Here is a 56,172-nt window from a genome sequence, read left to right as displayed (position 1 = left end):
CGTTCGTCATGCGCCAACGATAACGGCCGGGCGTGAGCGCCCGGCCGTCGCTGTGTCGCCGTTGTACCGCCTCAGCGGCTGGCGACGATCGTGCGGTCGTGCCGCGACGCGCAGGCGAGGATGCGCGACTCGTGCAGCCACTTGTTGTCCGGATAGTACGAGAACACGAACTGGCCGCCCTTCAGCGTGTCGATGATCTCGTGCGCGATGTCGGCGCGCACCGCCGGGCAGCCGTGCGAGCGGCCGATGCGCCCCATCTTGCGGGCCATCGAGGCGTCCACGTACCAGGCGCCGTGCATGACGATCGCACGCGAGCGGGCGTTGTCGTTGAAGCCCTTGTCGAGCCCGTCCATGCGCAGCGAATAGCCGTTGTTGCCGACGTAGGTCTCGGCGGTGCGGAACAGGCCGAGGCTGGTCTGGTGGCTGCCGTCGTTGTTCGAGAAGGCGCGCGCGTAGTTCTCGCCGCTGCCCTGGCCGTGAGCCACGTACTCGTTGTAGATCACGCGCGGGCTCTTCAGGTCGAAGATCCACAGGCGCTTCTGCGTCGAGGGCATCGAGTAGTCGATCACGGCGAGCTTCTCGCCCTGGCCGGTGGCATCGCCGTTGTCGATCGCGCACTCGCGCGCCTTCAGCGCCAGGTCGATGACCTTAGGGTCGGCACCGGGCGCGAGCGCGGCCAGCTGCGACGCCAGCGACAACGCCGGCGCCTGCTGCAGCGACTTCGGCGCGGCGGGCACCGGCGACAGCACGGCGGGCGTGCGAATGGTGACGTTCGGTTCGGCCGGCGAAAGGGCGGGCAGGAAGCAGGCGATGGCCGAAGCCAGGGCGACGGAAAGACGCATGGGCACGGAACCCCGGTAGCGGGCGCTTCAGGGACGTGCAGTCCCGGTGAAGCTTCCCGCACAGGTTAGCCCGGTGAAATCCGCGTGCAAGCGGCCGGTGTTCAGGCCATTCAGGCTGAACCGTCAGTGGAGGCCGCGTTCCTCTTTCGGACGGGCCTTGTGATCGGTCAGCAGCACGCTGCCGACGACGAACAGCCCCAGCAGCGCCGCGATGATGAACATGACGATGGCGACGGCCGGATAGCCGAACAGGCGGGTGCCCGTGTCGACCCGCATCATCAGCGCCGAAGCCACGAGCAGGGCGGCGATGATCAGGCCGACCGTGATCCGGTTGGCGATCTTCTGCATGTTCTCCATGAGCTTGGAGTCGTCGAGCCCGTCCAGCCGCACCTGGAGGCGGTTCTCCGACAGCAGCGTCAGCAGGTTGCTGATCTTGCGCGGCGCCTCGCGCACGAGGCCCTCCACCTCGATCAGCTCGCCGGCGAGGCCGGCCGGCGAGAGCGACTTGCGCAGCCGCTGCCGCATCACGTTCTCGAGGTGGTCGCGGACGATGTCCTTCGCGTCCATGTCCGGATCGAGTGCGTCGCAGATCGACTCGAGGTTCAGCAGCGTCTTGCCGAGCAGGCTGAGTTCGGGCGGCGTACGCAGGCCGCAGGCGGTGGCGATGCGCGTGAGGTCGAGCACCAGCCGGCCCTCGGACACCGTGCGGCCGCCGGAACGCGCCGCGTACTGCGAGACGAGCTGCCCGACCTCGCGCTGGTAGCGCTCCTCGTCGAAGTCCTCCAGCCGCGTCGAGATGGAAACGCCTTCGTTGGCGACGTCCTCGCCACGGCCGTCGACGGCCGCGAACAGCAGTTTCAGAAGCCGGTCGCGGCGCTTGGGCGGCACGTGGGCGATCATCCCGAGATCGAAGATCGCGAGCCGGCCGTCGTCGGTCAGCAGCAGGTTACCGGGATGCGGATCGGCGTGGATCTCGCCGTTGACGAAGGCCTGGTCGAGGTAGCCCTTGAGCAATGCGCCGGCGAGATCGGCGAGATGCAGCTCCGTGCGCTGCAAGCCCGTGATGTCGGTGACCTTGCGGCCGCGGACGAGGTCCATCGTCAGCACGCGCTTGCCGCACAGGCTCCAGACCGGGCGCGGCACCACCAGCTGCGGATAGGCCTCCAGTCGCTCGCCGAAGCGCTGCAGGTTCTCGGCTTCCAGGCGGTAGTCGAGCTCGGCCAGCAGCGTGCGACCGAATTCGTTGACCCAGTCGCCGAACTTCAGCCGGCGGCCCATGTCGGTGCCGCGGTCGATCTTGCTGGCGATCGAGCGGAGCGCGTCGAGGTCGGTGCGGACGCTCGCCAGGGCGTCGGGCCGCTGCACCTTCACCGCGACCTCGCGGCCGTCGCGCAGCACGGCGCGGTGCACCTGGCCCAGCGATGCGCTGCCCAGCGGCTCGGCGTCGAATTCGGTGAACACCTTGCCGACGCCGACGCCGAGTTCCTCCTCGATCACCTGGCGCACGGTCTCCACGTCCAGCGGCTGTACGCGGTCCTGCATGCGCTCGAGCGCCGCCATGTACTCGCCCGGCACCATGTCCGGGCGCGTCGACAGCGCCTGGCCGAGCTTGATGAACGTGGGGCCGAGCGCCTCGAGATCGTCGACGAATTCCTCCGGCCGGCCGTGCGGCGCTTCCTGCCGGTCGGCCTCGGCCTCGACGTCCTGCAGCATCGCGTCCTGGTCCAGCCCGCTGAAGATGCCCGCGCTCCGGTACTTGAGCATGAACTTCAGGATCTGGGCGGTGCGCGCGAAGCCGGTGGTCTGCTCGGACATGAAAAGTCTCCCTGGGACGGCGCAGCCTAGGCGCAGTGCCGTCAACGCCGCTTCATCGCGGGCCGTGCAGCCTGTCGCGATGGAACACGCGGGCACGCTGTGGACGGTCGGCCATTCGACGCATCCGTGGGACGCGTTCGTCGCGATCCTGCACGCGGGCGGGATCGAGGCGATCGCGGACGTGCGGCTGCTGGCCGGCTCGCGTCGGCACCCCCAGTTCAACAGCGACGCGATGGCCGTCGATCTGCCGAAGGCGGGCATCGAGTACGTGCCGATGCGCGAGCTGGGCGGCCGCCGGCGCCCGCGCAGGGACTCGCACAACACCGCGTGGCGCAACGAGGCCTTCCGGGGCTATGCCGACTACATGGAGACGCAGCCCTACCGGCACGCGCGCGAGCGTCTCGCGTCGCTGGCGACGACGAAGCGCACGGCGGTGATGTGCGCGGAGGCCGTGTGGTGGCGGTGCCACCGCTCGCTGATCTCGGACGACTTCAAGTCGCGCGGCTGGACGGTGCTGCACCTGCAGTCCGGCGGGGGCGTGCAGGCGCATCCGTACACGGGCGCGGCGCGCATCGTAGACGGGCGGCTCGATTACTCGTCGCCGCCCGAGACGCAGCCCGGCCTGTTCTGACGCGCCGCGTTCAGGGTGCCTTCTTCGCCTTCGCGAACGCGTCCGCCAGCGCACTGTTGCCGAACGCCGGCTGCGGCTTCGCCTGCGGCGGCGCGCGACCGCGATCGTTGGGCGCGCCCGGTGGCGTGGCGGGCGGCCGCGCACCGTCGCGATCGCTGCGCGGCGCGCGCGGCGCGGTGTCGTCGAGCCGGCAGGTCAGGCCGATGCGCTTGCGCGGCACGTCCACCTCCTGCACGCGCACCTTCACGATGTCGCCGACCTTCACCACGTCGCGCGGATCTTTCACGTACGTGCTCGACAGCGCGGAGATGTGCACGAGGCCGTCCTGGTGCACGCCGATGTCGACGAACGCGCCGAACGCGGCGACGTTGGTCACCACGCCCTCCAGCACCATGCCGGGCTTGAGGTCCTTGATGTCCTCGACGCCGTCGGCGAAGCGCGCGGCCTTGAACTCGGGGCGCGGGTCGCGGCCGGGCTTCTCGAGCTCCTTGAGGATGTCGCGCACCGTCGGCACGCCGAAACGGTCGTCGGCGAACTGCTCGGGTTTCAGGCCGCGCACCGACGGCGCATCGCCGAGCAGCGCACGGATCGGCTTGCCCGTGGCCGCGACGATGCGTTCGACGACGGGATACGCCTCGGGGTGCACGGAGCTCGCATCCAGCGGCTCGTCGCCGTCGGCGATGCGCAGGAAGCCCGCGCACTGCTCAAACGTCTTGTCGCCGAGGCGCGGCACCTTCAGCAGCTCCTTGCGAGACCGGAATGGGCCGTTGGCGTCGCGATGGCGGACGACGTTCTCGGCGACGGTGGCGCTGAGCCCGGACACGCGGGCGAGCAGCGCGGCCGACGCGGTGTTGACGTGCACGCCGACCGCGTTCACGCAGTCCTCGACCTTCGCGTCGAGCGCGCGCGCCAGGCGGTACTGGTCGACGTCGTGCTGGTACTGGCCCACGCCGATCGCCTTGGGCTCGATCTTGACCAGCTCGGCGAGCGGATCCTGCAGGCGTCGCGCGATCGACACCGCGCCACGCAGCGACACGTCCACGTCCGGGAACTCGCGCGATGCGATTTCGGAGGCCGAATACACCGACGCGCCGGCCTCGCTGACCACGATCTTGGTGAGCTTGAGCTCCGGCGCGAGCTTGATGAGGTCGCCCGCGAGCTTGTCGGTCTCGCGCGACGCCGTGCCGTTGCCGATCGCGATCAGCTCGACGCGGTGCTTCGTGCACAACGCCCGCAAGGTGTGCAGCGATTGGTCCCACTGGCGTCGCGGCTCGTGCGGATAGATGGTGTCGGTGGCAACGAGCTTGCCGGTGGCGTCGACGACCGCGACCTTCACGCCGGTGCGCAGGCCCGGATCGAGGCCCAGCACGGCACGCGGGCCGGCAGGCGCCGACAGCAGCAGGTCCTTGAGGTTGTCGCCGAACACGTCGATCGCTTCGGCCTCGGCCTTCTCGCGCGCCTGCGCGATCAGGTCGAGCATCAGGTGCAGGTGCAGCTTCGCCTTCCACGTCAGGCGCGCGCAGTCCATCAGCCACTGATCGGCGGGGCGGCCCTCGTTGCGGATGCCCGCGTGCTTCGCGACGCGACCCGTCGCGAGCAGGTGCCCCGCGTCCGCGTCCTTGCCGGGGTCGAGATCGAGCTGCAGGAATTCCTCGCGACGCCCGCGCAGCAACGCGAGCATGCGGTGCGACGGGATCTTGGCCAGCGGCTCGGCATGGTCGAAGTAGTCGCGGTACTTCGCGCCATCGTTCTCCTTGCCTTCGATCACCTTGGAGCGGATGACGCCGTTCTGCGTCAGCCACTCGCGCAGCTCGCCGACCAGCGACGCGTCCTCGCCCCAGCGCTCCATGAGGATCGCGCGTGCGCCGTCGAGCGCGGCCTTCGAATCGGCGACGCCCTTGTCCGCACCGACATATGCGGCGGCCACCGCCTCGGGCGATCGGGAGGGATCGGCCAGCAGCGTGTCGGCGAGCGGCTCCAGGCCGGCCTCGCGGGCGATCTGCGCACGCGTGCGGCGCTTGGGCTTGTACGGCAGGTAGAGGTCTTCCAGCCGCGCCTTGCTGTCGGCGGCGAGCAGGTCGGCCCGCAGCTCGTCGGTGAGCTTGCCCTGTTCCTCGATGCTGGCGATCACCTGCGCGCGGCGGTCCTCCAGTTCGCGCAGGTAGGCCAGTCGCGACTCGAGCTCGCGCAGCTGGATGTCGTCGAGCCCGCCGGTGACTTCCTTGCGATAGCGCGCGATGAAGGGAACGGTCGCGCCTTCGTCGAGCAGCGCGACGGCCGCTTCGACCTGTCGCGCCTGCGCGCCGATCTCCTCGGCGATGCGGCGGGCGATGTGCTGCGCGGTGCTGCGGTCCTGCATGGGCGTTCGGCGTCGTGCGGATTACGGGCCGGCGATTGTGGACGCCGCCCGGAACCGCGTCGACGTTGACACCCCGGCGCCGCTGTGGGCGGCGGGCGGCGTCACGCCTCCGACGTCAGGCCGGCGGATCCAGGCGCAGCAGCTCGCCGTTCTCGTCGTCGGTCAGTACGTAGACGGCACCGTCGGGCCCCACGCGCACGTCGCGGATGCGCGCCTTGCGGTCCTCGAGCAGGCGTTCCTCCGACACGATGCGGTCGCCGTCGAGCTTGAGGCGGATCAGGCAGCGGTCGGCGAGGGCGCCGAGGAACAGGCTGTCGTTCCATTTCGACCGCGGGTGCCCGGTGTAGAACGCCATGCCCGACAGGCCCGGCGATTTCATCCACACGTGGTACGGCGATTCCATGCCGGGCACGTCGGTGCCCTTGGTCTCCGGGTACGGGAACGGCGTCGAGTAGTCCTTGCCGTGGCTCGCGATCGGCCAGCCGTAGTTCTTTCCCGGCTGCGGCAGGTTGATCTCGTCGCCGCCGCGCGGGCCGTGCTCGGCTTCCCACAGACGCCCGGTGCGCGGATCGGTCGCGAGCGACTGCACGTTGCGATGCCCGTAGCTCCAGATTTCCGGGCGTGCGTCCTTGCGGCCCACGAACGGATTGTCGGCCGGCACGCTGCCGTCGAGGTTCAGCCGCACGAGCTTGCCCTGCAGCTTCGTCAGGTCCTGCGCCAGCATCCGCTGGAAGCGCTCGCCCTGGCTGATGAAGACGTGGCCGTCGCGATCGAAGGCGATGCGCGAGCCGAAGTGGTTCGGCCCCTCGAGCTTCGGTTGCTGGCGGTAGATGACGCGGAAATCGCTGAGCCGTTCGCCGTCGAGACGACCGTAGCCCGCCGCCGTGCCGGCGGTACCGTCGGGACCGGCCTCGGCATAGGTCAGGTAGATGCGGTGGCTGGTCGCGAAGTCGGGCGCCAGTGCGACGTCGAGCAGGCCGCCCTGGCCCTCCGCCCACACCTTCGGCGTGCCGGCCACCGGTGCGGAGATGCGCCCGTCGCGGCCGACGTAGCGGAGCCGGCCGGGCCGCTCGGTGACCAGGAAGCGCCCGTCCGGCAGTACCGCGACGCTCCAGGGATGCTCGAGGCCGGCGGCGATGCGGGTTACGCGCAGGGCCGTCGACGCGTGCGCCGACGCCGGCGGCGGTTTCGTGGCGCCTGCGGCCGACGTGGCGTCACCGGGATGGCAGCCGGCGAGCAACAGGCCCAGCGCGGCGGAGGCGAGGAGGGGGCGTCGTTTCATCCGGGCAGTTCAAATCCGGCGGGGTTCCGGCGATGTGAACAGGGCCCCATCCCGGCACATCCGTGCCACCTCCGGTCGGGGAGCTGCCACGCCCTGCACAGTTTCTTCCACCGGTACGTTCACAGAATGCGGTCAGCGCCACGCGAGTGACGCTTTTCGTCGTGTCCGGTCACGGGGTGCATGGGCAAGCTTTCTCCGCAACGCGATCTTCCTGGCGCCCCATCCGAGGCGCTGCGCCGTTCGGTCGCAGCCGGGCGCCTGCTGCGTGCGCCCATTGCATTCGCCGCCGCGGCCGGCATCGCCGTCGCCATCGCGGTGCGGTGGTTGCCGGGCGTCCTCGCGCCCGGCGTGCTCGGCCTCGTGCTGGGCGGCTGGGTGGGCGCGTGGCTCGCGCGACCGTTGCCCGGCCGCGCGGACCTGCGCTGGCTGATGCCCGCACTCGGCATCGCCGCGGGACTGGCCGCGGCGCGCATCGCCCCGATGCCCGGCGTCGCGCTCGCCGCCGCGCTGGCGGCGTCCGCGTTCGGCACGCGGATGCTGGTCTCGCACCTGCAGCCGCAGCACGAATGGGATGAGCCCGCGGCGTCGGCGGCGGCACTCGTCGCGCTGGTCGCCGGAAGCTTCGGCGTGGCCTGGCTCGCATCGCAGGCGGGCTGGACCGCCGTGGACGCGTGGTCGACCGCCGCCATCGCGACCGTGCTCGGCGCCGTGGCCGCGTATGCGGCGGCGCTGACGCTGGCCGCGCTCGATCCGCCCGATCCGTTCGCCGCCGACCCGCGGCGACGGATGCTGATGCTGGCGCTCGCGCTCGTCGCGGGCGCAGCGGTGCTGGCGTATCTATCGCCGCGGCTGGTGCCGTTGCTCGCACTTGCGCTCGTCGGCGTGGCCGCCGCGGGCCGGCCGCGAACGCTCGGCGCGCTGGCGCTGGTCGTGGCGCTCGCGACGCTCGCGATCGCGGTGCGCGCGCCGCGCGCGTTGTCGGCGATGGCGGGCGGATGGCCGCCCGCCGCGGCCCTCGCGCTCGCCGCGGCGATGCTCGCGCTGGGCCTGCTGGGCAGCCTGCTCGCCCACCAGCGCGACCGCGTGCGTGCGCGCCTGCGGGCCGCGACCGGCCACCTGCTCACGCTCGCCGAGAAGAGCCCCGGGCTCGTCGCCACGTTCGACCGCGACCTGCGCCATCGCCACGCCAACGAGGCCTACCTGCGCTGGGCGGGCCTGCCGCGCGACCGCGTCGAAGGCGCGCTGCTGGGCGACGTGCTCGGCGCGGATTTCGCGGCACGCATCGCCACCAGCGCAGCACGCGCGATGGCGGGCGCGTCGCAGCGGCTGGAGGCCGAGCGCGGCGACCGCCTGCTGGACCTGCGGCTCGAACCGTATTTCGGACTCGACGGCGCGATCGCCGGGCTGCACCTGCTCGCGGACGACGTGACCTGGAAGCGTCAGGGCGAACGCGACCTGCGCGCGATGGTCGATGCCTCGCCCGAACCGACCATGGTGCTGGACGCGGACAGTCGCATCCGGCTGCACAACGCCGCCGCGGAGGCGATGCTGGGCGCCACGTCCGCCGACCTCGTGGGCACGCCGCTGGCCGAGTGGCTCGGCGAGCAGTCCGGCCCGGCGAAGGACGGCACTTCGCAACTGCGCGGCCGGCGCCGCGACGGTTCCGACTTCCCCGTCGAACTGCGTCTGGGTTCTATGCCCGGCGAGCACGGCGGCCGCGCCGTCGTGACGCTGCGCGACCTCAGCCGCGATCGCGCGCTCGAAGCCGCCGCGCGCGCCGCGCGCGAACAGGCGCAGGCGACGCTGGATTCGATCAGCGACGCGCTCGTCGTGGTCGATCCCGCCGGCGACGTGACCGCCTTCAATCCCGCGGCGACGGTGCTGACCGGCTGGCCTCGCGAGGACGCGCTCGGACGCGCGCTCGACGACGTCGTCCGGCTGGTCGAGCCCGGCGCCGACGCGACGCGCCCCTCGGTGCTGCACGACGCGCTGCGGCAGGGCCGGCCCGCGAGGCTCGACGGCGAACGCGAGCTGCTGCGGGCGGACGGCGCGCGCCGTGCGGTCGAGGAATCGGCGTCGCCGTTGCGAGACGCGGAAGGCCGCGCGATCGGCGGCGTGCTGCTGCTGCGCGACGTGAGCGAGGCGCGCGAGCAGGCGCAGGCGCTCACGCACGCCGCGCAGCACGATGCGCTCACGGGCCTGCCCAACCGCGTGCTGTTCCACGACCGCCTGACGCAGGCGCTGGCGCAGGTCGCGCGCGGCAACCGCGGCGCGGTGCTCTACATCGACCTCGACAAGTTCAAGCCCATCAACGACACGCTCGGCCACCCGGTGGGCGACAAGGTGCTGCAGGAAGTCGCCCGCCGCCTGCGCGAATGCGTGCGCGAGGACGACACCGTCAGCCGGCAGGGCGGCGACGAGTTCGTGCTGCTGCTGCAGCGCCTGGCGGACCCGCGCGACGCCGCGCGCGTGGCCGAGAAGCTGATCCGTTCGGTGCAGGATCCGATCGTGCACGACGGCCACGAGCTGCGCGTCGGCGCGAGCGTCGGCATCTCGCTGTTCCCGCAGGACGCGCGCGACACCCGCACGCTCATGAAGCAGGCGGACACCGCCCTCTACCACGTCAAGGAAACGGGCCGCGGCCGCTACAGCTACTTCACCGACCTGATGGGCGAGCGCGCCGAAGCGCGCATGCGCACCGAGAACGACCTGCGGCTCGCGCTGGCGGCGGACGACTTCGTCATCGACTACCAGCCCGTCGTCGACGCGCGCAGCGGCGCGTTCACGTCGGTGGAGGCGCTGCTGCGCTGGCGTCGCATGGATGGCACGGTGCTGCTGCCGGAAATGGTCCTCACGGTCGCCGAGGAGACCGGCCTGATCATCCAGATGGACGAATGGGTGCTGGGCAAGGCCTGTCGGCAGAACGCGGCCTGGCAGCAGGCCGGGCTGGCGCCGCTACCGGTTTCCGTGAACGTCTCGCTGGCGCGCTTCGACCCCGCGCGGCTGCTCGCGCAGGTCGATGCCGCGCTCACGGCGGCGACGCTGGAGCCGCGCTGGCTCGAGATCGAATTCCGCGGCGAGCAACTGTTCGCCGTGGGCGAGCCGGCGCGCGGCCTCGTCGCAGACCTGCGCGCCATGGGGGTGAAGGTCGCCGTGGACGACGTCGCCAGCAGCCAGGCCAGCATGGCGCAGCTGATCGACTTCGGCTTCGATGCGCTGAAGCTCGATCTCGCGGTCGTCGAGGCATTGCCCGAGAACGAGCGCGCGCGGCGCATCGCCGAAGCTGTCTGCCGCACCGGCGCGGCCCTGGGCTGCGAGGTGATCGCCAAGGGCGTCGAGACGGACGCACACCGCGAACTGCTCGCCCGCTGGGGCTGCAGTGGCCTGCAGGGCACGCTGTTCAGCGCGCCGGTGGGTTCGACCGCCGCGACCGCGCTGCTGCGGGGCGGCGATCCGGCCAGCGTGGCGCGCCGCGCCTAGCGCGGGCGGGCAGGGCGGTAAAATGGCGGACTTTCCGCCACCTGCGACCGCCGTGTCCCACTCCGCTTCCTACGCGCCGTCCGCGCCCGTCGCCATCCGCCAGGACGACCTGATCCAGTCCGTCGCCGACGCGCTGCAGTACATCAGCTACTACCACCCGGTCGACTACATCAAGGCGCTGACCGCGGCGTACGAGCGCGAGCAGTCGCCGGCCGCTCGCGATGCGATGGCGCAGATCCTCATCAACTCGCGCATGTGCGCCGAGGGCCGCCGTCCGATCTGCCAGGACACGGGCATCGTCACCGTCTTCCTCGACGTCGGCATGGACGTGCGCTGGGACGGCGCGACGATGTCGGTCGAGGACATGGTCAACGAGGGCGTGCGTCGCGCCTATCTGAATCCCGACAACGTGCTGCGCGCGTCGGTGCTTGCCGATCCCGCGGGCAAGCGCGCGAACACGCGCGACAACACGCCAGCCGTGATCCACACCAAGCTCGTGCCGGGCAACACGGTGCATGTCACCGTCGCGGCGAAGGGCGGCGGCTCGGAGGCGAAGTCGAAGTTCGCCATGCTCAATCCGTCCGATTCCATTGTCGACTGGGTGCTCAAGACCGTGCCGACGATGGGCGCCGGCTGGTGCCCGCCGGGCATGCTCGGCATCGGCATCGGCGGCACCGCCGAAAAGGCGATGCAGCTCGCGAAGGAAGTGCTGATGGAGCCGGTCGACATCCAGGACCTCATCGCGCGCGGCCCGCGCAACCGCATCGAGGAGCTTCGCCTCGAGCTCTACGACAAGGTCAATGCGCTCGGCATCGGCGCGCAGGGCCTCGGCGGGCTGACCACCGTGCTCGACGTCAAGATCAAGGATTACCCGACGCACGCCGCGAACCTGCCGGTCGCGATCATTCCGAACTGCGCCGCGACGCGCCATGCGCACTTCACGCTCGACGGGTCCGGCCCGGCGCATCTCGAGCCGCCGTCGCTGGAGGACTGGCCGCAGCTTACGTACGACGCAAGCGCAGGCCGCCGCGTCAACCTCGACACGATCACGCGCGAGGACGTCGCGAGCTGGAAACCCGGCGAGGTGCTGCTGCTCAATGGGAAGCTGCTGACCGGTCGCGACGCGGCGCACAAGCGCATGGTCGACATGCTCAACCGCGGCGAGACGATGCCCGTCAATCTCGCGGGCCGTTTCATCTATTACGTCGGCCCGGTCGATCCGGTGCGCGACGAAGTCGTCGGCCCCGCCGGCCCGACCACCGCCACGCGCATGGACAAGTTCACGGAGCAGGTGCTCAGCGAAACCGGCCTGCTCGGCATGGTCGGCAAGGCCGAGCGCGGCCCGGTCGCGATCGAGGCGATCCGCAAGCACAAGTCGGCCTACCTGATGGCGGTGGGTGGCGCGGCATATCTCGTGTCGAAGGCGATCAAGGCCTCGCGCGTGGTCGCGTTCGAGGACCTGGGCATGGAAGCGATCTACGAGTTCACCGTGCAGGACATGCCGGTGACGGTTGCGGTCGATTCGAACGGTACGTCGGTGCACGCCACCGGCCCGCGCGAATGGCAGGCACGCATCGGCAAGATCCCGGTCGTGGTCGAGCCGGCCTGACGATCCCGACGATGCCCGGTATGCCGGGCATCGTCGTTTTCGGCCGCCGCGTCAGAGCCGGCGCGCAAGCTCGGCCAGCAGAGCCTGCGTCGCCGGCTGCGCCAGGTGGCCGCCAGCCAGCGACTCCAGCGCCGCGATGTTGGTGTCGCTCACGTCGTCGAGGTCGTCGAGCCCGATCGTCAGCGGCGCCTGCAACCGGAAGTACGCGTCGCCCACGACGTACTGCGCGATGTAGTCCACCGATTCGGCATTGCCGTCGAACAGCACGTCGATGATCGGGAGGGCCCATTCCAGCGCGCCCCACTCGCGTGCCGCGCGCACGTCGATCGGCCGCGTGCGTTCGCCGCTTCCCACCGATGCGACCACGAGGTCGCGCGTGCAGTCGACGTTGTCGTCGCGCCGCAGCGCTTCGGCGATGGCGCAGGCGGTCGGGTTGTTCGCGACCACGCCGCCGTCGATCAGCGCGCAGTCGTGGCCTTCCACGCGCAGCGGATGCGCGGGGAAGTAGGCGGGGGCGGCCGCGGTGGCGCGGCAGACGTCGCGCACGCGCAGGTCGGCGTGCTCGGGCTTGAAGCTCTTGAAGATCACCGGTTTGCGGCTGACCGTATCGTAGCTCGGCACGAGCGTGGGTACGCGGCAGTCGCCGAGCCGTGCGTCGCCGAATACGTCGGCCAGCACCGCCTCGAGGCCGCGGCCGTCGTAGCGCGGCGCGGACGGGCCGTCGACGAAGAAGCGCGTCGTCCGTGACCACAAACGCCGCGCCATGCCGGGGAAGATGTCGTGCCGCCGCGCGCGGTACAGCTCGGCCAGTTCCTCGGGCGGATGCCCGAGCGCGAGGCCGCAGGCGATCAACCCGCCGATCGAGCTGCCCGCCAGCAGATCGAAGCTCTGCGGGATCGTCGGCTTTCCGGCGGACGCCAGCGCGCGGTCGACGCCGGTGAGCCAGCGGCAGGTGACCAGGCCGCGGATGCCGCCGCCGTCGAGTGAAAGGATTCGTCGCAGTCGCATGGCCGTCCTCCTTGATGGCGATCGTGCGGGCGGGGCGTCGCAACGGCTGCGAGCGGGCGCGTCGCTAGATCAGGTTCTCGTCGTCGTGCGCCGCGCGCTGGGCGTCGACCTGCGCGTCGATGTCGCGGTTGACCGAGGTGTCGCCGCAGCCCTCCGGCTCGGACGGTTCCGGCGCGGCGATCTCCATGCCGATCCGATGCGCCACCGCCGGGGGCAGTGGCGAGGTGAACATGTAGCGCACCGGGCGAGGGCCGTCGATCTCCGCCTTCTCGAACGCCGCCTTCACCGCGCGGAGCGACTCGCTGCGCACCTTGCCGAGGTCGCTCTCGCGCTGGTTCACCCAGCCGTAGAACTTGAGCTGGATGCCGCCGGCGAGGTAGCCGTCGACGGCCGATGCCGTGGCCGGGTCGTCGATCACGCCGTCGACGTCCCGCATGGCGGCCAGCGCGACGTCCTGCGCTTCGCGGACCGATTCGTTGGTGTCGATGACCATCGTGAACTCGAAGCGCCGCTTGGGGTTCTGGGTGAAGTTGCTCACCACCGACTTGAACACCAGCGCGTTCGGGACGGCGACGTGCACGCCGTCGAAGGTCATGAGCAGCGTCGAGCGCGAGGTCAGTGCCACCACCTTGCCCTCGTACCGGTCGACGAGGATGTGGTCGCCGGGCGCGAAACCGCGACGAAGGCTCAGCAGGATGCCCGCCACGTAGTTCTCGGCGATGTCGCGGAAGGCGAAGCCGATCGCGATGCCCGCGACGCCGGCCGAGCCGAGTACCGCGCCGACCACGGCGGTCGCCTCCAGCAGGTCGAGCGCGATGAGCAGCCCGATCAGCAGCACGAGCCAGTTCACCAGCCGTGCGACGAGCGAGTCGATGTACGGGTTCTTGGCGCTGAAGCGCGACAGATGGATACGCCGGCTGATCGCGCGGCCGATCCATCCGGCGACCAGCACGATGAGCGCCGCGACCAGCAGGAGGGGCAGGCGCGCGACCAGCCCGATCAGCTTGCCGTAGACCTGCGAAAGCGAGAGCTGCAAACGCGTGAGAACGCCGCCGGCGATCTGCAGGCGGTTGTCGACCGAGGCGACGCCCGGTTGCTGCGCGGCGATCTGCTCGGCATGCGCGCGGTCGGTGGGATCGCCGACGGACCCTTCGAGCCGCACCACGCCGCCGGACGAGGTGACCGTGACGGAATTGAAGCCGGGCACCGCGTGCACGCGCGCCGCCACGGCGCGCGCGAGCTGCGTATCGCTGCGCGTCGGTGTCGCGGCTGCCTTGACGCCGGCGGCCTGCGCGATCCACGCGCCATCCTTCGCCGCGGCGAGGGCAGGGAGCCACGACAGGGCGCAGGCCAGCAGCAGGGCCGCGAGACGGCGGATCGGCACGTGTCGCAACCCCGGTTACAGCTGGGACTTGATCGGCATGATGAAGCGCTCGGAGAGCTTCTCCTTCAACGGGCGCTTGCGCCACATCTCGAACGTGTACGGCTTGGTCTTGAGGAGGTCGCGTTCGAACACCTGGGTCATCGCCTCGGCGAATGCCGGGTCGTAGACGTTGAGGCTGGCCTCGTCGTTCAGCTGGAAGCTGCGCTGGTCGAGGTTGGTCGAGCCCAGCGACACCATGTAGCGGTCGATGATCATCAGCTTCACGTGGAGCATCGTGGGCTGGTACAGGTGGATTTCCGCGCCGCCGGCGAGCAGCGGGCCCCACTCTTTCTTGGTCGCGATGCGGACGGTTTCCGAATCGATGTAGGGGCCGGGCAGCAGCAGGCGGACGTGCACACCACGCTTGAGCGCGGCCATCAGCGCGTCGCGCAGCAGCGGGTCGGGGATGAAGTACGCCGCCTCGACGTCGATGCTCCGGGTCGCGGAGGCGATCGCCATCAGGAACATGAGGTGCATGCTTTCGCTGCCGCCGGCCGGCGAGGCGATGAACATGTGCGCGCGCATGTCCCCGGCGGGCGCGACTTCCGGGAAATACGTCGGCCCGTTGAGCACGCGACCGGTCGTCTTGATCCAGTTGTCGTTGAACGCCGCCTGGACCTGCGAGACCACGGGCCCCTCGATCCGGAAGTGCAGGTCGTGCCAATGGTCCGGATCCTGCGCATGGCCGAGCCACGGGTCGCCGATGCCGACGCCGCCGGTGAAGCCCACGCGCCCGTCCACAACCAGCAGCTTGCGGTGGGTGCGGTTGTTCAGGCGCCCGAGGTTGTACCAGTGCAGCGGGCGGTAGCGCTCGATGCGCACGCCGCACTCCTGCATGTGTTCCAGCATCGCGCTGTCCATCTTGATGCTGCCGGCCCAGTCGACGGTGACGTTGACCTCGACACCGGCCTGCGCGCGCTCGCACAGCGCGGCGCTGAACTGCTTCGCGATCTCGCCGGACCACCAGATGTACGTCTCGAACGTCACCGTCTGCTTCGCGCCGCGGATCGCGTCGAGCATCGCGGGGAAGATCTGGTCGCCGTCCTCCAGCACCGTCACCTTGTTGCCCGGCACGATCGAGGGGCCGAGCATCACGCCCATCTCGCGCAGGAACTGCGGATCGGTGCTGGGATACTTGTGGATGACGCGGCTCTCGAGCTTCTTCTCGGGCGTCGCGAAGTTCATCGCGATGACGACCACGACAAGCGTGGTCAGCGCCGTCAGGGCGATAGTCCAGATCATCCGGCGGCGGCTCCAGTTCGGTCGGAATTTCATAGCAAGCGACTGTGGGCGGCGGCCGCGCAAGCGGGCGTGAAGCCGCGGTCAGGCCTGCGCGAGCCAGACCACCGCGAACAGTCCGACCATCGCGAACGCGAGCACCAGCTTGAGCACCGTGCCGAGCAGCAGTCCCGTCCACGTACCGACGCCGACCCGCGCGGCATGGCCCATGTCGGCCGCCGCGAGCCGCCGGCGATTGGCGAGTTCGCCCAGCACCGCGCCCACGAACGGCCCGATGAAGATGCCGATGAAGCCGAAGAACACACCGGCGATCGCGCCGATCGTGGCGCCCAGCAATGCCAGCCGGCTCGCGCCGACGCGCTTTGCGCCCATCGCGGTGGCGAGGAGGTCGATCGCGAACGACGCCAGCGTCAGCAGCGCCAGAACGCCTAGCGTCCAGCCGCCGACGTGGCGGAAGCCGTCGGCCCAGGCCGCGAGGAGCAGGCCGCCGAACACGAGCGGAATACCCGGAAGCGCCGGGAGGATCGTGCCGGCGATGCCGACGATGACGAGGAGGACGGCGAGGATGGACCAGACGGCGCTGAGGTCGGACACGGGTGGCTCCCGATGGGGTCGCCGCGATTCTGCCCGAGCGGCCGTCACGGTCGCCGAAACGACGAAGCCCGGCCGGAGCCGGGCTTCGCGACGCCTCCCTGCAGATCAGTTCTGCGACGGCGTGTTCTCGGCGAAGTACTCGTGGTTGTCGGCGTTGTCGAGCGCCTGGTCGGGGTTCGACGCCGCGAGGTTCTTCGCACCGGTCTGCCCATAGACGTGGTCGTCGGTGCCCGCGGTCACGTTGAAGTGGCTCATCTCGTGGATCAGCGTGCCGCCCTTGGAATCCGTGCCGGTCAGCGGCGCCGACCAGAACGCCTTGCACACGAAGATCTCGTACGGCCGGGTCGGATAGACGTAGGCGTAGTAGCTCTGGTTGCAACCGCAGTTGATCGTGACCTGGCCGGCGTTCTGGTCCATGGCCGAATCGATGTTCACGAAGTGCTGGCGAGCGGTCGAATACCGCGACGAGGTGTACGAGCCGAACCACGTCGTGTAACGCGCGCCGACCGTGCCGCCGTTGAGGTAGCCCTTCGCATTCTCCGAATATGTGCGCGCCGCGTTGACCGCGCTGCCGGCGGTGTTGATCTGCGTCGTGGAGCAGCTCTTGTACGACACGCCGTTGACGACGGTCGCGCCCGTGCTGGGCTTGCTGCGCGCGGCTAGGGTGCGGCTGCCGCCGAGCTGGTCGATGCCGTCCACCCACAGCTTCAGCGCCGCGCTCTGCGCCAGCATCGGCAGGCCGTTGGCCGCCATGAGCATCTCGCCGCCCGACAGCGAGGCGTGCTGCAGCGGCGCCTTGAAGGTCACCGTGTACTCACCGGTGCTGCCGAGGTCGTAAAACGCGGACAGGTCGACGCGGGTGCGGTACGTCTGGCCCGGGCGCAGGATCACGAAGTCGGCCGCCTGCGGCAGGCCGCGCTTGATCATCGGGCCCTCGTAGGCGACTTCGCGGCCGTCGCGGGTCACCGAGAACAGGTCCGACTGCAGGTACTGCGCCGGCAGTTCCCAGGCCGGCACGCGCACGTTGCGGCTGCTCGTGTTGGTGATCTCGACATCCACCGCCCCGAGGAACGACGACTGGTTCGACGACGCCACCAGCGCCACGCGTAGGGGATTGAAGCGGGCGGACTGGACCGACGCATCGGCGGCGTTCAGCGCGACACCGCCCAGCAGGACGCTGGCGGCGGCGAGGAGGGACAGGCGGTTCATGCGGCACCTCGGGGGCTGGTGGGTCCGGAGTGGACCCGGCCGACGTTAACCCCCGGGTCAGCCCGGTGCATGCCGCAGCGCACCAAACGCAACCTGTGGACGGAACCGGACACGAAAACGGCCCCGCGAGGCGGGGCCGTTCATCGAAGCGTGACGCGGGTCGCTCAGCGCACCCAGGCGCGGCCGTTGTAGACGCGGACGCGGGTGCCCTCGCGGATGCCGCCCAGGTCGGTCTGGCTCACGACGGTCTCGCGACCATCGTCCATGCGCACATAGACGTTGTAGGTGCCGGTGCCGCCGGTCCCCATGTTGCGTTCGATCGCCGCGCCCGCCGCCGCACCCGCGGCCGCACCCGCCACGGTGGCGACGTTGCGCTTGCCGGTGCTGGAGTCGTTGGCGATCTGACGCCCGGCGGCCGCGCCCACCAGGCCACCGATCACTGCACCCGTGGTGCCGCTGCGCTGCGTGCCGACGACACCGGTGGTCTCGATCCTCGTAACCGTGCCGCAGTCGTAGCAGACGCCGCTGCTGGAGACGGGCGGCGGGCTGCCGGCATAGCTGCCGGGGTAGGTCGTCGCACAGGCCGACAGGCCGAGGACGGAGGCGGCGGCGACGGCGATCAGGCGCGGCTGGACGTTCATGGAGTACTCCCTTCGGCGGACCGGGTGGTCGCCATGCGGGCCGATGCTGGGAGCGCTCCGGTGAACACGGAATCAAACGCGCGGCGGACATTCAGCCGCGGGTTCGACACCGTTTATTCGTGGGTATAGCGGTGGCAGTCCTCGCAGGCGCGACCGATCTTCGCCGCCACGGCCTGCACGCCCGGGCAGTTCAGCGGCGGGCTGGCGAGCGATGCGTCCACCGTCGCGCGCAGCTCGCTCGCGTGCTTCGCGAACGTCGCGTCCTCGCGCATGTCCTTGAACGCCGGCTCGATGTCGTTGGCCAGCGTGCGCAGCGTCTGCAGGTGCGGGATGACGTCGGTCGCCGCGCAGCGGTTCTGCGTCACGTTGTCCTTCAGCGCGCGCATGTGCGCCGACATGACGTGCATGACCGCTTCGGGGTACGGGTCCCGGCGCTGCTCCAGCGTGCGCATGATCATGACGCTCGCGACGACGCCAACCACGAGGCCGAGCAGCGCCATGAAGAAGTAGCGGGAGCCGTTTCCACGGCGGGCGGGGCTGGGCGGCGGGGTGTTCACGTCGGGCATCGGCCGGGTTCCGCGGAAGGGTCGGCGGACATTACCACGCAGCTTCGGGGGCCTCTGTCGTCACGCCGCGAGCCCCTAGAATGCCGGGATGCAGACGTACAACCTCGATCCCGCCTGGGCGGAGCGCTTCGCGGGAATCGACCGCCTTTACGGCACGGGGAGCATCGAACGCCTGTCGCGCTGCCGCGTCGCCGTCGTCGGACTCGGCGGCGTGGGCTCGTGGGTCGCCGAAGCGCTCGCGCGTTCGGCAGTCGGGTATCTCCGGCTGATCGACGCCGACGACATCTGCGTCTCGAACGTCAACCGCCAGTTGCCCGCATTGGAGGGCACCTTCGGGCACGCGAAGGTCGCGGCCATGGCGGCGCGCTGCGAGCGCATCAATCCCTTGATGGACGTGGAGCCGGTGCCGGCGTTCGTCACCGCGACGAACCTGGAGACGCAGCTGGACGCGCAGCTGGACCTCGTGGTCGACGCGTGCGACAGCTTCCGCAGTAAGGTCGAGATGATCGCGTGGTGCAGGCGCCGCAAGCTGCCGATCGTGGTCAGCGGCTCGGCGGGCGGACGCACCGATCCCACGCTCGTCCGCGTGCGCGATCTTTCGCGGACGGAGCACGACGCGATGCTCGCGCTGGTGCGTAAGAAACTTCGCGGCGAATTCAACTTTCCGCGCAACAAGGACCGCTACTTCGGCGTGCCGGCGGTCTACTCGCTGGAGAACGTGCGGTATCCGCAGTCCGACGGCAGCGTCTGCGGCGTGCGCCCGTCGAACGAAGGCGAGGGCGGGCTGAAGCTGGATTGCGGCGGCGGCCTGGGCGCGGCCACCCACCTCACCGGCGCGTTCGCGTTCGCGATGGCCGGCAAGGCGATCGAGCTCCTGCTCAAGGCGAAGGCGACGGCCTGAGGCGGAAAACGCGTTCGGCGTTCGCGGTCGTCGCTCGCGCGACGTCCGTCGCCGGTACGCCGCGCAGCGTCGCGATCGTCTCGAGCACGCGGACCAGGCGGGCGGGTTCATTGCGCGCGCCGCGCGCCTCCGCATCCGGCTGGTCGGGCGCATCGGTCTCGAGCACGAGGAACTCAAGAGGCATCGTCGCGGCGAGCGTGCGCAGGCGGTTCGCGCGCGGGTAGGTCACCGGTCCGCCCAGGCCCACGAGGAAGCCCTCGCGCCAGAGGGTTTCCGCCTGCTGCCGGCTTCCCGAGAAGCTGTGCACGACGCCGCGCAGCGCGCCGACCCGGCGGATCGCCGCGATCACGGCGTCGACCGCGTGGCGCGCATGCACGATCACCGGCAGGTCGAAGTCCCGCGCGATCCGCAGCTGTGCGTCGAAGAGGGCGGCCTGCCGCGCCGGGTCCAGGTCCTCGACGAAGTGGTCGAGCCCGCACTCGCCGACCGCGACCGGCCGTTCGCGCTCGATCCATTCGCGCAGTTGGTCGAGGTGCGCGTCGCGGTGCCGGTCCAGGTAGACGGGATGGAGCCCGTAAGCGGGATGCAGGCCCTCGAAGCGCGCGCACGCGTCGCGCAGGCCCGGCCAGCCGTCGGCGTGTATGGCGGGCACCACCTGTCGCCGCACCCCGGCCACGCGCGCGCGCTCGACCACCGCTTCGCGGTCGGGATCGAACTCGGCCACGTCGATGTGCGCGTGGCTGTCCACCAGCTCGATCATCGGCGCGACGAAACGGGTGGCAGCTCCTTCCTGCGCTTCCAGTTGGCGAACAGCATCGTCGCGAGGCCGAGCAGGATCTCGTCGGCGAACGGGACGATGTCCGGCACCAGCATGTCGACGACGAACAGCAGCGCCGTGATGCGGAACAGGGTGGGATGCTGGAGCTTCTCCGCCCAGCGCATGAACGGCTTGATCAGGTATCGGGTCATGGTCACCTCGCGCACGGACGCTAGCACGCGACACGTGCAGCGCCGCGTGCGGATCGCTGAACCGAATGCGTGATCGACCGGTGACGCTCCGGGCCCGTTCAGGATCGCGGTGCTCGAATCCGTCCATGCCAGATGGGTCTGGCGTGGAGCTTTCCATGGACAAGAACATTCTTGCGGTCGCCCTGGGTTCGATGCTGCTCGGCGGCGTCGCGGTCGCGGCCTACAACAGCATCAACCACGACGAACCCGCGCAGTCGTTCCAGCCGATGCGCGCGCCGCAGGCCGCCGCGGGCGCCACCCAGCTCGACGCGTCCACCGCGTTGCAGGCGCAGATCGCCCCGACCGCGCCGCAGTTCGCCGCCGCGGACGCGCCGCGCATGGCGTATGCCGACGTCGTCGACGTGGATCCGGTCCGCAAGTCCAGCCCGCGCTACGCGTCGGTGATCGACGTCGATCCGGTGAAGGAGACGAGCACGACGAGCTCGCCGCGCCAGGTCTGCAACGACGTCGTGGTGCAGGACCGCCTTCCCGAGCGCGACGGCAACGTCGGCGGCACGGTGGCCGGCGCGCTGATCGGCGGCCTCGTCGGCAACCAGGTCGGCGGCGGCAACGGCCGCAAGCTCGCCACGGTGGCCGGCGCGGTGGGCGGTGGCTTCGTGGGCAACCGCGTCGACCGCAACCATGTCGGCGGCCGCGTGGTCGAGCGCGTCGATCGCCAGTGCCACACGGTGACCGACACGTCGCAGAGCTCGCGCACGGTCGGGTACACGGTCACGTACCGCAGCCCCGACGGCACCGTCGGCACCCAGCGCATGGGCAGCCGCCCGGGCAGCCGCATCCGCGTGGGCACCGACAACGCCGTCGTCGGGTACGACGTGACGTACCGCTACGAGGGCGCCGAGCGCACCGTCCGCATGGACGAGCGACCGGGCGAGCGCCTGCCGGTCGTCGACGGACGCGTGGTGACCGGTACTGCCGTCGCGTCGCGCTGACCGCTGCGATCGACCACGGAAAGGGCCGGGCAACCGGCCCTTTCTTTTTGCGTGGACGGCGGCCGGGGTGTCGAGGATTTGTGACGGGGCCTACAATGCCGGGCTCCCGCCGCCCGAACGTCCAATTGCCCCATGGCCCTGAATCCGTACGACCTCTACGACGTCCGTTCGCTCCTGTCCGAAGAAGAGCGTGCCGTCCAGGACACCGTGGCGCGCTTCACCGACGAGCGCGTGATCCCGATCATCGGCGAATGCTTCGACGAGGGCCGCTTTCCGCGCGAGCTGGTCGCCGAGATCGCGGAGATGGGCCTGCTGGGCTCCTCGCTGCCGGAGACGTACGGCTGCGCCGGCCTCAACGCGGTCAGCTACGGCCTGATCTGCCAGGAACTCGAGCGCGGCGATAGCGGCATCCGCAGCTTCGTATCGGTGCAGAGCTCGCTCTGCATGTACCCGATCTACGCCTACGGCACCGAAGAGCAGCGCATGCGCTGGCTGCCGGACATGGCCGCGGGCAAGGTCATCGGCTGCTTCGGCCTGACCGAGCCGCACGGCGGCTCCGACCCGGCCAACATGAAGACCAACGCGCGCCGCGACGGCGACGACTGGATCCTCAACGGCTCCAAGATGTGGATCACCAACGGCAACCTCGCCGACATCGCGATCGTCTGGGCGCAGACCGACGAGGGCATCCAGGGCTTCGTGATCGAGAAGGGCATGCCCGGCTTCGCGGCGCAGGAAATCAAGCACAAGATGTCGCTGCGCGCGTCGGTCACCAGCGGCCTGTTCTTCGACAACGTGCGCGTGCCGGAAGCGAACCGCCTGCCGAACGTGAAGGGTCTCAAGGGCCCGCTCGGCTGCCTCACGCAGGCGCGCTACGGCATCACCTGGGGCCCGATCGGCGCCGCGATCGCCTGTCTCGACGAGGTGGTCAACTACACGAAGGAGCGCATGCTGTTCGGGCGGCCGGTCGCCGCCACGCAGAGCGCGCAGATCAAGATGGCCGACATGGCGCGTCGCATCACGCTCGCGCAGATGCTCGTGCTGCAGCTCGGCCGCCTGAAGGATGCCGGCACCATGCAGCCCACGCAGGTGTCGCTGGCGAAGTGGAACAACTGCCGGATGGCGATCGACATCGCGCGCGAGTGCCGCGACCTCCTCGGCGGCGCCGGCATCACCACCGAGCACGCCGCGATCCGCCACGCGCTGAACCTCGAGTCCGTGATCACGTACGAAGGTACGGAAACGGTGCACCAGCTCGTCGTGGGCCGGGAGCTGACCGGCATCAACGCGTTCTGATCGACGGAGCCGGCCCCCCGGCCGGTCCCCGAGTCGGCGCCGGCGTGCGGCGCCGTTCGAATCGTCCGCGACGCACGCGTCGCCGAGCAGAGGAAGCGAGCATGTCGGAGCACGGCCCCCGCCTGGAAACCGAGCGGTTGATCCTGCGCCAGTGGCGGCAGGACGACTTCCCGCGCTACGCGGAAATGTTCACCGCACCCGAGACGCACCACATCGGCGGCCCGCTGGTGCTGGGCGACGCCTGGCGACGCTTCCTGCAGATGCCGGGCGCTTGGGCACTCCAGGGTTTCGGCATGTTCGCGATCGAAGAGAAGGCGACGGGTCTCTGGATGGGCCAGGCCGGCCCGTGGCAGCCCGCGGGTTGGCCGGGCACGGAGGTCGGGTACGCGCTGCATCCCGACGCTTGGGGCAAGGGCTACGCCACGGAAGCCTGCGCGGCGGCCATGGACTGGGCATTCGACAACCTCGGCTGGACGGAGATCATCCACTCGATCGACGTGGCCAATACCGCGTCGCAGAACGTCGCAAGGCGCCTCGGCGCGACGAACCGCGGGCGCGGCGTGTTCCAGCCGCCGCACGACAGGTTCCAGATCGACATCTGGAGCCAGACGCGCGACGAGTGGCGTGCGCGTCGCGGGGCCGCGGCGTGATCACCGTCAACGGCTTTTCGTCGTCGGGCAATTGCCACAAGGTGCGGTTGCTGCTCGAGCAACTCGGCCGCCCGTACCGGTGGGTTGAGACCGACAGCAGCACGGGCGCGACACGCACGCCCGGGTACCTCGCGAAGAATCCCAACGGCAAGGTGCCGATGCTCGAACTCGACGACGGGCGCGTCCTCGTCGAGTCCAATGCGATCCTGTGCTGGCTCGCGGAGGGCACGCCCTACCTGCCGGCCGATGCCTGGCAGCGCGCCCAGGCCCTGAGCTGGATGTTCTTCGAGCAGTACAGCCACGAGCCGTACATCGCGGTCGCGCGCTTCATCTGCGGCTGGACCCCGGCCGATTCGCCGCGCCGCGCGGACCTGCCTCGCCTGCGCGAGCGCTCGCACGATGCGCTGCGCGTGATGGAGCGGCACCTGCAATCGCACGACTGGTTCACCGGTGACGCCTACGGCATCGCCGACATCGCCCTGTTCGCCTACACCGACGTCGCGCCGCACGGCGGCGTGTCGCTCGACGACTACCCGGCGATGCGCCGCTGGCTGTCCCGCGTGCGCGCCACGCCCGGCTTCGTCGCGATGGTCGACCCCGATGCGCGTGCCGCCGCGCTGATCGCACATTCCTCCTGATATCCCACGACGCACGGCGGGTCGCGACCCGCCCGGATGACCGCATGGCCGCCACGCTCCCGAACCCGATTCCCGCCCGCATGAAAGGGCTCAACCGCGCCGAGATCTGCGACGTCAATTTCAGCGAGTTCGTAACAGCCTGGGACGGCCGGCCCGACGCGCGTCCCGCGCCGACCGAAGCGATCCTGGACGGCAGCGCACTCGATGCGCGCGGTTTCCGCGAGTTGTTCGAGTCGCAGCTGATCAGCCGCCACCTGGACCTGATGGCGCGCGTGCTGCGCGTGCAGAACAAGGTCTTCTACACAATCGGCAGCAGCGGGCACGAGGGCAACGCGATGGTCGCGCGGCTGACGCGCCACACCGATCCGGCGTTCCTGCATTACCGCTCCGGCGGTTTCATGGCCGAGCGGTTCCGCAAGCTTCCGGGCATGGATCCGGTCATGGATTCGGCGCTCAGCTTCGCCGCGAGCGCGGAAGACCCGGCCAGCGGTGGGCGCCACAAGGTATGGGGCAGCAAGCCGTTGTGGGTGTTGCCGCAGACGTCGACGATCGCCTCGCATCTGCCGAAGGCGCTCGGCACCGCGATCGCGATCGAGACCGCGCGCCGTATCGGCCACGCGCTGCCGATTCCGGACGACTCGATCGCGATCTGCTCGTTCGGCGACGCGTCCTCCAACCACGCGACGGCGCAGACGGCGTTCAATGCCGCGGCCTGGACCGCTTACCAGAAGCTCCCGGCGCCCGTGCTGTTCGTCTGCGAGGACAACGGCATCGGCATCTCGGTCAAGACGCCGACTGGCTGGATCGCCAACCGCTTCCAGCAGATGCCCGGTCTCGATTACTTCTTCGCCGACGGCCTCGACCTCGCGTCCGGCTACGGCGACGTGCAGCGCGCCGTGGAGCACTGCCGACGCACGCGGCGCCCGACGTTCCTGCACCTCAAGACCACGCGGATCATGGGCCATGCCGGCACCGACTTCGAGATCGAATGGCGCTCGATCGAGGAGCTGTGCGCCGTCGAGGCCAGCGACCCGTTGCTGCGGTCCGCCGCCATCGCGCTGGAGTCGGGCCTGATGTCGAAGGACGAGGTGATCGAGCTCTACGAGTCGACGCGACGCAAGTGCTTCGCCGCCGCGGAGGAAGCCGATCGCCGCCCGAAGATCCAGACGCTGGAGGAGGTGATCGCGCCGCTCGCGCCGTACACGCCCGCGGCGGTGAAGGCCGAAGCCGAGCGCACGGACTACGCGCAGCGCCGCACCGACGTGTTCGGCGGTGAGGCGAAGCTGCCGGAGGCCCAGCCGCCGCGTCATCTCGCGATCCAGATCAACAACGCGCTGCACGACCTGTTCGCGAAGTATCCGGAGACCTTGCTGTTCGGCGAGGACGTCGCGCAGAAGGGCGGCGTCTATACGGTGACCAAGGGCCTCTACAAGGCGCTTGGCCCGCGCCGCGTGTTCAATACGCTGCTCGACGAGACGATGATCTTCGGCCTCGCACAGGGCTTCGCGAACATGGGCATGCTGCCGGTGCCCGAGATCCAGTACCTCGCGTATTTCCACACCGCGGGCGACCAGATCCGCGGCGAGGCGTCGAGCCTGCAGTTCTTCAGCAACGACCAGTACCGCAATCCCCTGGTCGTGCGCATGGCGGGCTTGGGCTACCAGCGTGGCTTCGGCGGGCACTTCCACAACGACAACTCGATCACCGCGTTGCGGGATATCCCGGGCCTGATTGTGGGTTGTCCCTCGCGCGGCGACGATGCCGTGACGATGTTGCGCACGCTGATGGCGCTGGCGAAGGTCGATGGCCGCGTGAGCATCTTCCTCGAGCCGATCGCGCTGTACATGACCAAGGATCTGTACGAGCCGGGCGACGGCCTGTGGCTCACGCAGTTCCCTGCGCCGGGCGAGGCCATGGCGGTGGGCGAGGGCCGTGCCTACGGCGAGGGCGACGACCTCGTCATCGTGACGTACGGCAACGGCGTGCCGATGAGCCTGCGCGCCGCGCGGCGCATCGAGGCGCAGCACGGCTGGAAGGTCCGCGTGGTCGATCTGCGATGGCTCGTGCCGCTCAACGACGCGTGGATCGTTGAGCAGGCGCGGTCGGCCCGGCGCGTGCTGGTGGTCGACGAGGGACGCCGCAGCGCCAGCGTGGGCGAGGGCGTCATCACCGCGCTGGTCGAAGGCGGGCTCGGCGAAACGCGGTTGGCGCGCGTGGTCGGCGCGGACACGTACACGCCGCTCGCCGGGGCGGCGTTCCTGGTGATTCCCGGTGACGACGAGATCGTCGAGGCGGCCGCGACGCTCGCGCGCCGCGACGCCTCGTCCTGACGGACGCCATGCAGCTCGCGGTATCGGCACCCGGCTGCGCAGCCCTGCGGACGGCCCGGGTGAAGCGGAACCCCGTCGTCCTCAGCGTGAGAGCCCGTCCTCGAACGTGAGGCGATCGATGGTGGCGTCACCGAGACGGTAGCTCGCGTCGGCCGGTTCGAGCGGCAGTACGGCGAGCGCCTCGTCGCCGACGCAGGCGACGATCGCGCCGACGTCGCGACCGCCCGCGTCGTGCACGACGTCGCCGGCCTTCGCGCCTGCTGCACGTACGCGTGCGAGGCCGCGCTTGGCGCGCCCGAGGAAATGCGTGCGCGCGACGATTTCCTGGCCCGGATAGCAGCCCTTCTTCACGCTGAAGGCGTGCAGGCGCTGCAATGACAGCTGCTGGGGCGTCCAGTCGGCCAGCCTGGCGCCGGGAACGGCGGGCCAGCCGTGCACGATGTCGAGGCGCCACCAGGCGGCCTCGCCCGCGGGCGAAGGCTGCGCTGAGCCGGGCGCCAAACGCAGCGTGCGTGCGCCGCCATCGGCCGACAGGTCGAGCTCGACCGAGTCGCCGTCGCGCGCGAACGTGGCGCCGCGCGCGGCGGCCGGCGTGCGGAGCGCGCCCGACGTCTGCAGCGGCAGGGCGCCGATGCGCACCTTGCTGCGGAAAATGAAACGGGAAAGCGCCGTGTCGAACGCGTCGTCCGCGGTGGTCACCAGCCAGAGTGTTTCGGCGTCGACCCGCAGCAACGCGAACAGCGCCTGCACGCGCCCCTTCGGGTCGAGCCAGCCGTTCCACTGCCAATGGCCATCGGCGAGCGCGGCGACGTCGTTCATGAACTGCGCCTGCGCGAATGGCACGGCATCGCGTCCGACGAGTGCGATCGCGCGTAGCCCGGGAAGCGCGAAGGTTTCCGCGTTTCCATACTGCGGGTTGTCAGACATAGGGCCCGGACTTAAGCTAGATGGCTGGAATGATAGGCCACACGCCCCCCGAGTCCCCGCAGGAAACCCCGGAAAATCCGCTTTCCGGCGACACGCCTGCGACCCCCGCGCAGCCGCTTCGGCGCGAGATCGGCGGGCGCCCCGGTCCCGAGCCGACGCGCTACGGGGATTGGGAAAAGGACGGCCGCTGCATCGATTTCTAGCGTCGCCCGCAATGCCCGCGGCAGCGCCGCATCCGAACGAGAGCCTCCGCATGGCGTACCGCGAACGTCCGTTGTCACCGCACCTGCAGGTCTACCGCTGGCAGGTGCAGATGGTCAGCTCCATCCTGCATCGCGCGACGGGAGTCGTCCTTTCGCTCGGCAGCCTGCTGATCGCCTGGGGCCTCGTCGCCCTCGCCGGGGGTGCGCAGAGCTGGGACGATTTCACCGACGCCGCCCGCTCGCCGCTCGGCTTCCTCCTGATGTTCGGCTGGTCGTGGGCGCTGGCCTACCACCTGCTCAACGGCATCCGTCACCTGCTGCAGGACGTAGGCGTCGCCGTCGCCGTGCCGGATTTCGTCAGGAGCGCCTGGATCTCGATCGTTGGCAGCCTCGTGCTCACCGCGGTGATCTGGGTGCTGGCGATGCAGAAGTGGGGTGCCGCATGAGCACGAATGCCGGTCGTCGACCGCCGACCCTGCGCCATCCTCTGAAGGTCGCCCGCGGCCTCGGCTCCGCGAAGGACGGCACGCACCATTTCGTCGTCCAGCGCGTGACCGCCATCGCGCTCGTCCTGTTGGCACTCTATGCGGTGGGCCTGGTCGTTTCCCTGGTGGGCGCGGATTTCGCGACGGTCCGCGCGCGCGTCGGCCACCCGGTCAACGCGACGCTGCTGATCGCGTTCCTGATCACCAACTTCTGGCACGCGCGCCTCGGCCTGCAGGTGATCGTCGAGGACTACGTCCACACGGCGCTGCGCTACACCGCGCTGCAGCTCTTCATCGTCTTCGCGTGCTGGATCGCGGGCCTCGCCAGCGTCCTCGCCGTCGTGCGCGTCATGCTCGGCGCCTGATTTCCGGAATCCATCGATGCCCGCTGCCTATCCCATCCAGGAACACACCTTCGACATGGTCGTCGTCGGCGCCGGCGGCGCCGGTCTGCGCGCCACGTTCGGCCTCGCCCAGAAGGGCCTGAAGACCGCCTGCATCACCAAGGTGTTCCCGACGCGCTCGCACACGGTGGCGGCGCAGGGCGGCGTGGCCGCCGCGCTCGCGAACATGGGCGAAGACGACTGGCGCTACCACTTCTTCGACACGGTGAAGGGCAGCGACTGGCTGGGCGACCAGGACGCGATCGAGTACATGTGCCGCGAGGCGATCCCGGCGATCGTCGAGCTCGAACACTACGGCGTGCCGTTCTCGCGCACCGAGGACGGCCGCATCTACCAGCGCCCGTTCGGCGGCATGACCACGCGCTTTGGTGAAGGCCCGCCCGCGCAGCGCACCTGTGCGGCGGCCGACCGCACCGGCCACGCGATCCTGCACACGCTCTACCAGCAGTCGCTGGCGCACGACGCGCAGTTCTTCATCGAGTACTTCGCGCTCGACCTGATCATGGATGCCGACGGCGTCTGCCGCGGCGTGCTCGCGCTCGACATGGCGTCGGGCACGCTGCATCTGTTCCGCGCGCACGGCACCGTGCTCGCGACCGGTGGCTATGGCCGCGCGTACTTCAGCGCGACGTCGGCCCACACCTGCACGGGCGACGGCGGCGGCATGGTCCTGCGCGCCGGCCTCGGCATGCAGGACATGGAATTCGTGCAGTTCCACCCGACCGGCATCTACGGCGCCGGCTGCCTCATCACGGAAGGCGTGCGAGGCGAGGGCGGCATCCTGCGCAACAGCAACGGCGAGCGCTTCATGGAGCGCTACGCACCGAGCGTGAAGGACCTGGCGCCGCGCGACATGGTGAGCCGCGCGATGACGATGGAGATCCGCGAGGGTCGCGGCGTCGGCGAGCATCACGACCACATCCTGCTCGACCTCACGCACCTCGGCCCCGAGGTCATCCACGAGAAGCTGCCGGGCATCGCGGAATCCGCGCGCATCTTCGCCGGCGTCGACGTCGAGAAGCAGCCGATTCCGGTCATTCCGACCGTCCACTACAACATGGGCGGCATCCCGACCAATTTCCACGGCGAGGTCGTGCAGTTGCGCGGCGACGATCCGGATGCGGTCGTGCCGGGCCTGTACGCCATTGGCGAGGCGGCCTGCGTGTCCGTGCACGGCGCGAACCGCCTGGGCTCCAACTCGCTGCTCGACCTGGTGGTGTTCGGTCGTGCAGTGGCCAATCGTTGTGCCGAGACGATCCGTAGTGACGCGCCGCACGCGCCGCTGCCGGCCGACGCCTGCGACAAGGCGCTGTCGCGCCTGGATGCCCTGCGCAATGCCGATGGCGGCACGCCGACCTCGGTGATCCGCGACAGGATGCAGCGCACGATGCAGGCCGACGCCGCGGTGTTCCGCACCGGCGAGACGCTCGCCGACGGCGTGCGCAAGATGCGCGACATCCACGCGTCGTTCGCGGACGTGCGCGTCAGCGACCGCTCGCTGGTCTGGAATTCGGACCTCATCGAGACGTTCGAGCTGGCCAACCTTCTCGACCAGGCGCTGGTCACGATCGTGTCGGCGGAGAACCGCACGGAGTCGCGCGGCGCCCATGCGCGCGAGGACTTCCCGGAACGCGACGACGCCAACTGGATGAAGCACACGCTGTGCTGGATCGACGACGCGGGCAATACGCGGATCGATTACCGGCCCGTCCACGCCTACACGCTGACCAACGACGTCGCCCCGGTGCCGCCGAAGAAGCGCGTCTATTGATGCCGTGACGCGGGTTGCGTGATGGGCGCTCGCCCGTCGGCAGGTCCGAATCACGTTCACGAATCACGGAAGCCGCCATGGCCGAATTCAGCCTCCCGAAGAACTCGAAGATCCAGAAGGGCCGTCACTTCGCCGCCAGCGGCGCGAAGCAGCCGCGCGTCTTCAAGGTCTACCGCTGGAACCCGGACGACGACGCAAATCCGCGCGTCGATACGTACGAGGTCGACCTCGCGACGTGCGGTCCGATGGTTCTGGACGCGCTGATCAAGATCAAGAACGAGATCGACCCGACGCTGACGTTCCGTCGCTCCTGTCGCGAAGGCATCTGCGGCTCGTGCGCGATGAACATCGACGGTACGAACACGCTCGCCTGCACGAAGGCGATCGACGACTGCCGCACCGGCGAGGTAGCGATCTATCCGCTGCCGCACATGCCGGTGGTCAAGGACCTGGTTCCGGACCTTACGCATTTCTACGCGCAGTACGCGTCGATCAAGCCGTGGCTGCGCACACAGAGCCCGACGCCGAGCGATCGCGAGCGCCTGCAGTCGCCGGACGACCGCAAGAAGCTCGACGGCCTCTACGAGTGCATCCTGTGCGCCTGCTGCTCGACCAGCTGCCCGAGCTACTGGTGGAACGGCGATCGGTACCTCGGTCCGGCGATCCTGTTGCAGGCCTACCGCTGGATCGTCGACTCGCGCGACGAGGACACCGGCGCGCGCCTGGACGACCTCGAGGATCCGTTCAAGCTCTACCGTTGCCACACGATCATGAATTGCGCGCGCACCTGCCCGAAGGGGCTGAACCCGGCACGCGCGATCGGCGAGATCAAGAAGCTGATGCTCGCGCGCCGCGTCTGACGCCGGCATGGACGCGAGCGCGTTCGGCTGCGCGACCGTTCCGATCGCGGTCGTGAGGGACTGCGTCCGCGGCCCCGTGCCCGTGGGACCGTGGCGCTTGCCGAGAGATCGCAGCGTCTCGCGTTTCGCACAGCCGTGCTCGACCCGCAATGCCGCGGCCTTCGCCATGCGCTGGCACTGGGACTTGCGCTGGCAGGCCTCGCGATGACGCAGGACGTCGAACTGAAGGCGCTGCGCTGGCGATGCCGCCGGGGCATGCGCGAGCTCGACCAGTTGCTCGAGCGCTGGCTCGACCGGTGCTGGGCGTCGTCGTCCGACACGGAGAAGGAAGTTTTCCGACGGTTGCTCGCGACCGAGGACGATAAGCTCTGGCGCGCCTTCCTCGGACATGACCGCCTCGACGATGACGACGCGCAGCAACTGGTCCATCGCATCGCCGACCTTGCGCCTTGAGCTTCGGCCCTCGCGCAGACTTGCCGCCGCACTGCAACTGATCGGGCTCCTCGGCGGGGCAGGGCTGTTCCTGACGAACCTTCCGGCCGCGGCCGCGTGGTCGCTGGCGCCGCTCGTCGTCGTCTGGGGCGGCCTCCTGGCCCGGCGGGTCCTGCGAGCGCCGGCGGTCGGCATGGTGTTCGGCGCCGACGGCCGCGTGCACGTGGACGGCGCCAAGGTCGACGAGTTCATCCTCGACGCAAGGGGGCCGTTGACGTGCATGGCCTGGCGATCGGACGGCCGGCGCCGTCGGCTAGTCGCGTGGCCCGACGCGGTAGCCGCCCCGCTGCGCCGTGAACTGCGCCTGTGGCGACTCGCGCACCGTGCGGACGCGTCCACACGGCCGGTGGCACCATAGCCGGTCCACCGGGCAGGCATCGCATGTTCACACCCATTCCCGTCGCCATCGGCCTGCGCTACCTGCGGGCCAAGCGCCGCAACGGCTTCATCTCCTTCATCTCGCTGGCGTCGATCCTCGGGATCGCGCTTGGGGTGGCCGCGCTGATCACCACGCTCGCGGTGATGAGCGGCTTCCAGCGCGAGATCCGCGATCGAATGCTGCAGATGGTCGCGCACGCCACCGTCAGCGGTTACGGCGAGCCGATCGTCGACTGGCACGGCGCCATCCGGAAGGCGACCGCCGACAAGCGCGTCGCCGGCGCGGCGCCCTACGTGGAGGCGCAGACGCTGCTGTCGGGGCCCCGCAAGCAGCCGGCGATCGTGCGAGGCATCCTGCCGGCGGAAGAGCGGAAGGTTTCCGTGATCGCGTCCAAGATGGTGCAGGGTCGCCTGGACGACCTGAAGCCCGGCTCGTTCAACATCGTGCTCGGGCGCGAGCTCGCCGTTTGGATGGGAGTGAGCCAGGGCGACGACGTGGTGATGATCACGTCCGAAGCGCTGAGCACGCCGATGGGCGCGGTGCCGCAGATGAAGCGCTTCCACGTCAGCGGCATCTTCGAGGCCGGCTACAACGAATACGACCGCGGCATGGCCTTCGTGCACATGCAGGACCTGCAGCGCGTGCAGCGCATGGGCGAGGGCGTGACCGGCGTGCGGCTGCGCCTGTACGACATGGACCAGGCCTGGGAAGTCGCGCGCGACCTCGCGCTGTCGCTCGGCGGCCCGTACCGCGTGAGCTCGTGGGCCGACGAGAACGCCAACATGTTCCGCGCGCTCAAGATGGAAAAGACCATCATGGCGATCCTGCTGTCGCTGATCATCGCGATGGGCGCGTTCAACCTGGTGTCGTCGCAGGTGATGCTCGTCACCGACAAGCAGGCGGACATCGCCATCATGCGCACGCTCGGGCTGACGCCGCGCGGCGTGATGCAGGTCTTCATGGTGCAGGGCACTCTCATCGGCGTCATCGGCACGGTGCTGGGCGTGATCACCGGCATCGTGCTGACGCTCAATCTCGAACACATCCTGCATGCGATCGAGTCCGTGCTCGGCGTGCAGCTTCTGCCGGAGGACGTCTACTACATCACCGGCCTGCCGACCGACATGCAGCCGAGCGACATCGCGATCATCGCGAGCATCGCGCTGGTGATGGCCTTCCTCGCCACGATTTACCCGGCCTGGCGCGCCTCGCGTACGCCGCCGGCGGAGGCGCTCCGCTATGAATGAACCCACCGACGACGCTGTCATCCGGGCGAGTGCGCTCGGCAAGACATACGCCGAAGGCAAGTTGCGCACGCCGGTGTTCGACGGGCTCGAGCTGAGCGTGCGCAAGGGCGAGACGGTCGCGATCCTCGGGGCATCCGGCGCCGGCAAGAGCACGCTGCTGCACCTGCTCGGCGGACTGGACACCCCGACGTCGGGCGAGGTCTACGTCGACGGCCATCGCATGAGCGCGCTGTCGGACGCGGAGCGCGGCCGACTGCGCAATCGCGCGCTGGGCTTCATCTACCAGTTCCACCATCTGCTGCCCGAGTTCACCGCGCTCGAGAACGTGGTGCTGCCGGTCGTGCTGGGCGGTGTGTCGGTGGCGGAAGCGGAGAAGCGCGCTACCGCGCTGCTCGAATCCGTCGGCCTCGGGCATCGCCTCGACCACAAGCCCGGTGAGCTGTCGGGCGGCGAGCGCCAGCGCGCCGCCGTCGCGCGCGCACTGGTGAATCGGCCCGGGTGCGTGCTGGGCGACGAGCCCACCGGCAACCTCGACGAGAAGACGGCCGCCACCGTGTTCGACCTGATGCTGGCGCTCAATCGCGACCAGCGGACCAGCCTGGTGCTGGTGACGCACGACCGCCGCCTCGCCCGCAAGCTCGACCGCGTGCTGGAACTGCACGAGGGGCGATTGCGCGAGCTCGCGCCGGACGAGGTCTAGTCCGGCATGCGCGCGGCAGGGACGCCGCTCATCACACCGGTCGCCGCGCTCGCGCTGCTGGCGGGCGTGTGCGCCACACTGGCCGCGCCGCGGGTCGCGCCGGCCGCCGTGTCCGTCGCGCTGGCCGTGGCCGGTTTCGCGATCGCTATCCGGCGTCGGCAGGCAGGCTGGGCCGGCGCGGCGCTGCTCGGCGCCGGACTCGCCGGCCTGCACGCCGCGTACGCACTGTCGGTGCAGCTGCCCGCGTCGCCGCCTCGGCACGAGCTCGTCGTCACCGGGACGATCAGCGGCCTGCCGCGCGTGGAGGCGCGACGGACCGCGTTCCTGTTCGACGTGGACGACGGCCCGCCCATTGCCGGCCACACCGTGCGCATCGCCTGGTACGCCGATCGGGGCCGACAGGCGCCGGTGCTGCATGCGGGCGAGCGCTGGCGACTCGCGGTGCGGCTGCGGGCGCCGCGCGGCCTGCGCAACCCGGGTGGATCGGACGGGGAAATGCATGCGTTCGCCGACCGCATCGCCGCGACCGGCTACGTGCTCGACGGCGAACGGCTTGCGCCCGCCGCGGGCCTGCAGGGCTGGCGCGACCGCGAAGCCGCGCGGATCGAACGGGCCATCGGCGCGCCCGGAGAGCGCTTCATCCGAGCGCTCGCCCTCGGCGACACGCGCGGGCTGACCGATGACGACTGGACGCGCCTGCGGGCGGACGGCCTCACGCACCTGATCGCGATCAGCGGCTTCCACGTCGGCATGGTGGCGGGTGCTTTCGCGTTGCTGGTGCGGCTCGTGTGGTGGCTGGTGCCCGCGCTCGGTCGGCGGATACCCGCGCGGCTGGCGGCTGCCGTCATCGGCACCGTCGCGGCAATCGCATATGCGGCTGCGTCGGGCTTTTCGCTGCCGACGGTACGGACGCTGCTGATGATCGCGGTCGTCGCGATGGCGCAGCTCGCCCGTCGCGCGATCGCGATGCCGCAGGTGCTCGCGATGGCGGCGATCGCGATGCTGCTCGTCGACCCGCTCTCGGTGCTGTCGGCGGGTTTCTGGCTGAGCTTCGCCGGTGTTGCGTGGCTGTTGTGGTGCATGCCGCGCGCGGGCGGGTCGCCGGTGCGGGATCTGCTGCGGGCACAGGGCGTGGCGACGATCGGCCTCCTGCCGCTGACCGTCGTCCTCTTCGGGCAGGCCTCGCTGGCCGGGCCGGTCGCCAACCTGGTGGCGGTGCCGTGGTGGAGCCTCGTGGTCGCGCCGCTGTCGGTGGCGGGCGTGGCGCTCGACGCGCTTCACCCGGCCGCGAGCGCGGCGGCATGGCGCGCGGCCTCCTGGTGTTTCGACGTTGCATGGCCGCTGTTCGAGCGCCTCGCCGCCACGCCCCTGTCGCTGTGGTACCTGCCCGAAGCGGCGCCCGTGGCGGTGGCCCTGGCGCTGGTCGGCGCCGGCTGGGGCCTGATGCCCCGCGGCACGCCGGGGCGGGCGCTTGCGATGGTCCTGTGGCTGCCGCTGCTCTGGCCCGACCGGCATGCGCCGGCTTCCGGCGACGTCGAGGTGATGGCGATCGACGTGGGGCAGGGTCTGTCCGTGCTCGTCCGCACCCATGGCCACGCGCTGCTGTACGACATGGGGCCCGCCGTCCCGGACGGTTCTGACGCCGGCGAGCGCTCCGTGGTGCCGGTCCTGCACGCACGCGGGCTGGCGCGCCTCGACCGGCTGGTGGTCAGCCACGCCGACCTCGACCACGTAGGCGGGCTGCCGAGCGTGCGCCGCGAAGCACCCGGAGGCGACCTGCTCGCGCCGGACGGCGCCGGCGTCGACGGGGCACGCCCCTGCCTCGCCGGGCAGACGTGGCGGTGGGACGGGGTGCGCTTCGTGTTCCTCCACCCACCGCCCGAGTTTCCGTACCTCGCCAACGATTCCAGCTGCGTGCTGCGCATCGAGGCGCGCCACGGCAGCGTGTTGCTCACCGGCGACATCAGCGGTCGCGTCGAGGAGCGCCTGCTCGCGGAGGACCCGGCGGCGATCCGCGCGGATGTCGTTTTCGTGGCCCACCACGGCAGCCGGCATTCGTCCGACGGCGCGTTCATCCGGGCGACGGGCGCCCGCCACGCGGTGTTCTCGACAGGCCACGCGAACCGGTTCCATCACCCCGACAGCGGCGTGGCGCAACGCTGGGCAGGCGCCGGCGCACGGCTCTGGAACACCGCGGACGCGGGCGCGGTCACCCTCCGGCTCGACGCCGGCGGACCGCACGTTTCGACGCAACGGGGCTCGGCTTCGCGGTTGTGGGACGCGACGCGGCGGAGCGGTGCGGACGCTGGGCTATCCTACGGCCGCAACTGACCGCCTCCGGAGGGGACGTGCTCGAACTCGTGAAAGCCGGCGGCTGGCCGATGATCCCGCTGCTGATGTTGTCGGCCCTCGCGCTCGCGCTGATCGTCGAGCGCAGCTGGGCGCTGCGCCGCAGCCGCGTGATGCCGCCGCGTCTGGGCGACGAAGTCCGCGTCTGGGCCGCGCGCGGCAGCCTGGATCCCGCGCACATCGAATCGCTTCGACAGACCTCGCCGCTCGGCACGCTGCTGGCCGCGGTGCTCGACATGCGCACCCGCTCGCGCGAGGTGATGCGTGAGCGTGTCGAGGACGTCGGTCGCCACCTCGTGCACCGGATGGAGCGCTACCTCAACTCGCTCGGCACGATCGCCGCCGCAGGGCCGCTGCTGGGGCTGTTCGGCACCGTCGTCGGCATGATCCAGATGTTCCTCGGCATCCTCGACTACGGCATCGGTGACGTGAACCAGCTCGCCGGCGGCATCGGCAAGGCGCTGGTCTGCACCGCCACCGGCATGATCGTGGCGATTCCCGCGCTGGTAGCGCATCGCTGGTTCCGTGGCCGCATCGCCGAGTACATCGTCGAGATGGAGCACGAGGCGATCGCGCTGATGGACGTGGTCGAGTCCCGCAGCGCGCGGCCGGTGCCGCAGGCCGCCTGATGCGCATCGGTGCGCACCGACCGGTCGACGAGCCGGAGATCAACCTGGTGCCCCTGATCGACGTCATCCTGACGCTGGTCATCTTCTTCGTCGTCACGGCGACCTTCGAGGGCCGCTCGGCATTGAAGCTCGAGCTGCCGAAGGCGGGCGGCGAGGCGGCGCAGGCACGCGATCCGCTGGTGGTGCTGGTGAACGCGCAGGGCCGTTACTTCGTCCAGGACCGCGAGGTCATCCGCGACGATCTGGCATCGCTCAAGTCGACCATCGGCGAGCTCGGCGGCAGCGATCGCGAACGCCCGGTGATGCTGCGCGCCGATGCGCGCACGCCCTACCAGGCGGTGATCACCGCGCAGGAGGCGCTGGGCCAGCTCGGCTACCGGCACATCCTGCTGGCGGTCGCCACGCCGACCGAGAAGAAGGCGGCCGCGAAGTGACCGAGCACCGTTCGGCCTGGCCGACGTACCGGCGCCTGCAGCAGTTCGCACGGCCCTATCGCACGATGATGGGCGTGGGCTTCGTCGCCATGGCGCTCGAGGCCGCGGCCGGCGGCCAGTTCACCCGCCTCATGCAGCCGATCATCGACCGCAATTTCGTGGCGCCGTCGGCACGCTTCGACTGGACGCTGCCGCTGGCGATCGTCGGTCTGTTCGTGGCCCGCGGCATCGCCGGCTACATCACCGACATGGCGATGGCGCGTGCCGGCCGGAGCATCGCGCGCGACCTGCGCGTGCACGTGCTGTCCAAATACCTGCGCCTGCCGGGCCTGCGCTTCGACACGGAGCCCGTGCCGTCGATGCTCACGCGGCTGGGCTCGGACAGCGACCAGGTCGCGCTCGCGGCGGTCGACGCGCTGAAGGTGATGCTGCAGCAGTCGTTCCAGGTCATCGTGATGCTGGGCGTCATGTTGCTGCAGAGCTGGAAGGTGACGCTCGCGATCCTCGTGCTCGCGCCGCCGCTGGGCTGGATCATGGACAAGGTCGGTCGGCGCTACCGGCGCATCGGCCACCGCATCCAGGAGAGCGGGGCGCTGCTGCTGCAGCTCGCCGACCAGTCGCTGGGCAACCACCAGGAAGTGAAGGTCTACGGCGCGCAGGGCGTGGAAACCGCGCGTTATTCCGCGCAGGCCGACAGCTACCTCAAGCTCGCGCTGAAGGTCGAGTCCACCCGCAGTATCTCGTCGGCGATGGTGCAGCTGATGGGCGCCATCGGGCTCGCTGCGCTGCTCGTGCTCGCGGGCCATGAAGCCGCGGAAGGGCGACTCACCGCCGGCGGCTTCGTCGCGCTGATGATGTCGATGATGGCCATCATCCCGGCGATCAAGCAGCTCACCAACGTGCAGGGCATGCTCCAGCGTGGCGTCGCCTCCGCCGATCGCCTGTTCGAGGTGCTGGACCTGCCCGACGAGGTCGACAGCGGCACCCGCCCGCTCGAGCGCGCGCGGGGCGAGATCGAGTTCCGCGGGGTCGGCGCGCGCTATCCCGGCCAGTCCCAGCCGGCACTCTCGGACATCAGCTTCGTCGCGCGGCCGGGGACGGTCACCGCGATCGTCGGCCGCTCGGGCAGCGGCAAGTCGACGCTGATCAAGCTCATCCCGCGCTTCTACGACATCGAATCCGGCGAGATCCTGCTCGACGGGCATCCCATTGACGAATACCGGCTCGCCGACCTGCGCCGCCAGATCGCACTCGTCGGGCAGCAGGTCATGCTGTTCGACGGGTCGATCGCCGCCAATGTCGCGTACGGCGAGCTCGCCGACGCCACGGACGATCGCCTCGATGCCGCGATCGCCGGCGCGAACGCGGCCGAGTTCGTCGATCGCATGGCCGAGCGTGCGCATACGCCGATCGGCGTGCGCGGTGGGCGGCTCTCCGGTGGGCAACGGCAGCGGCTCGCGATCGCTCGCGCGATGCTGAAGGACGCGCCGATCCTGATTCTCGACGAGGCCACGGCCGCGCTCGACACCGAGTCCGAGCGGCTGGTGCAGGACGCGCTCGAGCGCCTGATGCCCGACCGCACCACGCTGGTGATCGCGCACCGCCTGTCGACCATCGAACACGCCGACCATGTGCTTGTGCTCGACCAGGGCCGCATCGTCGAGCGCGGCACGCACGCCGAACTGCTCGCGCACGGCGGCCTCTACGCCCACCTGCACCGCATGCAGTTCCGCGAGGCGGGCTGATGCCGCGCACGCCGCGCCACTGGTACGGCGATGCGCCCGTGCCGCTCGTCGCGCGCGCGCTGGAGCCGGTGTACGGGGCCGTGACTGCGCTGCGTCGAGCGATGTACTCGCGCAAGCTCCTGCGCGCGCGCCACCCCGGCGTGCCGGTCGTCGTGGTCGGGAACATCACGGCGGGCGGGACGGGCAAGACGCCGTTCACCGTCGCGCTCGTGCGCCGCCTGGGCGAGGCCGGCTGGACGCCGGGTGTGGCGACCCGCGGGTACGGCCGCGAAGGGCGCGAAGCGCTCTGGGTCGACGGCGAGTCGTCCGCGGCGATTGCGGGAGACGAGCCGGTGCTGATCGCACGGCGCACCGGCGCGCGCGTGCGGGTCGATGCCGACCGCGCGGCGGCCGCGAAGGCACTGGCCGCGGCCGGCTGCGACATCGTGGTCTGCGACGACGGCCTGCAGCACTACCGGCTCGCCCGCGACCTCGAGATCGAGATCATCGACGGGCACCGCCGCTACGGGAACGGGCGGCTCCTGCCCGCCGGCCCCCTGCGCGAGGATGTCGAACGCGCCGCGCGCTGCGATTTCCACGTCCTGAACGTCGGCGACGGCACGCAGGGCGAAGCCGGTTTCGGTGAGTGGCCGATGCGCGTGACCGCGGGCGACGCGATGCCGCTGCAAGGGCGACGCCCGCGTCCGCTGGCTGCATTCGCGGGGCAACGCGTGCATGCGGTGGCCGGCATCGGCGACCCCGAGCGGTTTTTCCGGACGCTCCGGGCCCGGGGCATCGCCGTGGTGCCGCATGCGTTTCCCGACCACCACGTGTTTCGGGCGGAGGACCTCGCGTTCACCAGCCCGCTGCCGGTGCTGATGACCGAAAAGGACGCGGTGAAATGCGCGGCCTTCGCACCCGACAACAGTTACGCGGTGCCCGTCGACGCCGAACTGCCCGAGGCGTTCTGGGCGGCGCTGCTCGACCGCATCGAACGCTTCCGGAGACGCCCCGAATGACGGGTTTCGTCGTCGCCATCCCGGCCCGCCACGCGGCCACGCGCCTGCCGGGCAAGCCGTTGCGGCCGCTGGCCGGCGAGCCGCTGGTGCTGCACGTCGCCCGCCGCGCGCTCGAGGCCGGCGCCCGCGAGGTGTGGGTGGCGACGGACGATGCGCGCATCGCCGACGCGCTGTCCGGAACCCCGGTGCGCATCGCCATGACGGCCGCCGACCACGCCTCGGGCACCGACCGCCTCGCGGAATGCGCGCGCCTGGCGGGCTGGGGCGACGATACGATCGTGGTGAACCTGCAGGGCGACGAGCCGTTCGCGCCGGTCGCCGGGATCCGCGCGGTGGCGGAACTCCTCGACGCGTCGAGCGCACCGATGGCCACGCTCGCGGCGGTCATCGACGACGTCGAGCAGCTGCTCGACCCGAACGCGGTGAAAGTCGTGGCCGATGCCACCGGCCACGCCCTGTATTTCAGCCGCGCACCGATCCCGTGGCCGCGCGATGCGTTCGCGCGCTCGCGCGACGTCCTGCCGCCGGACGGCCCCTGGCTGCGCCACATCGGCATCTACGCCTACCGGGCAGGCTTCCTGCAGGCGTTCGCGTCGATGCCGCCCGGGCGGCTGGAATCGATCGAGTCGCTGGAGCAGTTGCGTGTGCTGGAGGCGGGCCATCGGATCGCGGTCGCGGTGACGCCCGCGCCGTTTCCGCCGGGCGTGGACACGCCCGAGGACCTCGCGCGTGCCGAGCGCCACCTGGCCAGCATCCGCGGCTGAACGCGGCGGTGGCGCCGGCGGCGACTTCTCACCGCCTGCGCCCGGCTGCCGGATAATCGCCGCATCCCCCGCGCCGACCCGTTCCGCATGACCGCATGCCGTGCCCGCCCCGCCGCGAGGCCGGTCGGCCGATGAAGCCGACCGCCTTCGACGCGAAGGACTTCGTCCGCAACCTGAGCACCGCGCCCGGCGTCTACCGGATGATCGCGGCGGACGACGCTGTGCTCTACGTCGGCAAGGCGAGCGCGCTGAAGAACCGCGTCTCAAGCTATTTCAACAACACGCCCAAGTCGGCGCGCATCGCGTCGATGGTGTCGCAGATCGCGCGCATCGAGGTGACGGTCACGCGTACCGAGGCCGAGGCGCTGATCCTCGAGAACGAGCTGATCAAGTCGCTCAAGCCGCGCTACAACGTGCTGCTGCGCGACGACAAGAGCTACCCGTACGTCCTGCTCACCGGCGACGACTACCCGCGCATCGCCGTGCACCGCGGCCCGCGCGCGGTGCAGGGCAAGTATTTCGGGCCGTATGCGAGCGTCGGCGCGGTGCGCGAGACGCTCAACCTCATCCACAAGCTGTTCAAGCTGCGCAGTTGCGAGGACACGGTGTTCCGCAACCGCTCGCGGCCCTGCCTGCAGTTCCAGATCGGACGATGCAGCGCACCCTGCGTCGACCTGATCTCGCGCGAGGAGTACACGCGCAGCGTGCGGCGCGCCTCGATGATGCTGGAGGGCCGCAGCGACGAGCTCACCAACGAACTCGCGAGCGGCATGGAGGAGGCGAGCGCGAACCTCGACTTCGAGGAGGCTGCGCGCCTGCGCGACCTGGTCGCGTCGATCCGCACGCTGCAGGCGCGCCAGTACGTCGATGGCCGCGCGGCGGATCTCGACGTGCTCGCGATCGCCATGCAGGGCGCGAACGCCTGCGTCGTGCTGATGGCCTTCCGCGACGGCCGCAACCTCGGCACGCGCGCGTTCTTCCCGAAGACCAACGGCAGCGACCAGCCCGACGAGGTGCTCGGTGCATTCGTCTCGCAGCACTACATCGACAAGACGCCGCCGCGCGAGATCGTGATCGACCGCGACATCCCGGATCGCGAGCTTCTCGAGCAGGCGTTTTCGCTGTCCGGCGAGCGCAAGGTGCAGATCCGCTGCAGCGTGCGCGGCGAGCGGGCGGGCTACCTGGACATCGCGCGTCGCAATGCGCAGATGGCGCTCGCGTCCGAGATGACGAGCGCGGCCGCGCAGCGTGCACGCGTCGAATCCCTGCGCGACCTGCTGTCGATGGACGACATGCCGGGCCGCATCGAATGTTTCGACATCTCCCACACGATGGGCGAGGCGACCGTCGCCTCCTGCGTCGTGTTCGACGCCGAAGGCCCTGTGCGCGCGCAGTACCGTCGCTACAACATCACCGGCATCACGCCGGGCGACGACTACGCGGCGATGCACCAGGCGATCCACCGCCGCTTCCGGCGGTCGATGGAAGCGCGTGAGGCAGCGCCGAGTGAGGAACCCGCGTCGCCCTCCGCGCGGGCAAAACAGGCGGCCGCGGCGATCCTGCCCGACGTGCTGCTGATCGACGGCGGCGCGGGGCAGGTAGCGCAGGCGAGGGCGGTGCTGGATGCGCTCGGCGTGGAGGGCGTGCGCATCGTCGGCGTGGCGAAGGGCCCCGAGCGCCGCCCCGGCGACGAGGACCTGCTGCTGCCCGACGGCCGCTGCTTGCATCCGGGCGCGCAGTCGCCGGCGCTGCAGCTCATCCAGCAGGTACGTGACGAGGCGCACCGTTTCGCGATCACGGGGCATCGTGGCAAGCGCCAGAAGGCCCGCACGACGAGCCGGCTGGAGGATATTGCGGGGATCGGCCCGCGTCGCCGCGCCGCCCTGCTCAAGCATTTCGGCGGGCTCGGCGGCCTGAAGGCCGCGGGCGTCGAGGAAATCGCGCGCGTGGAGGGCGTCAATGCGGCCCTCGCGCAACGGATCTATGACACCCTGCACGGGCTGGCGCCGTCCGACGGCGCGGAGTAACGCATGCGCATCACCGTTCCGACCGTCCTCACGCTGCTCAGGATCGTGCTGATCCCGGTGCTGGTGGTGGTCTTCTATCTTCCGTACAAGTGGACGGCCTTCGCGTCAGCCGCGGTCTTCGCCTTCGCGTCGATCACCGACTGGCTCGACGGCTGGATCGCGCGTCGCTACGACCAGTACTCCGCATTCGGCGCGTTCCTCGACCCCGTCGCCGACAAGCTCATGGTGGCCGTCGCGCTCCTGCTCATCGTGCAGGTCCATCCGACGCGCTGGATGGCGCTCTGGGCGGCGGTGATCATCGGACGCGAGATCGCGGTCTCGGCCCTGCGTGAATGGATGGCCGAGCTCGGTGAACGCGCGCGGGTGAAGGTCGCGTCGATCGGCAAGTTCAAGACGATCGTCCAGATGGTCGCGCTGACCTGCCTGCTGTACCAGGATCCGTGGCTCGGCCTGCCGGTGTTTTCGATCGGTGAATGGATGCTGGCCGTGGCCGCGCTGCTGACCCTGTGGTCCGGCTGGGCGTACCTGCGCGCGGCATGGCCGGTGCTGGCGCGCGATGCGCGAACGGGCATCGGCTGAACGCAGTCGGATCGCGATCCGGGTGTTGACACCGGCGGCTGCACCCGTAGAATGCGCAGCCTGTTCCGCGGGAATAGCTCAGTTGGTAGAGCACGACCTTGCCAAGGTCGGGGTCGAGGGTTCGAGTCCCTTTTCCCGCTCCAGATTCATCGGGGCCAGCGCATCGGAACCGTTTGACCAGACCCCGCTCGCGGGGTCTTGTCTTTTCAGGGGCACGCTTCGATAGTGCCTTTGACGCCTCCCGGCCGGGTGGCAGAGTGGTTATGCAGCGGACTGCAAATCCGCGTACGCCGGTTCAATTCCGACCTCGGCCTCCAAATCGAAGACCCCGCAGCGATGCGGGGTTTTCTTTTTGCGCGGTCGGGCGGCGACGTAAGCTACGCACCTGCCCGGATGGCGAAACCGGTAGACGCAGGGGACTTAAAATCCCCCGACCATGTCGTGCGGGTTCGAGTCCCGCTCCGGGCACCAGCCGATCGCGGCCTTCGGGTGGCGACGGCGCGTGCGCTGCACGACAATCGGCGCCCGACTTGCGCGACCGGAATCAGCCGATGCACGTATTCAAGCTTTCCATGGCGGCGGGCCCGACCTGCAACGCCGCGCCCGAGGGCGCGACGCTCAACGGCGCGTGCCTGATCGACAACGACGAGCTCCCGCTCGCACGCGACGGCGCGCTGCTCGCGCTCGACCGGCTCGGCTTCCAGTCCTGCACGTTCCTCGATGCGGTGAAGCTGCCGGCTTCGCCCGATGTGTCGCGCTACAGCGATGCGATGCGGCAGGCATTCGAGGAGGCCAAGCGCGACGGCGTATCGGTCCTGCTGTATGCCCCGGAAAGCGCCGCCTGAATCGGGCGCGGCGGTTCGGTCGGGCGGCGGAACGCCTCCGGTCACGCCCGACGGCCGTTACATCGTGGTGCGCGGCCGGTTGTGGCGGCGTGCCGATCCGAGGCTCGACGATGCGACTCGCGAGCGTCTCACCCACGAGTTGATGCAGGCACGACGCGACGTCGGTCGCGCACTGGCGGAGAACGACGCCGCGGCGCAACGGCGCGCGCGTCGCCGCGTGCAGGCGGCCAAGGTGGCGCTGGGCGAACGCGGGCCCGTCTGGTGGGGCGACGGCTCGCCGGACCTCACGCGCCGGCTGGCGCGCGACTCCCCGTATGCGGACTGGCACGCGACGCTCGGCGACCCCTGAACGTCGACGGCGCCCTCCAGCCGCCCGCGTATGCTCGGGCAATCGGAGGAGGCCGCATGAGATACGCGCTGTACATCGCCGTGGTGGTGGCAACCCTCGCCGCGCTGGTCGCGGTGCTCGCGTTCGGGCAGGGCGGCATCGTGCTGGCCGTGCTGCTTCCGTTCGCCGCGCTCGGCACCTGGGACCTCTTGCAGACGCGCAGCACGCTGCGTCGCAACTATCCGCTGCTCGCGCACTTCCGCTACGGGCTCGAGTCCATCGGTCCCGAAATGCGGCAGTACTTCATCGAGGCCGATACCGCGGAGACGCCGTTCTCCCGGCAGCAGCGCGCACTGGCCTACCAGCGCGCCAAGTCGGTGCTCGACACCCGGCCCTTCGGTTCGCTGCAGGACGTCTACGGCCCGGACTACGAATGGATCAACCATTCGCTGCAGCCGTCGGAATACATGCCGCACGACTTCCGCGTCGTCGTCGGCGAGGGCCGCGCGCAGCCGTACTCCGCCAGCGTGTTCAACATCTCGGCGATGAGCTTCGGCTCGCTGTCGGCGAACGCCATCCGCGCGCTCAACTGCGGCGCGAAGATGGGCGGCTTTTCGCACGATACGGGCGAAGGTTCGATCTCGCCCTACCATCGCGAGTTCGGCGGCGATCTGGTGTGGGAGGTGGCTTCAGGCTACTTCGGCTGCCGCAACGAGGATGGGAGTTTCAGCGAGGAGAAGTTCGCCGCCGCGGCCGCCGATCCGCAGGTGAAGATGGTCGAGGTCAAGCTCTCCCAGGGCGCGAAGCCGGGGCACGGCGGCATGCTGCCGGGTGCGAAGGTGACGCCGGAGATCGCCGCCACGCGCGGCGTTCCGGTCGGCGTCGACTGTGTGTCGCCGGCGCGGCACTCCACGTTCGACACGCCGAAGGGCCTGCTGGCGTTCGTCGACCGGCTGCGCACGCTGTCGGGTGGCAAGCCCACGGGCTTCAAGCTCGCGATCGGGCATCCGTGGGAATGGTTCGGCATCGCCAAGGCGATGCACGAAACCGGCCTCTTGCCCGACTTCATCGTGGTCGACGGTGCGGAAGGCGGTACGGGTGCCGCGCCCGCCGAGTTCATCGACCACGTCGGCGTACCGATGCACGAGGCGCTGATGCTGGTGCACAACACGCTGGTCGGGCTCGGCCTGCGCGACCGGATCCGCATCGCTGCGGCGGGCAAGATCATCAGCGGCTTCGACATCGCGCGCACCATGGCGATGGGCGCGGACTGGTGCAACGCCGGTCGCGGCTACATGTTCGCGCTCGGGTGTATCCAGGCGCAGAGCTGCCACACCGACCGCTGCCCGACCGGCGTGGCGACGCAGGATCCCAAGCGCTGGAGGGGGCTCGACGTGCCCGACAAGGCGGTGCGGGTGCACAACTTCCACGAGAACACGTTGAAGGCGCTACGCGACCTGATCTGCGCCGCGGGCTTGCGGCACCCCGGCGAGCTGGGACCCGAGCACATCCTGCGGCGCGTATCGCCCGTCGAGGTGCGCTCGCTCGCGGCGATCTACAACTCCCTCGCGCCGGGTGCGCTGCTCCGCGGCGTGCCGGACCACGCCGTGTTCCAGGCGTACTGGGCGGATGCGCGCAGCGATTCGTTCGCGCCGCCGCCGCGCGTCGCGGCGCGCCGTGCGAGCAAGCTCATCTGACGCTCAGCACGCGTCGAAGAGCGTAAGCACGCGTTCCGGCGGACGGCCCACCACCGCCCGTCCGCCGTGCACCAGCAGCGGCCGCTCCACCAGTTCGGGATGGGCTGCCATCGCCTCGACGAGCGCGTCGTCGTCGAGAGAGGGATCGGCGAGACCGAGGCGTTCGTAGGCGGCCTCGCCGGTACGTAGCAGGCTCCGCACCGGGCCGCCGGTCATGGCGGCGATCTCCCGAAGCCGCGACGCCGACAGGGGCGTCAACGTGATGTCGACGAGCTCCGGCTCGATGCCGCGCTCGCGCAGCAGGGCGAGCGCCCCGCTGCACTTGGAGCAACTGGCCTTGTTGTGGAACAGCACCGGGCGCTCGGACGACATGCGTTTTCCTGGGATGGGCGGCGAGCGCATTATCGCGCGCCCGCTTCACCCGGCGAGTACGCCGCCTGCGCGACGGTGCGGCAAACCCGTTGGAGACGCCCGCATGGCGAGGCCCATCTGGACCGGCTCGATCTCGTTCGGCCTGCTCAACATCCCCATCCAGCTCATGTCCGGCGAACGCCGTACCGACATCCACTTCCGGATGCTCGACGCGCGCGACAACTCGCCGATCCGCTACGAGCGCGTCAACGCCGAAACCGGCGAGGAAGTGCCGTGGAAGGAGATCGTGAAGGCGTACGAGTTCTCGAAGGACAACTACGTGATCCTCCAGCCGGAGGACATCGAGCGCGCGGCGACCGAGAACCACGAGACGATTGCGATCGAGTCGTTCGTCGACGCCGAGTCGATTCCGCTGTCCTACCTGGAGCGCCCTTACATCCTGGTGCCGGGAAAGAAGGCCGAAAAGGGCTACGTGCTGCTGCGCGAGGTGCTCAAGAAGAACGGCCGCGTCGGCATCGGCCGCGTAGTGATTCGCACGCGCGAATACCTCTGCATGCTGGCCCCGCAGGACGACGCGCTGATGCTCATCCTGATGCGCTTCCCGCAGGAGGTCGTCGAGGCGTCCGAATACGAGCTCCCTTCGGGCAGCGCCCGCGCGTGGCATGTGACCCCCCGCGAGATGGAGATGGCGGAGATGCTGATGGAGTCGATGACCGACGAATTCAGCCCGGCCGACTACAAGGACGAATTCCGCGAGCGCCTGTCGCAGGTGATCAAGGAGCGCATCAAGCAGAAGCACACCGCGCACGTGGAGGAGGAGAAGGAGGACGAGGACGCCGAGACGGCGACCAACGTCGTCGACTTCATGTCGCTGCTCAAGAAGAGCCTGGACAAGAAGGGCGGTGGCACGCCGAAGCCCGCGAAAAAGGCCACGCGCGCACGCAAGTCGACGGGCGCAAAGGCGAAGAAGCGCGCCACCAAGCGGGCCTGATGCATGGGCCTGCAGGAATACAACCGCAAGCGGCGGTTCTCGCAGACGCCCGAGCCCAAGGGCGACGTCGCGCGTCGCCGTAGCGGGCCGTTGTCGTTCGTCGTGCAGCTGCACCATGCGCGTGCGCGTCACTACGACTTCAGGCTCGAGATCGACGGCGTGCTGCGCAGCTGGGCCGTGCCACGCGGCCCGTCGTTCCGCCCCGGCGAGAAACGGTTGGCGGTCGAGACGGAAGACCATCCACTCACGTACTCGCACTTCGAGGGCCTGATCCCGGAGGGCGAATACGGCGCGGGACACATGGCGATCTTCGACCACGGCACCTGGGCGCCCGAGGGCGACCTGCACGCGTCGATCCGCAAGGGACGTATCGACTTCACGCTGGAGGGGCAGCGGCTCAAGGGCCGGTGGTCGCTGATCCGGACGCACCGGCAGGGCAGTCGCGCGCAGTGGATGCTGCTCAAGCGCACCGACGAATACGCGGGCGACCTGGAGGCCGACGACCTGATCGGCGACCTTCCCGCGCCGCCGCCGGACGCGCCCGGGGCGTCGACGAGGAAGGGACTGGAGATCCGCGCGGGACGGGGATTCGATACGGGAAACGAGACCATGCCGAAAGCACGCAAGCAGGCCACGGGCAAGGCCGCCAGCGCGGCGAAGCGCGGCGCGACGAAGCGCACTAGCGCCGTGCGCACGACGAAGGCAGGCAAATCCGGCGCCCGCGACCTGCGGACGCTCAAGCGCCAGGCGGCGAAGCTTGCCGGTGGTGCCAAGTTCCCGATGGGCGAGTTCGTGCAGCCGATGCTGACGGTCGCGGCGGAGAAAGCCCCGCCGGGCGAGGACTGGATCCACGAGTGGAAGTGGGACGGCTACCGCCTGCTGGGTCAGAGCGGACGCGCGCCGATGCTGTGGTCGCGCAACGGGATCCCGTGGAACGAGCGTGCGCCGGAGCTGATCCGCATGCTGGCGAGCCTCGGCGCGGCGGCGGTGCTCGACGGCGAGCTCATCGCCGTCGACCGCACCGGCTACAGCGATTTCAATGCGCTGCAGAAGGCGTTGTCGGAGAAGGACGCCCGATGCCTGCGCTACGTGGTTTTCGACCTGCTGGCGCTCGACGGGCACGACCTGCGGGACGTGCCGCTGGTCGAACGCAAGGCATTGCTGGAGAAGCTGCTTGACGGCGCCGACCCGCGGTTCTTCTACAGCACGCACATCGTCGGCCGCGGCCCCGAGATCTTCGCGGCGGCGAGCGGGCGCGGCATGGAAGGCATCATCAGCAAGCGCGCCGAGTCCCGTTATGTCGACGGTCGGTCGGACCAGTGGCTCAAGGTCAAGACGGCCGAGACACGCGACTTCGTGGTGGTCGGTTACACGCCGCCCAAAGGCGGCCGGCAGGGCCTGGGCGCGCTGATGCTCGGCCAGTACAAGGACGGCGCGCTCGTCTATGCCGGCCGCGTGGGCTCCGGCATGAACAACGACATGCTGCTGGGCCTGCTGAAGCAGCTGAAAACGCTGGAAGTCGGCGAGCCGGTGGTGGACATCCCGCGCCACGTGCCGCTGCCGAAGGGTCGCATCCAGTGGGTACGACCGGACCTCGTGGTGGAAGTGTTCTTTCGTGGCTGGGGCAAGGAGGGACTCGTGCGACAGGCCTCGTTCCATCGACTCCGCGACGACAAGCCGGCGACGCCCGAGGCGCTCGAGCAACCCGAGCCGGGCGCTGTAAAGGCGCGCAAGGCGTCCGCAAAAGCGCCAACGAAGGCGGCCCGCCCGGCGGCCAAGTCGTCGACGCGCAAGGCGGCCACACCTTCCGCCGCGTCGAAATCGACTACTGCGCGCAAGACGGTGTCGAGGCGCCGCGCGCACACCGCATTCGACCTCGACACGTCCTCGCTGCCGCAACTCAGCAGTCCCGATCGCGTCGTGTATCCCGACGAGGGCTACACCAAGCAGGACGTCTGGAACTATTACCTGTCGGTCGCGCCGATGCTGCTCGAGGAGATCGGTGGGCGACTGCTGTCGATCGTGCGCTGTCCCGATGGCATCGACGGCCAGCACTTCTTCCAGAAGCACGTGAAGCATGGCTTCACCGACGCAGTAAAGCGGTATCGGGTGGTCGAGAACGACGGCGACGAGGCGACGTACTTCTACGTCGACAGCGTGGCCGGCCTGATGTCGCTCGTGCAGATGAACGCGCTCGAGATCCATCCCTGGGGCTCGCGCATCGAGACGCTCGAGCAGCCCGATCGCATCGTGTTCGACCTCGATCCCGACCCCTCGATCGAATGGCCGCAGATCCGTGCGGCGGCCCGGGACGTGCGCGACCGCCTGCTGGACGTGGGCCTCGACTCGTTTCCCAAGCTCTCGGGTGGCAAGGGCGTGCACGTGGTGGCACCGCTCGCGCCCGAGGCCGACTGGGACGCCGTGCGCCGCTTCTGCGAAGCCTTCGCGGATGCGATGGAACGGCAGTCGCCCGATCGCTACGTCGCGACCATGAGCAAGGCCAAGCGACGCGGCCGCATCTTCATCGACTGGCTGCGCAACGGGCGTGGCGCCACCAGCGTGGCGAGCTGGTCGCTGCGCGCGCGCAAGGGTGCGCCGGTGGCGGTGCCGGTCACGTGGGCCGAGCTGTCGCGTGTGCGCAGCCCCGCGCGCTACACGCTCGCCGACGCGGCGAAGCGAGGAATGCCCGACGAGGCGGCGCGCATGATCGCGAAGGCCAAACCGCTGCCGATGTAGGCGCGCTCGCGCGGCTCGGTGCGCGGGTTTGATGGAGCAGACACAAGAAAACGGCGGCCGCGAGGCCGCCGTTCCAGTGTCGACGTGGTGTCGACGCGCCTCGCTTACGGCGTCGGCGGCGTGGTGCTGCCGTTGTTCTGCTGGTTCGTATCGGTATTGGTCGGCGGCGTCGTGCCGGTACCCGTGTCCGTACCCGTCGTACCGGTGGTGCCCGTCGTGCCCGACATGTCGGTGCCCGTCGTGCCGGTGGTGTCGGTGCCCGTGGCCGGCGTGCCGGTCATGTCGGCCGACGTGCCCGCACCCGTGGTGTCGGTGGCCGGCATCGTGCCGGTCGTGTCCGTCGCCGGCGCGGCGGCCGGGGCGGTCGTGTCGGTCGTGGCCGACTGGTCGGCCTGCTGATCGCGGTTGCAGGCCGTGAGTGCCAGCAGCGTGGCTGCGACGAAGAGCATCTTCTTCATGGGGTTTTCTCGCTCGTGAGGGGAGGGCGTGTGCCCGGGCATAACCGTCGCAGACGTTAAGGCAGCGCGGCGTCAAACGGGCGTGATCACCTCGTTGGGCGCGTCGATCGTTGCGCTGAAAAATATTCCCGGCAACGCAACATCCTCATCGAACCGGGTTGTTGTGCCACGCAACAGCCGCGCTTCCGGTTGGCACGCGACTTGCGGACTACCTCCTGACGCAATCGATGCGGCGGTCGATGCAAACGAACGCCGACGAGCCGACAACGGAGGACTGCACGGTGGGTGATCAACAGTTGGGACGCCAGTTGCGCGAGGTTGCGAACGATGTGGTTCGCCTTGGCGCCGAGGCGTTTAACGCAGGTCGAAACTGGTTCAACGACAGGAGGCAAGACATGCAGCAGCACGATCAGGGCAACCAGCAGTCCGGCGGTCGCCAGCAGGGCTATCAGTCGGAGAACGCGCAGGCTTCGCGCCAGGGCGCGGGTCGCGAAAGCGGGCAGTGGGAGCCGGGTTACACCAACCAGATGAACCAGGGCGAGATGTACAGCCGTGGCAACCAGTACGGGCAGAGCAATTACGGCACGTCCGATTACGGCCAGCAGAGTTCGATGGGGCAGGGCTACGGCTCGCAGCAGCCGCAGGGGCAGGCCTCGCAGTACGGCCAGTCGCAGGGCTACGGCAGTTCGGCGTACGGGCAGTCGCAGGGGTCGCAGGGCTATGGCAGCTCGCAGTACGGCCAGTCGAGCCAGCCGTACGGGCAAGGCGGTGGCCAGTCGTACGGGTCGTCGCAGCAGTACGGCCAGGGGCAGCAGGCCTACGGTTCGTCCGGCTATGGACAGGGCGCGCAGTCGCACGGCTCGCAGCAGTCCTACGGGCAGGGCTATGGCTCGCAGGGCCAGGCGTCGCAGGGGTACGGCTCGCACACGCAGGGCGGCTCGCAGCACGGCCAGTCGCAGGGCTTCGGTGAGCAGTACGGGCGCACGCCGGGCTACGGCGCGTACGGCGGCGAGAGTCAGGGGTCGGGCGGCCGCTCCTATGGGCAGGGCTACGGAAGCAGCTCGGGCTACGGTTCCCAGGGCGGCTACGGGCAGCACTACGGGCAGCAGGGCGGCAGCTACCTGAGCGAGTCCGCGCGCGACCGCGGCGAGCTGCACGGCGGCTTCGGTGCCTCGCAGACGGGCGTGCACGGCGGCTACAACAGCCCTTACGCGCAGCACGAGTCCGAGTTTGCCAGCTGGCGGGGCCAGGGTGACTACGGCAGCACGCAGATGAGCCAGGGCTCGCAGCAGCAGTACGGTTCGCAGCAGCAGTACGGCGGACAGCATCGCGGCCAGCAGGGCAGTGGCTTCGGCGCGTCGCAGTTCGGGCCCGGTCAGTCTCAGTTCGGTTCCAGCCAGTCGCAGTACGGCTCCGGACGCGGCTATGGCGACGGCGGCTACTCCAACCGTTCGCAGTCGAGCTTCCAGGGCAACAGCCAGACGCAGTTCGGCCAGGGCTCGGGGAGCGGCCAGTTCGCGCAGGGCGCCCAGGGTGGCATGTTCGGCTACGACCAGTCGCAGAACCGCTCGTTCCGCGGCCGCGGGCCGAAGAACTACGTGCGTTCGGACGAGCGCATCGTCGACGACCTCAACGAGCGGCTGATGAATGCGCACGACATCGATGTCTCCGATGTCGAGGTGCGCTCCGAAGGCGGGAAGATCGTGCTGGAAGGCACCGTCGAGCAGCGCTGGATGAAGCACCGCGTCGAGGACATCGCCGAGTCCTGCGCCGGTGTTCGCGACATCGACAACCGCATCCGCGTCGCGACCTCGCAGTCGAGCGGCAGCAGCTCGCTGTCGGGTTCGTCCCAGTCGGCAGGCAGCAGCTCGCTGTCCGGATCGTCGCAACGTTCGGGCAGCAGCAGCGAGTCGAACGCGATGAGCGGCGGCCAGTCGAGCGGGTCGCAGTCGTCGGGGGCGTCGGGATCGTCGACCAGCGCCTCGCAGTCGGATGACGCCAGCCGGCAGGCGGGCGGGGCATCGTCGCAGTCGCGATCGAAGGACGGCGGCTCCGCCGCGGGCCGTACCGGCAGCAGCACCGGCACGTCGGGCACGACCGGCAGCACCGGTAGCACCGGTAGCAGCAGCTCGCAGCACTGAGCGATGCGTTGAACGGAAAAGGCCCGCTTCGGCGGGCCTTTTTCTCGTCTGCGACCGCGTGATCCTTCGCGCTACGGCGACGGTGGCATGTGGCGCAGCAGGTCGATGCATCGCATCGCCGCATCCTCGGCACGCGCGAGGTTGATCATCGCCGCGGGGATATCGCCCATCTGGATCATGTGGCGTGCGGCGGACGTCGCCATCGTCACCGCGTTGACCTCGTTCGACAGGTCGTGCCGCCAGCGCCCGGTGTAGTGCGGCGGCGGCCGCGGCGCGCCGGGCGGAAAAGCATCATGCATGCGACGCGGCGCCTTCGCCGTCCGCGATGGACAGGCGGGCGAGCTGGTTGTGGATCGTGCGAACGCTCACGCCCAGCACGCGCGCCGCCTCGGTCTTGTCGCCCTCGACCTTCGCCAGCGTCTTCAGCAGCATTTCGCGCTCCACGTCCGCATAGCTCATGCCGACATGGAACACGATGCTGCTCTCGTCCTGATGCAGGGGCAGGGCGCGCCGGCCGAGGGCTGGCACGTGCACGAGCGGGCCCTCGGAGAGCAGGTATGCGCGCTGGACGACGCTGCGCAGTTCACGGACGTTGCCCGGCCAGCCGTGCCGCAGCAGCATGCGTTCCGCATCCGGCGCGAGATGGCGCTGCTGGCCGTGCTCCTCGTTGAGCAGGTCGACAAACACATTCGCGAGCAGCACCACGTCGTTGCCGCGCGCCCGCAGCGGCGGCAGTGCCACCACGAAGTCCGCGAGGCGGTAATACAGATCCTCGCGCAGTCGGCCCTGCTCGATGGACTGCACGGGATCGCGGTTGGTCGCGGCGACGATGCGCACGTCGACCGGCACGCTCTCGCTGCCGCCCACGCGCGTCACCTCGCCGGTCTCGAGCACGCGCAGCAGGTAGACCTGCAGCGCCGGCGGCATCTCGGTGATTTCATCGAGGACCAGGGTGCCGCGGTGGGCCTGCTCGAAGAAGCCGACATGCCGCTGCTGCGCGCCCGTGAAGCTGCCGCGCTCGTGACCGAACAGGTGGCTGGCCAGCAGGTCGGGCGCGATCGCGCCGCAGTTCACGGGGACGAAGCTGCCGCGACGCCGGCTGTGCTCGTGGACGGCGCGCGCGACGAGTTCCTTGCCGGTTCCGCTTTCGCCGGTGATGAGCACCGAGACCCGCGTCGGCGCGACCCGCTGCAGGTCGTGGGAGAGCTGGCGGATCGCGTCGCACTGGCCGACCAGCCCCTTCAGCGGCGGCGTGTCGCGGAGCGCGCGCGTCCTGGACGAGGCCTGGTCCAGCAGCGATTCGAACTGCTGCGGACACAGCGGCTTGAGCAGGTAGTCCAGCAGCGGCAGTCCGACCGCACGCGCCGCGTTTTCCACCGACGCTTCGCCGGTCATCAGCGCGATGCGGCTGTGCTGGCCGGCGTCGAGCTCGTCGAGCAGGTCGAAGGCGGTGCCGTCGGGCAGCGTCACGTCCAGCATCGTCAGGTCGCTCATGCCCCGGCCCATGGCGCGCCGCGATTCCTCCAGCGAGTGCGCGATCGCCGCCTGGAAGCCGTGGGCACGCGCGAAATCGGCGGCGGCGGACGCGAACGGGATGTCGTCGTCGACGATGAGGACGGAGGGCTGGGCGTCGGCCATGACGTGGGGTGTCCGTGACTGCAGTGGCCGGCAGGCTAGAGCGCGCGCGGTTAACGCGGCGTATGAGCCTGCAACGCTTTCCGGCGCGTGCAGAAGCTTCACGGCCGCTTGCCCGCCGGTGTCACGCAGGCATTACGACGAACATGCGCAACGGCGCGGTTTTTCCGCTCGCGGCCGCGTCCGGCGACGCTGTGCGGACGCGGATTCGCAGCATCCGTGCCAACGGCGCCCTCGACCCGCCGCCAGGCCCTGGAACGACGAAACCGCCCGGAGGCGGTTTCGGAGCGACGCGGGGTCGATGTCTGGTGGGCGGTGCAGGGTTCGAACCTGCGACCCTTGCCGTGTGAAGGCAATGCTCTACCGCTGAGCTAACCGCCCGTGAGGGCGCGCAGTATAGGCGACGTGCGCGGCGTCGCCAAGCCTTCGCGCGCGTTTCACATCGGTGGCGCGGAATGGCGGCAGGATGGACCCATCGCCCCGACCCTACGCCCGCGAACTGCGAAGATCCCGGGCGACCGGCTAGACTCGCGGGCTTTCCCCCGCATGGCCCCGATGACTCGTCCCTCTTCTTTCGACCGCGAGCAGCTGCTCGCCTGCGCACGCGGCGAGATGTTCGGCCCGGGCAACGCACGCCTGCCGGCCCCGCCGATGCTGATGTTCGACCGCATCACCGAGATCTCGGAAACCGGCGGCCGCAACGGCAAGGGCGTCATCCGCGCGGAACTCGACATCCATCCGGACCTCTGGTTCTTCGTCTGCCATTTCATCGGCGACCCGGTGATGCCGGGCTGCCTCGGCGTCGACGCCATGTGGCAGCTCGCGGGTTTCTACCTGCCCTGGCTCGGCGAGCCCGGCCGCGGCCGCGCGCTCGGCGTCGGCGAGGTCAAGTTCAGTGGCCAGGTGCTGCCCGAAGCAAAGGTCGTCAGCTACGAGATCGACATCCGCCGCGTGATGCGCGGCCGGCTCGCGCTGGTGATCGCCGACGGCCGCACGTACGTGGACGGGCGCGAGATCTACGTCGCGAAGGACCTGCGCGTGGGCCTCTTCAGCTCGGTGGAGGGTTTCTGATGCATCGCGTCGTCGTTACCGGCATGGGCCTGACCTCCTGCCTCGGCCGCGAGCTCGACACGGTGTCGGCCTCGCTGCGCGAAGGCCGCTCGGGCATCCGCTTCATCCCCGAGTACGAACAGCTCGGCCTTCGCAGCCGCGTGGCCGGCGACCCCGCGCTCGACCTGGACGCGCTGATCGATCGAAAGCTGCGACGCTTCATGGGCGACGCGGCGGGCCACTCGTACGTCGCGGCGATGGACGCGGTGGCGCATGCCGGCCTCGATCCCGAGGTGCTCAAGAGCCCGCGCGCCGGCGTGATCGCCGGGTCGGGCGGCGGCTCGGCGCAGTGGCAGATCGAGACGGGCGAGCTGCTCAAGACCAAGGGCGTTCGCCGCATCGGCCCGTACATGGTGCCGCGCACGATGTGTTCGACAGTGTCGGCCGCGCTG

53 protein-coding genes and 4 tRNA genes (1 of these 57 only partly in view) are annotated in these 56,172 nt (G+C 70.0%); 37 read left to right on the top strand and 20 right to left on the bottom strand.

The genetic code is table 11. From position 1 onward, the window contains the following. From E4F61_RS02655 to E4F61_RS02645, 3 genes are all read right to left on the bottom strand, one after another. Positions 1-10, bottom strand: partial view of an App1 family protein phosphatidate phosphatase gene (locus tag E4F61_RS02655; protein WP_133478072.1) — the 5' end (the start) only. It extends 1,178 nt beyond the left edge of the window; 10 of the gene's 1,188 nt are visible here — the first part of the coding sequence; its start codon is at positions 8-10; the stop codon falls past the left edge of the window. A gap of 61 nt (positions 11-71) precedes the next feature. After that, the gene (locus E4F61_RS02650) at positions 72-842 is read right to left on the bottom strand and encodes a murein L,D-transpeptidase catalytic domain family protein (protein WP_133478070.1); all 771 of its coding nucleotides are present in this window, start codon (positions 840-842) and stop codon (positions 72-74) included. Positions 843-965: 123 nt separating this feature from the next. Beyond that, positions 966-2,657 (bottom strand): ABC1 kinase family protein, encoded by a 1,692-nt coding sequence (locus tag E4F61_RS02645; protein WP_133478068.1) that lies wholly within the window; start codon positions 2,655-2,657, stop codon positions 966-968. Positions 2,658-2,736: 79 nt separating this feature from the next. On the opposite strand from E4F61_RS02645, the gene E4F61_RS02640 reads away from it, so the two are divergent. Then, positions 2,737-3,288, top strand: a complete 552-nt coding sequence (locus E4F61_RS02640) for a DUF488 domain-containing protein (protein ID WP_133478066.1) — start codon at positions 2,737-2,739, stop codon at positions 3,286-3,288. Between the two features lie 10 nt (positions 3,289-3,298). Here E4F61_RS02640 and E4F61_RS02635 read toward each other — a convergent pair whose 3' ends face one another. Both E4F61_RS02635 and E4F61_RS02630 read right to left on the bottom strand, forming a co-directional pair. Beyond that, positions 3,299-5,647 carry a Tex family protein gene (locus tag E4F61_RS02635; RefSeq protein WP_133478064.1) on the bottom strand — a complete coding sequence of 783 codons (2,349 nt, stop codon included), beginning with the start codon at positions 5,645-5,647 and terminating at the stop codon, positions 3,299-3,301. A 115-nt stretch (positions 5,648-5,762) separates the two neighbouring features. Then, positions 5,763-6,929 (bottom strand): PQQ-dependent sugar dehydrogenase, encoded by a 1,167-nt coding sequence (locus E4F61_RS02630; protein ID WP_133478062.1) that lies wholly within the window; start codon positions 6,927-6,929, stop codon positions 5,763-5,765. A gap of 180 nt (positions 6,930-7,109) precedes the next feature. Between E4F61_RS02630 and E4F61_RS02625 the strand changes: the two genes are divergently transcribed. Both E4F61_RS02625 and E4F61_RS02620 read left to right on the top strand, forming a co-directional pair. Further along, positions 7,110-10,409: a sensor domain-containing protein gene (locus tag E4F61_RS02625; protein ID WP_162301374.1), complete on the top strand. Its 3,300-nt coding sequence runs from the start codon at positions 7,110-7,112 to the stop codon at positions 10,407-10,409. A 52-nt stretch (positions 10,410-10,461) separates the two neighbouring features. Then, positions 10,462-12,018 carry a fumarate hydratase gene (locus tag E4F61_RS02620; protein WP_238382770.1) on the top strand — a complete coding sequence of 519 codons (1,557 nt, stop codon included), beginning with the start codon at positions 10,462-10,464 and terminating at the stop codon, positions 12,016-12,018. Between the two features lie 51 nt (positions 12,019-12,069). Here E4F61_RS02620 and E4F61_RS02615 read toward each other — a convergent pair whose 3' ends face one another. The 7 genes from E4F61_RS02615 to E4F61_RS02585 all read right to left on the bottom strand — a co-directional run bounded on the left by E4F61_RS02615 (position 12,070) and on the right by E4F61_RS02585 (position 18,698). Then, a complete protein-coding gene (locus tag E4F61_RS02615; RefSeq protein WP_133478056.1) occupies positions 12,070-13,026 on the bottom strand; it encodes a patatin-like phospholipase family protein in 957 nt (318 codons plus the stop codon). 64 nt (positions 13,027-13,090) lie between these two features. Then, a complete protein-coding gene (locus E4F61_RS02610) occupies positions 13,091-14,410 on the bottom strand; it encodes a mechanosensitive ion channel family protein (protein WP_162301373.1) in 1,320 nt (439 codons plus the stop codon). Positions 14,411-14,425: 15 nt separating this feature from the next. Further along, entirely contained in the window at positions 14,426-15,691 is a 1,266-nt protein-coding gene (locus E4F61_RS02605) for a phospholipase D-like domain-containing protein (RefSeq protein ID WP_133478052.1), read from the bottom strand. Between the two features lie 81 nt (positions 15,692-15,772). Beyond that, entirely contained in the window at positions 15,773-16,282 is a 510-nt protein-coding gene (locus E4F61_RS02600; protein ID WP_133478049.1) for a DUF456 domain-containing protein, read from the bottom strand. Positions 16,283-16,387: 105 nt separating this feature from the next. Next, positions 16,388-17,491, bottom strand: a complete 1,104-nt coding sequence (locus E4F61_RS02595; protein WP_133478047.1) for a M35 family metalloendopeptidase — start codon at positions 17,489-17,491, stop codon at positions 16,388-16,390. 164 nt (positions 17,492-17,655) lie between these two features. Further along, entirely contained in the window at positions 17,656-18,132 is a 477-nt protein-coding gene (locus E4F61_RS02590) for a glycine zipper 2TM domain-containing protein (protein WP_133478045.1), read from the bottom strand. A 113-nt stretch (positions 18,133-18,245) separates the two neighbouring features. Continuing rightward, positions 18,246-18,698, bottom strand: coding sequence for a hypothetical protein (locus E4F61_RS02585; RefSeq protein ID WP_133478043.1), 453 nt, complete (start codon positions 18,696-18,698; stop codon positions 18,246-18,248). A gap of 88 nt (positions 18,699-18,786) precedes the next feature. Here E4F61_RS02585 and E4F61_RS02580 point away from each other — a divergent pair, with 88 nt between their 5' ends. Then, on the top strand, positions 18,787-19,599 hold the full coding sequence (locus E4F61_RS02580) for a tRNA threonylcarbamoyladenosine dehydratase (protein ID WP_133478041.1): 813 nt from the start codon (positions 18,787-18,789) through the stop codon (positions 19,597-19,599). Here E4F61_RS02580 and E4F61_RS02575 read toward each other — a convergent pair. Both E4F61_RS02575 and E4F61_RS02570 read right to left on the bottom strand, forming a co-directional pair. After that, positions 19,577-20,359, bottom strand: a complete 783-nt coding sequence (locus E4F61_RS02575; protein ID WP_162301372.1) for a TatD family hydrolase — start codon at positions 20,357-20,359, stop codon at positions 19,577-19,579. The two genes, E4F61_RS02580 and E4F61_RS02575, sit on opposite strands and share 23 nt — an antisense overlap. Next, positions 20,356-20,568, bottom strand: a complete 213-nt coding sequence (locus E4F61_RS02570; RefSeq protein WP_133478039.1) for a DUF6116 family protein — start codon at positions 20,566-20,568, stop codon at positions 20,356-20,358. The genes E4F61_RS02575 and E4F61_RS02570 overlap by 4 nt, the downstream gene beginning before the upstream one ends. A gap of 155 nt (positions 20,569-20,723) precedes the next feature. Here E4F61_RS02570 and E4F61_RS02565 point away from each other — a divergent pair, with 155 nt between their 5' ends. The 5 genes from E4F61_RS02565 (at position 20,724) to E4F61_RS02545 (ending at position 26,474) form a co-directional block, all read left to right on the top strand. After that, positions 20,724-21,560 carry a glycine zipper 2TM domain-containing protein gene (locus E4F61_RS02565; protein ID WP_274380525.1) on the top strand — a complete coding sequence of 279 codons (837 nt, stop codon included), beginning with the start codon at positions 20,724-20,726 and terminating at the stop codon, positions 21,558-21,560. Between the two features lie 132 nt (positions 21,561-21,692). Further along, entirely contained in the window at positions 21,693-22,856 is a 1,164-nt protein-coding gene (locus E4F61_RS02560) for an acyl-CoA dehydrogenase family protein (protein WP_133478036.1), read from the top strand. Positions 22,857-22,957: 101 nt separating this feature from the next. Next, positions 22,958-23,506 carry a GNAT family N-acetyltransferase gene (locus E4F61_RS02555; RefSeq protein WP_133478034.1) on the top strand — a complete coding sequence of 183 codons (549 nt, stop codon included), beginning with the start codon at positions 22,958-22,960 and terminating at the stop codon, positions 23,504-23,506. Next, the gene (locus E4F61_RS02550) at positions 23,476-24,144 is read left to right on the top strand and encodes a glutathione S-transferase family protein (protein ID WP_425480095.1); all 669 of its coding nucleotides are present in this window, start codon (positions 23,476-23,478) and stop codon (positions 24,142-24,144) included. The genes E4F61_RS02555 and E4F61_RS02550 overlap by 31 nt, the downstream gene beginning before the upstream one ends. A gap of 44 nt (positions 24,145-24,188) precedes the next feature. Beyond that, entirely contained in the window at positions 24,189-26,474 is a 2,286-nt protein-coding gene (locus E4F61_RS02545) for a thiamine pyrophosphate-dependent enzyme (protein WP_133478030.1), read from the top strand. Positions 26,475-26,555: 81 nt separating this feature from the next. On the opposite strand, the gene ygfZ is transcribed toward E4F61_RS02545, so the two are convergent. Further along, the gene (gene ygfZ, locus E4F61_RS02540; protein WP_238382769.1) at positions 26,556-27,293 is read right to left on the bottom strand and encodes a CAF17-like 4Fe-4S cluster assembly/insertion protein YgfZ; all 738 of its coding nucleotides are present in this window, start codon (positions 27,291-27,293) and stop codon (positions 26,556-26,558) included. Positions 27,294-27,421: 128 nt separating this feature from the next. On the opposite strand from ygfZ, the gene E4F61_RS02535 reads away from it, so the two are divergent. From E4F61_RS02535 to E4F61_RS02425, 23 genes are all read left to right on the top strand, one after another. Continuing rightward, entirely contained in the window at positions 27,422-27,604 is a 183-nt protein-coding gene (locus E4F61_RS02535; protein WP_133478026.1) for a DUF1674 domain-containing protein, read from the top strand. A gap of 50 nt (positions 27,605-27,654) precedes the next feature. Beyond that, positions 27,655-28,050 carry a succinate dehydrogenase, cytochrome b556 subunit gene (gene sdhC / locus E4F61_RS02530; protein ID WP_133478024.1) on the top strand — a complete coding sequence of 132 codons (396 nt, stop codon included), beginning with the start codon at positions 27,655-27,657 and terminating at the stop codon, positions 28,048-28,050. Continuing rightward, entirely contained in the window at positions 28,047-28,454 is a 408-nt protein-coding gene (sdhD, locus tag E4F61_RS02525; RefSeq protein WP_133478022.1) for a succinate dehydrogenase, hydrophobic membrane anchor protein, read from the top strand. Before sdhC ends, sdhD begins: the two co-directional genes overlap by 4 nt. A gap of 16 nt (positions 28,455-28,470) precedes the next feature. Then, positions 28,471-30,264 carry a succinate dehydrogenase flavoprotein subunit gene (gene sdhA, locus E4F61_RS02520; protein ID WP_133478020.1) on the top strand — a complete coding sequence of 598 codons (1,794 nt, stop codon included), beginning with the start codon at positions 28,471-28,473 and terminating at the stop codon, positions 30,262-30,264. Between the two features lie 77 nt (positions 30,265-30,341). After that, positions 30,342-31,124, top strand: a complete 783-nt coding sequence (locus tag E4F61_RS02515; protein WP_133478017.1) for a succinate dehydrogenase iron-sulfur subunit — start codon at positions 30,342-30,344, stop codon at positions 31,122-31,124. A 204-nt stretch (positions 31,125-31,328) separates the two neighbouring features. Next, a complete protein-coding gene (locus E4F61_RS02510; RefSeq protein ID WP_133478156.1) occupies positions 31,329-31,577 on the top strand; it encodes an FAD assembly factor SdhE in 249 nt (82 codons plus the stop codon). Further along, the gene (locus tag E4F61_RS02505) at positions 31,528-31,974 is read left to right on the top strand and encodes a hypothetical protein (protein WP_133478015.1); all 447 of its coding nucleotides are present in this window, start codon (positions 31,528-31,530) and stop codon (positions 31,972-31,974) included. Before E4F61_RS02510 ends, E4F61_RS02505 begins: the two co-directional genes overlap by 50 nt. 23 nt (positions 31,975-31,997) lie before the next feature. Further along, positions 31,998-33,242, top strand: coding sequence for a lipoprotein-releasing ABC transporter permease subunit (locus tag E4F61_RS02500; protein WP_133478013.1), 1,245 nt, complete (start codon positions 31,998-32,000; stop codon positions 33,240-33,242). Beyond that, on the top strand, positions 33,235-33,942 hold the full coding sequence (lolD, locus tag E4F61_RS02495; RefSeq protein WP_133478011.1) for a lipoprotein-releasing ABC transporter ATP-binding protein LolD: 708 nt from the start codon (positions 33,235-33,237) through the stop codon (positions 33,940-33,942). The genes E4F61_RS02500 and lolD overlap by 8 nt, the downstream gene beginning before the upstream one ends. Before the next feature lie 6 nt (positions 33,943-33,948). Beyond that, a complete protein-coding gene (locus tag E4F61_RS02490) occupies positions 33,949-36,273 on the top strand; it encodes a DNA internalization-related competence protein ComEC/Rec2 (protein ID WP_133478009.1) in 2,325 nt (774 codons plus the stop codon). Positions 36,274-36,290: 17 nt separating this feature from the next. After that, on the top strand, positions 36,291-36,920 hold the full coding sequence (locus E4F61_RS02485; protein WP_133478007.1) for a MotA/TolQ/ExbB proton channel family protein: 630 nt from the start codon (positions 36,291-36,293) through the stop codon (positions 36,918-36,920). Next, positions 36,920-37,354, top strand: coding sequence for an ExbD/TolR family protein (locus tag E4F61_RS02480; protein WP_133478005.1), 435 nt, complete (start codon positions 36,920-36,922; stop codon positions 37,352-37,354). Before E4F61_RS02485 ends, E4F61_RS02480 begins: the two co-directional genes overlap by 1 nt. Continuing rightward, the gene (gene msbA, locus E4F61_RS02475; RefSeq protein ID WP_274380524.1) at positions 37,351-39,099 is read left to right on the top strand and encodes a lipid A export permease/ATP-binding protein MsbA; all 1,749 of its coding nucleotides are present in this window, start codon (positions 37,351-37,353) and stop codon (positions 39,097-39,099) included. Before E4F61_RS02480 ends, msbA begins: the two co-directional genes overlap by 4 nt. Continuing rightward, a complete protein-coding gene (gene lpxK, locus E4F61_RS02470) occupies positions 39,099-40,097 on the top strand; it encodes a tetraacyldisaccharide 4'-kinase (RefSeq protein ID WP_133478003.1) in 999 nt (332 codons plus the stop codon). Before msbA ends, lpxK begins: the two co-directional genes overlap by 1 nt. Beyond that, complete coding sequence (kdsB, locus tag E4F61_RS02465; protein WP_133478001.1) at positions 40,094-40,861, top strand: 3-deoxy-manno-octulosonate cytidylyltransferase; 768 nt, start codon at positions 40,094-40,096, stop codon at positions 40,859-40,861. The genes lpxK and kdsB overlap by 4 nt, the downstream gene beginning before the upstream one ends. Before the next feature lie 131 nt (positions 40,862-40,992). Beyond that, on the top strand, positions 40,993-42,888 hold the full coding sequence (gene uvrC, locus E4F61_RS02460) for an excinuclease ABC subunit UvrC (RefSeq protein ID WP_133477999.1): 1,896 nt from the start codon (positions 40,993-40,995) through the stop codon (positions 42,886-42,888). Positions 42,889-42,891: 3 nt separating this feature from the next. Further along, positions 42,892-43,467, top strand: a complete 576-nt coding sequence (gene pgsA / locus E4F61_RS02455) for a CDP-diacylglycerol--glycerol-3-phosphate 3-phosphatidyltransferase (RefSeq protein WP_133477997.1) — start codon at positions 42,892-42,894, stop codon at positions 43,465-43,467. 67 nt (positions 43,468-43,534) lie between these two features. Beyond that, a tRNA-Gly gene (locus E4F61_RS02450) sits at positions 43,535-43,610 on the top strand. A gap of 100 nt (positions 43,611-43,710) precedes the next feature. Further along, positions 43,711-43,784 (top strand) — tRNA-Cys (locus E4F61_RS02445). Between the two features lie 70 nt (positions 43,785-43,854). Then, a tRNA-Leu gene (locus tag E4F61_RS02440) sits at positions 43,855-43,938 on the top strand. Between the two features lie 80 nt (positions 43,939-44,018). Continuing rightward, positions 44,019-44,312, top strand: a complete 294-nt coding sequence (locus E4F61_RS02435; RefSeq protein WP_133477995.1) for a hypothetical protein — start codon at positions 44,019-44,021, stop codon at positions 44,310-44,312. Then, entirely contained in the window at positions 44,290-44,661 is a 372-nt protein-coding gene (locus E4F61_RS02430) for a hypothetical protein (RefSeq protein WP_133477993.1), read from the top strand. The genes E4F61_RS02435 and E4F61_RS02430 overlap by 23 nt, the downstream gene beginning before the upstream one ends. A 56-nt stretch (positions 44,662-44,717) precedes the next feature. Further along, on the top strand, positions 44,718-46,337 hold the full coding sequence (locus E4F61_RS02425; RefSeq protein ID WP_133477991.1) for an FMN-binding glutamate synthase family protein: 1,620 nt from the start codon (positions 44,718-44,720) through the stop codon (positions 46,335-46,337). Between the two features lie 3 nt (positions 46,338-46,340). On the opposite strand, the gene arsC is transcribed toward E4F61_RS02425, so the two are convergent. After that, positions 46,341-46,709 carry an arsenate reductase (glutaredoxin) gene (gene arsC, locus E4F61_RS02420; protein ID WP_133477989.1) on the bottom strand — a complete coding sequence of 123 codons (369 nt, stop codon included), beginning with the start codon at positions 46,707-46,709 and terminating at the stop codon, positions 46,341-46,343. Positions 46,710-46,812: 103 nt separating this feature from the next. Here arsC and ku point away from each other — a divergent pair, with 103 nt between their 5' ends. Together ku and ligD are read left to right on the top strand one after the other, a co-directional pair. Then, positions 46,813-47,700 (top strand): non-homologous end joining protein Ku, encoded by an 888-nt coding sequence (gene ku / locus E4F61_RS02415; protein ID WP_133477987.1) that lies wholly within the window; start codon positions 46,813-46,815, stop codon positions 47,698-47,700. A 3-nt stretch (positions 47,701-47,703) separates the two neighbouring features. Further along, complete coding sequence (gene ligD / locus E4F61_RS02410) at positions 47,704-50,436, top strand: DNA ligase D (RefSeq protein ID WP_133477985.1); 2,733 nt, start codon at positions 47,704-47,706, stop codon at positions 50,434-50,436. A 104-nt stretch (positions 50,437-50,540) separates the two neighbouring features. Here the strand turns inward: ligD and E4F61_RS02405 are convergent, their stop codons facing one another. Continuing rightward, positions 50,541-50,894: a lipoprotein gene (locus E4F61_RS02405; protein ID WP_133477983.1), complete on the bottom strand. Its 354-nt coding sequence runs from the start codon at positions 50,892-50,894 to the stop codon at positions 50,541-50,543. A gap of 395 nt (positions 50,895-51,289) precedes the next feature. Here E4F61_RS02405 and E4F61_RS02400 point away from each other — a divergent pair, with 395 nt between their 5' ends. Beyond that, a complete protein-coding gene (locus E4F61_RS02400; RefSeq protein ID WP_162301370.1) occupies positions 51,290-53,035 on the top strand; it encodes a BON domain-containing protein in 1,746 nt (581 codons plus the stop codon). Positions 53,036-53,106: 71 nt separating this feature from the next. Here the strand turns inward: E4F61_RS02400 and E4F61_RS02395 are convergent, their stop codons facing one another. The 3 genes from E4F61_RS02395 to E4F61_RS02385 form a co-directional block, all read right to left on the bottom strand. After that, positions 53,107-53,334 (bottom strand): hypothetical protein, encoded by a 228-nt coding sequence (locus E4F61_RS02395; protein WP_133477978.1) that lies wholly within the window; start codon positions 53,332-53,334, stop codon positions 53,107-53,109. Then, positions 53,327-54,673 (bottom strand): sigma-54-dependent transcriptional regulator, encoded by a 1,347-nt coding sequence (locus E4F61_RS02390; protein ID WP_133477976.1) that lies wholly within the window; start codon positions 54,671-54,673, stop codon positions 53,327-53,329. Before E4F61_RS02390 ends, E4F61_RS02395 begins: the two co-directional genes overlap by 8 nt. Positions 54,674-54,976: 303 nt before the next feature. Further along, positions 54,977-55,051, bottom strand: a tRNA-Val gene (locus E4F61_RS02385). 174 nt (positions 55,052-55,225) lie between these two features. Here E4F61_RS02385 and fabA point away from each other — a divergent pair. Then, positions 55,226-55,741 carry a 3-hydroxyacyl-[acyl-carrier-protein] dehydratase FabA gene (gene fabA, locus E4F61_RS02380; protein ID WP_133478152.1) on the top strand — a complete coding sequence of 172 codons (516 nt, stop codon included), beginning with the start codon at positions 55,226-55,228 and terminating at the stop codon, positions 55,739-55,741. Further along, positions 55,741-56,172: beta-ketoacyl synthase N-terminal-like domain-containing protein (locus E4F61_RS02375; protein ID WP_274380523.1), on the top strand; the 432-nt coding region annotated here is incomplete at its 3' end. The genes fabA and E4F61_RS02375, both read left to right, overlap by 1 nt.

The sequence above is a fragment of the Cognatilysobacter segetis genome, from assembly GCF_004359965.1.
In the GTDB taxonomy this organism is placed as follows: domain Bacteria; phylum Pseudomonadota; class Gammaproteobacteria; order Xanthomonadales; family Xanthomonadaceae; genus Cognatilysobacter; species Cognatilysobacter segetis.
This window is presented reverse-complemented; position numbering and strand designations above follow the sequence as displayed.

Coding starts and splice junctions, on each gene's coding strand:
- E4F61_RS02650 (WP_133478070.1), bottom strand. CDS start 842: ATGCGTCTTTCCGTCGCCCTGGCTTCGGCCATCGCCTGCTTCCTGCCC.
- E4F61_RS02645 (WP_133478068.1), bottom strand. CDS start 2,657: ATGTCCGAGCAGACCACCGGCTTCGCGCGCACCGCCCAGATCCTGAAG.
- E4F61_RS02640 (WP_133478066.1), top strand. CDS start 2,737: ATGGAACACGCGGGCACGCTGTGGACGGTCGGCCATTCGACGCATCCG.
- E4F61_RS02635 (WP_133478064.1), bottom strand. CDS start 5,647: ATGCAGGACCGCAGCACCGCGCAGCACATCGCCCGCCGCATCGCCGAG.
- E4F61_RS02630 (WP_133478062.1), bottom strand. CDS start 6,929: ATGAAACGACGCCCCCTCCTCGCCTCCGCCGCGCTGGGCCTGTTGCTC.
- E4F61_RS02625 (WP_162301374.1), top strand. CDS start 7,110: ATGGGCAAGCTTTCTCCGCAACGCGATCTTCCTGGCGCCCCATCCGAG.
- E4F61_RS02615 (WP_133478056.1), bottom strand. CDS start 13,026: ATGCGACTGCGACGAATCCTTTCACTCGACGGCGGCGGCATCCGCGGC.
- E4F61_RS02605 (WP_133478052.1), bottom strand. CDS start 15,691: ATGATCTGGACTATCGCCCTGACGGCGCTGACCACGCTTGTCGTGGTC.
- E4F61_RS02595 (WP_133478047.1), bottom strand. CDS start 17,491: ATGAACCGCCTGTCCCTCCTCGCCGCCGCCAGCGTCCTGCTGGGCGGT.
- E4F61_RS02590 (WP_133478045.1), bottom strand. CDS start 18,132: ATGAACGTCCAGCCGCGCCTGATCGCCGTCGCCGCCGCCTCCGTCCTC.
- E4F61_RS02585 (WP_133478043.1), bottom strand. CDS start 18,698: ATGCCCGACGTGAACACCCCGCCGCCCAGCCCCGCCCGCCGTGGAAAC.
- E4F61_RS02580 (WP_133478041.1), top strand. CDS start 18,787: ATGCAGACGTACAACCTCGATCCCGCCTGGGCGGAGCGCTTCGCGGGA.
- E4F61_RS02575 (WP_162301372.1), bottom strand. CDS start 20,359: ATGATCGAGCTGGTGGACAGCCACGCGCACATCGACGTGGCCGAGTTC.
- E4F61_RS02570 (WP_133478039.1), bottom strand. CDS start 20,568: ATGACCCGATACCTGATCAAGCCGTTCATGCGCTGGGCGGAGAAGCTC.
- E4F61_RS02565 (WP_274380525.1), top strand. CDS start 20,724: ATGGACAAGAACATTCTTGCGGTCGCCCTGGGTTCGATGCTGCTCGGC.
- E4F61_RS02560 (WP_133478036.1), top strand. CDS start 21,693: ATGGCCCTGAATCCGTACGACCTCTACGACGTCCGTTCGCTCCTGTCC.
- E4F61_RS02555 (WP_133478034.1), top strand. CDS start 22,958: ATGTCGGAGCACGGCCCCCGCCTGGAAACCGAGCGGTTGATCCTGCGC.
- E4F61_RS02545 (WP_133478030.1), top strand. CDS start 24,189: ATGGCCGCCACGCTCCCGAACCCGATTCCCGCCCGCATGAAAGGGCTC.
- ygfZ (WP_238382769.1), bottom strand. CDS start 27,293: ATGAACGACGTCGCCGCGCTCGCCGATGGCCATTGGCAGTGGAACGGC.
- E4F61_RS02535 (WP_133478026.1), top strand. CDS start 27,422: ATGGCTGGAATGATAGGCCACACGCCCCCCGAGTCCCCGCAGGAAACC.
- sdhC (WP_133478024.1), top strand. CDS start 27,655: ATGGCGTACCGCGAACGTCCGTTGTCACCGCACCTGCAGGTCTACCGC.
- sdhD (WP_133478022.1), top strand. CDS start 28,047: ATGAGCACGAATGCCGGTCGTCGACCGCCGACCCTGCGCCATCCTCTG.
- sdhA (WP_133478020.1), top strand. CDS start 28,471: ATGCCCGCTGCCTATCCCATCCAGGAACACACCTTCGACATGGTCGTC.
- E4F61_RS02515 (WP_133478017.1), top strand. CDS start 30,342: ATGGCCGAATTCAGCCTCCCGAAGAACTCGAAGATCCAGAAGGGCCGT.
- E4F61_RS02510 (WP_133478156.1), top strand. CDS start 31,329: ATGACGCAGGACGTCGAACTGAAGGCGCTGCGCTGGCGATGCCGCCGG.
- E4F61_RS02505 (WP_133478015.1), top strand. CDS start 31,528: ATGACGACGCGCAGCAACTGGTCCATCGCATCGCCGACCTTGCGCCTT.
- E4F61_RS02500 (WP_133478013.1), top strand. CDS start 31,998: ATGTTCACACCCATTCCCGTCGCCATCGGCCTGCGCTACCTGCGGGCC.
- lolD (WP_133478011.1), top strand. CDS start 33,235: ATGAATGAACCCACCGACGACGCTGTCATCCGGGCGAGTGCGCTCGGC.
- E4F61_RS02490 (WP_133478009.1), top strand. CDS start 33,949: ATGCGCGCGGCAGGGACGCCGCTCATCACACCGGTCGCCGCGCTCGCG.
- E4F61_RS02480 (WP_133478005.1), top strand. CDS start 36,920: ATGCGCATCGGTGCGCACCGACCGGTCGACGAGCCGGAGATCAACCTG.
- lpxK (WP_133478003.1), top strand. CDS start 39,099: ATGCCGCGCACGCCGCGCCACTGGTACGGCGATGCGCCCGTGCCGCTC.
- kdsB (WP_133478001.1), top strand. CDS start 40,094: ATGACGGGTTTCGTCGTCGCCATCCCGGCCCGCCACGCGGCCACGCGC.
- uvrC (WP_133477999.1), top strand. CDS start 40,993: ATGAAGCCGACCGCCTTCGACGCGAAGGACTTCGTCCGCAACCTGAGC.
- pgsA (WP_133477997.1), top strand. CDS start 42,892: ATGCGCATCACCGTTCCGACCGTCCTCACGCTGCTCAGGATCGTGCTG.
- E4F61_RS02435 (WP_133477995.1), top strand. CDS start 44,019: ATGCACGTATTCAAGCTTTCCATGGCGGCGGGCCCGACCTGCAACGCC.
- E4F61_RS02430 (WP_133477993.1), top strand. CDS start 44,290: ATGCCCCGGAAAGCGCCGCCTGAATCGGGCGCGGCGGTTCGGTCGGGC.
- E4F61_RS02425 (WP_133477991.1), top strand. CDS start 44,718: ATGAGATACGCGCTGTACATCGCCGTGGTGGTGGCAACCCTCGCCGCG.
- arsC (WP_133477989.1), bottom strand. CDS start 46,709: ATGTCGTCCGAGCGCCCGGTGCTGTTCCACAACAAGGCCAGTTGCTCC.
- ku (WP_133477987.1), top strand. CDS start 46,813: ATGGCGAGGCCCATCTGGACCGGCTCGATCTCGTTCGGCCTGCTCAAC.
- ligD (WP_133477985.1), top strand. CDS start 47,704: ATGGGCCTGCAGGAATACAACCGCAAGCGGCGGTTCTCGCAGACGCCC.
- E4F61_RS02405 (WP_133477983.1), bottom strand. CDS start 50,894: ATGAAGAAGATGCTCTTCGTCGCAGCCACGCTGCTGGCACTCACGGCC.
- E4F61_RS02400 (WP_162301370.1), top strand. CDS start 51,290: ATGCAGCAGCACGATCAGGGCAACCAGCAGTCCGGCGGTCGCCAGCAG.
- E4F61_RS02395 (WP_133477978.1), bottom strand. CDS start 53,334: ATGCATGATGCTTTTCCGCCCGGCGCGCCGCGGCCGCCGCCGCACTAC.
- E4F61_RS02390 (WP_133477976.1), bottom strand. CDS start 54,673: ATGGCCGACGCCCAGCCCTCCGTCCTCATCGTCGACGACGACATCCCG.
- fabA (WP_133478152.1), top strand. CDS start 55,226: ATGACTCGTCCCTCTTCTTTCGACCGCGAGCAGCTGCTCGCCTGCGCA.